The 57,671-nt window shown below is 44.0% G+C and carries 41 protein-coding genes and 3 pseudogenes (2 of these 44 cut by a window edge); 28 read left to right on the forward strand and 16 right to left on the reverse strand.

Features of this window, described 5'->3' with window-relative positions:
• A pseudogene (locus NQ542_RS03660) lies at positions 1-454 on the reverse strand (efflux RND transporter permease subunit); it reaches 3,148 nt to the left of the window's first position.
• A gap of 263 nt (positions 455-717) precedes the next feature.
• Between NQ542_RS03660 and NQ542_RS03665 the strand changes: the two are divergent.
• Positions 718-1,317, forward strand: coding sequence for a recombinase family protein (locus NQ542_RS03665; RefSeq protein WP_005639215.1), 600 nt, complete (start codon positions 718-720; stop codon positions 1,315-1,317).
• Here NQ542_RS03665 and corA read toward each other — a convergent pair.
• Genes corA through NQ542_RS03680 form a run of 3 tightly spaced genes read right to left on the reverse strand, consistent with a single transcriptional unit; the run spans position 1,314 to position 6,320 of the window.
• Entirely contained in the window at positions 1,314-2,396 is a 1,083-nt protein-coding gene (gene corA / locus NQ542_RS03670; RefSeq protein ID WP_005639217.1) for a magnesium/cobalt transporter CorA, read from the reverse strand. The two genes, NQ542_RS03665 and corA, sit on opposite strands and share 4 nt — an antisense overlap.
• Before the next feature lie 12 nt (positions 2,397-2,408).
• Positions 2,409-4,886, reverse strand: a complete 2,478-nt coding sequence (locus tag NQ542_RS03675) for an endonuclease MutS2 (protein ID WP_005639219.1) — start codon at positions 4,884-4,886, stop codon at positions 2,409-2,411.
• 15 nt (positions 4,887-4,901) lie between these two features.
• Positions 4,902-6,320 (reverse strand): PDZ domain-containing protein, encoded by a 1,419-nt coding sequence (locus tag NQ542_RS03680; protein WP_005649985.1) that lies wholly within the window; start codon positions 6,318-6,320, stop codon positions 4,902-4,904.
• A gap of 232 nt (positions 6,321-6,552) precedes the next feature.
• Here NQ542_RS03680 and NQ542_RS03685 point away from each other — a divergent pair, with 232 nt between their 5' ends.
• From NQ542_RS03685 to NQ542_RS03695, 3 genes are all read left to right on the forward strand, one after another.
• On the forward strand, positions 6,553-7,155 hold the full coding sequence (locus tag NQ542_RS03685; protein ID WP_005639221.1) for a nucleotide exchange factor GrpE: 603 nt from the start codon (positions 6,553-6,555) through the stop codon (positions 7,153-7,155).
• A gap of 42 nt (positions 7,156-7,197) precedes the next feature.
• Positions 7,198-8,355 (forward strand): molecular chaperone DnaJ, encoded by a 1,158-nt coding sequence (gene dnaJ, locus NQ542_RS03690; RefSeq protein ID WP_005639222.1) that lies wholly within the window; start codon positions 7,198-7,200, stop codon positions 8,353-8,355.
• A 472-nt stretch (positions 8,356-8,827) separates the two neighbouring features.
• The gene (locus NQ542_RS03695) at positions 8,828-10,444 is read left to right on the forward strand and encodes an ABC-F family ATP-binding cassette domain-containing protein (RefSeq protein WP_005639225.1); all 1,617 of its coding nucleotides are present in this window, start codon (positions 8,828-8,830) and stop codon (positions 10,442-10,444) included.
• A 92-nt stretch (positions 10,445-10,536) separates the two neighbouring features.
• On the opposite strand, the gene gldB is transcribed toward NQ542_RS03695, so the two are convergent.
• Positions 10,537-11,535, reverse strand: coding sequence for a gliding motility lipoprotein GldB (gene gldB, locus NQ542_RS03700; protein WP_005639226.1), 999 nt, complete (start codon positions 11,533-11,535; stop codon positions 10,537-10,539).
• A 125-nt stretch (positions 11,536-11,660) separates the two neighbouring features.
• On the opposite strand from gldB, the gene NQ542_RS03705 reads away from it, so the two are divergent.
• Positions 11,661-12,983, forward strand: a complete 1,323-nt coding sequence (locus NQ542_RS03705) for an MATE family efflux transporter (protein WP_005639227.1) — start codon at positions 11,661-11,663, stop codon at positions 12,981-12,983.
• 14 nt (positions 12,984-12,997) lie between these two features.
• On the opposite strand, the gene NQ542_RS03710 is transcribed toward NQ542_RS03705, so the two are convergent.
• Positions 12,998-14,122 carry a DNA polymerase III subunit gene (locus NQ542_RS03710; protein WP_005639228.1) on the reverse strand — a complete coding sequence of 375 codons (1,125 nt, stop codon included), beginning with the start codon at positions 14,120-14,122 and terminating at the stop codon, positions 12,998-13,000.
• 477 nt (positions 14,123-14,599) lie between these two features.
• Here NQ542_RS03710 and NQ542_RS03715 point away from each other — a divergent pair, with 477 nt between their 5' ends.
• Entirely contained in the window at positions 14,600-15,643 is a 1,044-nt protein-coding gene (locus tag NQ542_RS03715; RefSeq protein ID WP_005639236.1) for an asparaginase, read from the forward strand.
• 62 nt (positions 15,644-15,705) lie between these two features.
• Here NQ542_RS03715 and metF read toward each other — a convergent pair whose 3' ends face one another.
• Positions 15,706-16,656, reverse strand: a complete 951-nt coding sequence (gene metF, locus NQ542_RS03720) for a methylenetetrahydrofolate reductase [NAD(P)H] (RefSeq protein ID WP_005639238.1) — start codon at positions 16,654-16,656, stop codon at positions 15,706-15,708.
• Positions 16,657-17,218: 562 nt separating this feature from the next.
• On the opposite strand from metF, the gene NQ542_RS03725 reads away from it, so the two are divergent.
• The 5 genes from NQ542_RS03725 (at position 17,219) to NQ542_RS03745 (ending at position 25,138) form a co-directional block, all read left to right on the forward strand.
• Positions 17,219-18,238, forward strand: a complete 1,020-nt coding sequence (locus NQ542_RS03725) for a branched-chain amino acid aminotransferase (protein ID WP_005639241.1) — start codon at positions 17,219-17,221, stop codon at positions 18,236-18,238.
• A 149-nt stretch (positions 18,239-18,387) separates the two neighbouring features.
• Positions 18,388-19,566: an ATP-binding protein gene (locus NQ542_RS03730; RefSeq protein ID WP_036724025.1), complete on the forward strand. Its 1,179-nt coding sequence runs from the start codon at positions 18,388-18,390 to the stop codon at positions 19,564-19,566.
• A gap of 30 nt (positions 19,567-19,596) precedes the next feature.
• Entirely contained in the window at positions 19,597-23,145 is a 3,549-nt protein-coding gene (nifJ, locus tag NQ542_RS03735; RefSeq protein WP_005639248.1) for a pyruvate:ferredoxin (flavodoxin) oxidoreductase, read from the forward strand.
• Positions 23,146-23,353: 208 nt separating this feature from the next.
• Positions 23,354-24,016, forward strand: a complete 663-nt coding sequence (locus tag NQ542_RS03740; protein WP_005639253.1) for an HD domain-containing protein — start codon at positions 23,354-23,356, stop codon at positions 24,014-24,016.
• 81 nt (positions 24,017-24,097) lie between these two features.
• Positions 24,098-25,138: a DUF4852 domain-containing protein gene (locus tag NQ542_RS03745; RefSeq protein WP_224204565.1), complete on the forward strand. Its 1,041-nt coding sequence runs from the start codon at positions 24,098-24,100 to the stop codon at positions 25,136-25,138.
• A gap of 109 nt (positions 25,139-25,247) precedes the next feature.
• On the opposite strand, the gene NQ542_RS03750 is transcribed toward NQ542_RS03745, so the two are convergent.
• Positions 25,248-26,423 carry a porin gene (locus NQ542_RS03750; RefSeq protein WP_005639268.1) on the reverse strand — a complete coding sequence of 392 codons (1,176 nt, stop codon included), beginning with the start codon at positions 26,421-26,423 and terminating at the stop codon, positions 25,248-25,250.
• A 110-nt stretch (positions 26,424-26,533) separates the two neighbouring features.
• On the opposite strand from NQ542_RS03750, the gene NQ542_RS03755 reads away from it, so the two are divergent.
• The 4 genes from NQ542_RS03755 (at position 26,534) to NQ542_RS03770 (ending at position 29,492) form a co-directional block, all read left to right on the forward strand.
• Complete coding sequence (locus NQ542_RS03755) at positions 26,534-27,310, forward strand: Cof-type HAD-IIB family hydrolase (RefSeq protein ID WP_005639273.1); 777 nt, start codon at positions 26,534-26,536, stop codon at positions 27,308-27,310.
• Positions 27,311-27,341: 31 nt separating this feature from the next.
• Positions 27,342-27,884, forward strand: a complete 543-nt coding sequence (locus NQ542_RS03760; protein WP_005639274.1) for a beta-class carbonic anhydrase — start codon at positions 27,342-27,344, stop codon at positions 27,882-27,884.
• A gap of 187 nt (positions 27,885-28,071) precedes the next feature.
• Entirely contained in the window at positions 28,072-28,230 is a 159-nt protein-coding gene (locus NQ542_RS03765) for a hypothetical protein (RefSeq protein ID WP_005643822.1), read from the forward strand.
• Between the two features lie 263 nt (positions 28,231-28,493).
• On the forward strand, positions 28,494-29,492 hold the full coding sequence (locus tag NQ542_RS03770; RefSeq protein WP_005639276.1) for a M28 family metallopeptidase: 999 nt from the start codon (positions 28,494-28,496) through the stop codon (positions 29,490-29,492).
• A gap of 534 nt (positions 29,493-30,026) precedes the next feature.
• On the opposite strand, the gene NQ542_RS03775 is transcribed toward NQ542_RS03770, so the two are convergent.
• Complete coding sequence (locus NQ542_RS03775; RefSeq protein ID WP_005639278.1) at positions 30,027-31,790, reverse strand: RagB/SusD family nutrient uptake outer membrane protein; 1,764 nt, start codon at positions 31,788-31,790, stop codon at positions 30,027-30,029.
• A gap of 16 nt (positions 31,791-31,806) precedes the next feature.
• Positions 31,807-35,029 (reverse strand): annotated as a pseudogene (locus NQ542_RS03780) (SusC/RagA family TonB-linked outer membrane protein).
• 730 nt (positions 35,030-35,759) lie between these two features.
• Here NQ542_RS03780 and NQ542_RS03785 point away from each other — a divergent pair.
• Both NQ542_RS03785 and NQ542_RS03790 read left to right on the forward strand, forming a co-directional pair.
• Positions 35,760-36,003 (forward strand): annotated as a pseudogene (locus NQ542_RS03785) (hypothetical protein); the annotation flags it as partial.
• Positions 35,989-36,141: a hypothetical protein gene (locus tag NQ542_RS03790; RefSeq protein ID WP_005649970.1), complete on the forward strand. Its 153-nt coding sequence runs from the start codon at positions 35,989-35,991 to the stop codon at positions 36,139-36,141. The pseudogene NQ542_RS03785 and the gene NQ542_RS03790, both read left to right, overlap by 15 nt.
• Before the next feature lie 89 nt (positions 36,142-36,230).
• On the opposite strand, the gene NQ542_RS03795 is transcribed toward NQ542_RS03790, so the two are convergent.
• On the reverse strand, positions 36,231-36,614 hold the full coding sequence (locus NQ542_RS03795) for a RagB/SusD family nutrient uptake outer membrane protein (RefSeq protein ID WP_005639284.1): 384 nt from the start codon (positions 36,612-36,614) through the stop codon (positions 36,231-36,233).
• A 149-nt stretch (positions 36,615-36,763) separates the two neighbouring features.
• On the opposite strand from NQ542_RS03795, the gene NQ542_RS03800 reads away from it, so the two are divergent.
• Both NQ542_RS03800 and NQ542_RS03805 read left to right on the forward strand, forming a co-directional pair.
• Positions 36,764-39,937 carry a SusC/RagA family TonB-linked outer membrane protein gene (locus NQ542_RS03800; protein WP_005639285.1) on the forward strand — a complete coding sequence of 1,058 codons (3,174 nt, stop codon included), beginning with the start codon at positions 36,764-36,766 and terminating at the stop codon, positions 39,935-39,937.
• 46 nt (positions 39,938-39,983) lie between these two features.
• Positions 39,984-41,903 carry a SusD/RagB family nutrient-binding outer membrane lipoprotein gene (locus tag NQ542_RS03805; RefSeq protein ID WP_005649966.1) on the forward strand — a complete coding sequence of 640 codons (1,920 nt, stop codon included), beginning with the start codon at positions 39,984-39,986 and terminating at the stop codon, positions 41,901-41,903.
• Positions 41,904-41,979: 76 nt separating this feature from the next.
• Here NQ542_RS03805 and fabD read toward each other — a convergent pair whose 3' ends face one another.
• Positions 41,980-42,861: an ACP S-malonyltransferase gene (fabD, locus tag NQ542_RS03810; protein ID WP_005639288.1), complete on the reverse strand. Its 882-nt coding sequence runs from the start codon at positions 42,859-42,861 to the stop codon at positions 41,980-41,982.
• 141 nt (positions 42,862-43,002) lie between these two features.
• On the opposite strand from fabD, the gene NQ542_RS03815 reads away from it, so the two are divergent.
• The 8 genes from NQ542_RS03815 (at position 43,003) to NQ542_RS03850 (ending at position 50,538) form a co-directional block, all read left to right on the forward strand.
• Positions 43,003-43,197, forward strand: a complete 195-nt coding sequence (locus NQ542_RS03815; protein WP_005639296.1) for a Sec-independent protein translocase subunit TatA/TatB — start codon at positions 43,003-43,005, stop codon at positions 43,195-43,197.
• 3 nt (positions 43,198-43,200) lie between these two features.
• Positions 43,201-44,076, forward strand: coding sequence for a twin-arginine translocase subunit TatC (gene tatC, locus NQ542_RS03820; RefSeq protein WP_005639298.1), 876 nt, complete (start codon positions 43,201-43,203; stop codon positions 44,074-44,076).
• 96 nt (positions 44,077-44,172) lie between these two features.
• Positions 44,173-46,395: a GH92 family glycosyl hydrolase gene (locus NQ542_RS03825; protein ID WP_005639299.1), complete on the forward strand. Its 2,223-nt coding sequence runs from the start codon at positions 44,173-44,175 to the stop codon at positions 46,393-46,395.
• Positions 46,396-46,925: 530 nt separating this feature from the next.
• The gene (locus NQ542_RS03830; protein ID WP_005643803.1) at positions 46,926-48,227 is read left to right on the forward strand and encodes a phenylacetate--CoA ligase family protein; all 1,302 of its coding nucleotides are present in this window, start codon (positions 46,926-46,928) and stop codon (positions 48,225-48,227) included.
• 97 nt (positions 48,228-48,324) lie between these two features.
• Positions 48,325-48,750 carry a hypothetical protein gene (locus NQ542_RS03835; RefSeq protein ID WP_005639303.1) on the forward strand — a complete coding sequence of 142 codons (426 nt, stop codon included), beginning with the start codon at positions 48,325-48,327 and terminating at the stop codon, positions 48,748-48,750.
• 66 nt (positions 48,751-48,816) lie between these two features.
• Positions 48,817-49,626, forward strand: a complete 810-nt coding sequence (locus NQ542_RS03840) for an outer membrane protein assembly factor BamD (protein WP_005639304.1) — start codon at positions 48,817-48,819, stop codon at positions 49,624-49,626.
• Between the two features lie 26 nt (positions 49,627-49,652).
• Entirely contained in the window at positions 49,653-49,985 is a 333-nt protein-coding gene (locus NQ542_RS03845; RefSeq protein WP_005639305.1) for a DNA-directed RNA polymerase subunit omega, read from the forward strand.
• A gap of 91 nt (positions 49,986-50,076) precedes the next feature.
• On the forward strand, positions 50,077-50,538 hold the full coding sequence (locus NQ542_RS03850; protein WP_005639306.1) for a DUF4293 domain-containing protein: 462 nt from the start codon (positions 50,077-50,079) through the stop codon (positions 50,536-50,538).
• A 282-nt stretch (positions 50,539-50,820) separates the two neighbouring features.
• Here the strand turns inward: NQ542_RS03850 and NQ542_RS03855 are convergent, their stop codons facing one another.
• The 4 genes from NQ542_RS03855 to recJ form a co-directional block, all read right to left on the reverse strand.
• Positions 50,821-51,483 (reverse strand): porin family protein, encoded by a 663-nt coding sequence (locus tag NQ542_RS03855; protein ID WP_005639307.1) that lies wholly within the window; start codon positions 51,481-51,483, stop codon positions 50,821-50,823.
• Positions 51,480-53,285, reverse strand: coding sequence for a PBP1 and LysM peptidoglycan-binding domain-containing protein (locus tag NQ542_RS03860; protein ID WP_005649961.1), 1,806 nt, complete (start codon positions 53,283-53,285; stop codon positions 51,480-51,482). The genes NQ542_RS03855 and NQ542_RS03860 overlap by 4 nt, the downstream gene beginning before the upstream one ends.
• Positions 53,286-53,361: 76 nt before the next feature.
• Positions 53,362-55,062, reverse strand: a complete 1,701-nt coding sequence (locus NQ542_RS03865) for a RecQ family ATP-dependent DNA helicase (RefSeq protein WP_005639310.1) — start codon at positions 55,060-55,062, stop codon at positions 53,362-53,364.
• Positions 55,063-55,071: 9 nt separating this feature from the next.
• Positions 55,072-56,796: a single-stranded-DNA-specific exonuclease RecJ gene (recJ, locus tag NQ542_RS03870; RefSeq protein WP_005639311.1), complete on the reverse strand. Its 1,725-nt coding sequence runs from the start codon at positions 56,794-56,796 to the stop codon at positions 55,072-55,074.
• Positions 56,797-57,194: 398 nt separating this feature from the next.
• Here recJ and NQ542_RS03875 point away from each other — a divergent pair, with 398 nt between their 5' ends.
• Positions 57,195-57,671, forward strand: the beginning of a protein-coding gene (locus tag NQ542_RS03875; RefSeq protein WP_005639313.1) for a PDDEXK-like family protein. 669 nt of this gene lie beyond the right edge of the window; only the first 477 of its 1,146 coding nucleotides appear in the window; its start codon is at positions 57,195-57,197; its stop codon lies off the right edge, out of view.

Below are 57,671 nucleotides of genomic sequence, written 5' to 3' on the forward strand. Positions count from 1 at the left end.
CTCCTGTCGGTTTTCCGGTTGCCGGATCGCGTCCTTCCAACGTGTACCAGTAGATTTGTCCTAAAGCGGTTGCATCCGGACCCAACACTGGTTGTACGCCTTCGGGCAGCGTGCCGGGGGGAAGGGAGTTGAGCTTTTCGAGAATCCGCGAACGGCTCCAGTAGAATTCTATATTATCATCAAAAATAATATAGATGAAGGACATGCCGAACATGGAAGAGCTACGGATCGATTTGACTCCGGGAATCCCCAATAGGGAAGTGGTTAGCGGATAGGTGATCTGATCCTGGATATCTTTGGGCGAACGTCCCATCCATTCGGTCGCTACGATCTGTTGATTATCGCCGATGTCGGGAATCGCGTCTACCGGAATCGGATTGCGGGGAATGATCCCTCCGTGCCAGTTAAATGGAGAAGTCGAGATGCCCCATACGACTACCAGCACTAAGATCAAAAAAAAACGATAAACATGTTCAAAATACTTATATCGAGGGAAAGGTAATAAATCCCCGGTTATTGGATAATTTGTTAGCTATTTCATTCTTAGTTCGATAGCTTTTTACATACGATTTAATTTATTGTGTTAAAGAACGGAATACTAACATTTTCTTTAAATAAAATGGAAAGTTTAGCTATTGTGCTATAATTACTTTTCGTATCTTCACCGAGAAATAAATTTTGGTTCTACGTTTTTTTAATTATTAAGTTGCTGGAAATATGGTAATAGCTTATTTAAGAGTAGGAACTTCAAACAAGGAACTTCTAGAAGAACAGAAAGATGAGATTGAACGTTATGCTTCGAATCATGATATGAATGTCGATAAGTGGATTACGGATGTCACTGTCGACAAAGGGAGGGAAGATGAACGTAATCTCGCTAGGGGACTGGATCGTATGCAAAAAGGCGATAGTCTGATCTTTTCGGATATTTCCCGCTTGGGACGAACTTTGTCGGAAGTTATGGATATTATGGGACGCTGCATGGAAAAAGGCGTTCAGATCTATAGTATAAGAGACCGGTATATCCTAGACCAGGCATTGGATTTGCCAGTTATGGGAAACGTGTTCAAGTTGGTGACGGAGATCGAACACAGTTTGATGTCAATCCGTACCAAAGAGGCATTGAATCATAAGAAGAGCGCGGGAGGCCCGTTAGGCCGTCCGAAAGGATCGGCTGCAAAACAGTCTTTCCTGGATGCGAATAAAGAAGAGGTGATCAGCATGCTTGAACGCGGAGACACTGTTTTCGAAATTTGTAAACGTTTTAATGTTTCCAGAAATACCTATTATATGTTCAAACGGAACTACGGACTCTAAAACCAATCCTTTTTCCGCATGTATAGCCAGGTCGAGATTGCTGTCAGTAGCATGAGTGACCAGGCTATACCATATCCGTATTGCCAGTCCAATTCTGGCATCATCTTGAAGTTCATCCCCCATATACCAGCCAGGAATGTCAGCGGGATGAAGATCGTGGATACGATTGTCAGGCGTTTCATGATCGCATTCATGCGCAGGTCGTTATTGGATATGTAGAGATCGACCAGGGAAGATATGATTTCCCGGCAGCTTTCGGTTGTCTGGATGATGAACTGCAACTGGTCGGATAAGTCGTTATAGATGGGAAGGATGTCGGAGCTTATGATTCCGTTTTCGGTGCGCAGCAGTTTGGCAAATTGCTCTTTCAGTGGTTGGCTGTTCTTGCGGATAACCATATATTCTTTCCGACGTTGTTGGATAAGCAGCCCCATATTACCTTGGTCGTTTTTGATATCGAGCAGGGTCTCTTCTATATCCTCAAGCATTTCCTCCACTTTGGAGGCCGATTCCACTAAATTGGCAATGATCGTATTTAAAAGGAATGCCAGGAGTAGTCCGCTGTTTTTTCGGCGAATATTCAGCATATCGGATTCGATGGCTTTGTAGGCTTTTTCGAATACAGGATTGTTGCTTTCCGTGAAGCTGATGACTACGTTTCCCGTGATTAGGATGCTGATATGTTCGGAGTTGATCTCCATATTGGTGTCGTAGTAGGAAGAATTGAGTACGATAAGCATGTGTTTGTCATACTCTTCTATCTTGACTACGTGTTGGGGAGTCAGAATATCTTTGGCGTCCAGGTTATGCATCCCGAATTCATTGACGATACGCGTGACCGCCTCCGAATCAGTCAGACCGCTAACCTGGAACCAGTTGATACTATTTCCGTCGACAAATTTTTTGAACGACGTTTCGTTTGTCTTGATCTCCCGTGTGTGCAGAGTGTCGGTATTGTACTGTGTGAGGCTGATCCGGGTAACGGTATCATGCTCGCCGGCATAGAAATATCGGTCGGCAAGATGCCGGTTGGAAATATGCTTACGCTTGTGTGGATGTACATATTCTCTTCGCCTCATATCTGTTTGTTCTTATTCGAGTTCTACAACCGTAATACCCGCACCTCCGAATTGGACATGTTCGTCGTGATACTGGCGGACGCCCGGAACAGTGTGCAGGTAATCGCGTATCAGCTGCCGAAGTATGCCTGTCCCTGTCCCGTGCAGAATACGGATGCGAGCGGCACCAACCTGTATGGCATCGTCCACAAAGTAAGTAACGGCCTGTAAGGCTTCGTCCCCTCTCATACCTCTAACATCTATCTCCTGCTTGAAGTTCAATTTCTTTTCATGCATATCGTCCGCTGTCTGGACACTGACAAAAGTACTTTTTTGGATCTCTTTCTTGATTTGTCCTTTGCTGACCTTCTCCAGTTGTTCCAACTTGACTGTGCTCTTAATCATGCCGAATGCTACAACTGCCTGCTTTCCTTGAACTTCCATAACGGTTCCGGCTGAGACTTGTCCTTTGAGGCGGACGTTGTCGCCAGCTTCTATGACATCACGGTTGAAGACCTGCTTGGAGGCCGGCGCGTTTTGTTTCTGCTTTTTACGTTCTTTGCGTTCTTGCAACTTCGCCATTTTACGGGCGATCTTGCCGTCCTCTTCTTCGGCTGCTATCACAGAAGCCTTGAATTCTTCCAAGGCTTTGCGGGCAAGCTTGGTCTGTTCCTTTTCCGCCTGTGCCTCTTTGATTTCGCGGATCGTGTTTTCGATCTTTGCGTTGGCTTCGGAAAGGATACGCTGTGCCTCTTCCTTGGCGTTACGCATGATCTCTTTCCGTTGTTTGTTTACGGCTTCCAAATCCTGCTCGTAGCGGGCGGTAATATCTTCCAGCTTCTTTTCTTGTTGGCGGATATTCTGTCGCTTGCTTTCCCAATAGCGTTTGTCACGAACGATATCCTGTAGATATTTATCCATATTGATATAGTCGGAGCCGACATTAGCAGATGCATCCGCAATGACATCTTCCGGTAGGCCGATCTTCCGGGCGATCTCGACGGCGAAAGAACTTCCCGGATTACCGATCGACAGCTTAAAGAGCGGTTGCATCAGGTGGCGGTCATAGAGCATGGCGCCGTTAACGATCCCTTCCGTGTCTTTAGCGAAATGCTTCAAGTTCTGGTAGTGAGTCGTGATAACGCCGTAGCTGTGATTCCGGTTGAAACGGTCCAACAGGGCTTCGGCAATCGCACCTCCGATCTGGGGCTCCGTACCACTACCGAACTCGTCAATCAAGATTAGAGTTTTGCTGTTACAGTTCTTGACGAAAAATTTCATGTTCGTCAAGTGTGAACTGTAGGTACTCAAGTCGTTTTCAATACTTTGCTCATCTCCGATGTCAATGAACAGGTTTTCGAACAATCCCGTTTTCGAGCTTTCATATACGGGGATCAACAGGCCGCATTGCAACATATATTGCAGCAATCCGACCGTTTTCAGGCAAACGGATTTACCACCTGCGTTCGGCCCGGAGATAATCAGCAGGCGTTTTTTCTCTTCCAGGAGAATATCCAACGGGACAATCTGCTTGTTTTGTTTCTGTAACGAGAGGAAAAGCAGGGGATGCGCAGCGTGTATCCAGTCGATCTGCTGTTTGTCCTCGATGACCGGCTTGATTCCGTTTATCTGCTCGGCAAACAATGCTTTGGCGCGGATGAAGTCAATCTCGGCCAAGAACTCATAGGATTGCAGGATATCGGGGATTAACGGACGGATGAAATTTGTAAATTCCGTCAGGATCTTCATGATCTCCCTGCGTTCGTCGCCTTCCAGCTCGCGGATGCGGTTATTTGCCTCCACGACGACTTCCGGCTCGATGAAAACAGTCTTGCCGCTAGCCGATTCATCGTGCACGATCCCTTTGATCTTCCGTTTGAAAGCCGGAGCGACCGGGATCATCAGGCGCCCATCGCGCATGGTGGGAGTAATATCTTTATCTATTATACCTTCCGATTGTGCGGCGCGTAATATCGACTGCAAGCTGCGGGAGATACCGCTCATGGTAGCCGTGATCTCTTTTCGTATCTGCGCCAGTGAAGAAGAGGCATTGTCCTTCACCCGTCCGAATTTGTCGAGTATCGCGTCGATCTTTCCGATTAACTGCGGGAATACCTGAATATCGCCGGCAAGGGCGGTCAATGCCGGGTATTTGATCTCTTCTCCCTCTTCCAGGGAAGGGCGAAAGAAGCGGATAATATCGTTGATTGTCTGGAGCGAACGTTTCAGGTCGAATAGCTCTTTTTCATCTAGCCAGGTTCCTTCGGGGCGTATCCGCTTCAACGAATAACGCACATCAAAAAAATAACTGGCGGGAAACTCGTCTTCTCCGTGCAGGATACGAACAAACTCGTCAGTTTGTTCCAGACGTCGAGTTACGGTTTGATAATCGGCAGAGAATTCCATCTCTGCCACCCGTTCTTCTCCGAGCGGGCTTAAACATTTCTCTGAAATTAAACGACGGACTTTATCGAAGCCCGTTTTTTGTTCGAAATTTTGCGGATATATCACTTTCTTGTAAATGCTTTATTTTACTTCGACCGTCACGGACCGGCGAATGGTCGGGCGGACGATGATTTCCATTTTGTTTTTACCCCTTTTGATATCGAACGTACAGGCATTGTTTCCGGATGGGTTGATATACGGGGCGTAATAATATAAATATGAGTAGGTGGTCTTGTTACCGGGTTTCTGGATCGCATCGGCTACTTGTGAGTATTTGAATGTGTCCCAGAACATACAACGTTTGAAACCGTTGGCATCCGTAAACTGGGTTTTCGGATCGCGGTATTTCATCGTGTTAGTAATAAATCCTTTGTAAGCAGCGGAGAATTCTTCTGCCGTGTAATTCATTTTCTGGTCGTTGATTTTCTCTACAATATCACGGGGGCGTAATCCGGCTGCATAGGCAGGTGAGTTTTTGTCGACATCGGCGATCTGTTCCATACGGTCGATATCGTAACTCAGCCCCGTGTAGTTGTAGGTTTTCTGATTGACCTTGAACGGCACGTTACGCTGATATTTGACGTACGGATATTGCATGCACATCAATGGTGCATGGATACGGGCATATTCATCCAGGCGGTATGAGTCTTCCAACAGCTCATTTGCTTCGCATTCCCACAGGATGCGGCCCGGTACGTCACGTTGGTCGATCAGGCGGAAACCGAACTGGAGCAGGTACTCCGCTTCCGCTTCTGCAGACATCGAGTTCAGGAACGGGAATGTCTCCATCTTGCTGTGATTGAAGTTGTAGCGATAGATCGGCTCTTTTTCGACCAGGATCTTGTTCGCTCCTTTATAGTTCGGATTCTTATCGAAGAAATAGAAGGTCTGTACTATGATGTCGGGACGGTCTGTGTCGACTGTCATTCCTTTCTTGGTCAACTCCTTTTCGATGCTTTCGTTGATAGCCGTTTCCAGTTTGCTGTTATTCTCGTCTATGGCAGAGAAGGCAAAAGTCTTGAACTTTCCTAAATCTACAGGGTCGGCTGTCACGGTTGTCTTGAATGGACAGACAAATTCCCGTTCGCTGGTCGTTTCGAGGCTGTACATAGAAAAAGCGGTGGCCAATTGTTCTTCGGTAATCGCATTCCCTTTTTTGCATTCTTTTTTGACAAGCACCTGTTTAGCAGGGTTCGCCAGATTGCCGATCGTCAGTAATACCTCGTTTTTCCCGGCGGGATTCAGCATTTCACCGATCTCTTCCGACGAAATATCTGTCGTTTGCACACCGTCGATAGCTATAATGATATCATTGGTTTTAACTCCTGCGAGTTCTGCCGGCGAATAAGGGATGACACTGGTTATGACCGGTTTGTTTTTCCCCCAGTGGTCGCTTTGACTGATATCGTATGTAATTCCTAATCGGCATATATTCCGGTTTTGGGCAAAACCGGTAAGAAATGCAAATAGCAGTAAAACTGACAAAATCGCTCTCTTCATAATTAATTTCTTAATTGTTTTATTAATCTTATTATTTGTACTATGATAATAAATCATCTTTTACTACACAAAGGTAAAGATATTTTCGTTCTATAAGAACAGTTGGCAGTATATTTGATGTTATATTGGTGATTGATATCGACAAGAATAATGCCGACAGGCAGATAGTATGACCGATATAGGTATGATATCTTACTGACAATTAGATAGTAATGAAAATATATAATTGATTATGAACAAGATGAATTTTAATAGCAAGAAGGAAACTGCTGACAAAAAAGAACGCCAGGGTGCTGATGACGCGACAAAATTGCAGGATGAACAGGTAAATGCGGCAGAAGAAAATGCCACATCTGACAATGTGACGGATGAAGGTCCGGAGCAGAAGGAGCTGGAAGAATTGAAGAAGAAATATGACGAACTGAATGATTCCCACCTGCGCTTGATGGCTGAGTTCGATAACTACCGTAAACGTACATTGCGCGAAAAGTCCGAGCTGATCAAGAACGGTGGCGAAAGTGCTTTGACTCACCTGCTCCCTGTTGTCGACGATTTCGAACGTGCTTTGCAGAATATCCGTTCGGCTGAAGATATAAAGGCTGTTACGGAAGGAGTGGAACTTATCTATTCGAAATTCATGTCTTACCTGTCTCATCAGAATGTAAAACCGATCGAAACTGTCGGTGAACCGTTCGATGCTGAAACGTCTGAAGCAGTCGCCATGATTCCTGCACCGGAACCCGATATGAAGGGCAAGGTTCTGGATTATGTGCAGACCGGTTATACTTTGAACGATAAGGTGATTCGCCACGCTAAAGTTGTGGTAGGCGAATAATACGACAGGATAATGAGCAAATAACAACAGACAGATACGAAGATGGTTAAAAGAGATTATTATGAAGTGCTGGGCGTCGAGAAGACTGCCTCGGTAGAGGAAATAAAGAAAGCTTACCGTAAAAAGGCGATTCAGTACCACCCTGACAAGAATCCGGGTGACAAGCAGGCTGAAGAGAACTTCAAGGAAGCTGCTGAAGCGTATGATGTACTGAGCGATCCTCAGAAACGCCAGCGTTATGACCAGTTCGGTCATGCCGGAGTGGGAGGGGCTTCGCAGGGCGGTGGCTTTGGCGGAGGAATGTCTATGGACGATATTTTCTCACAGTTTGGAGACATCTTTGGCGGACATTTTGGTGGCTTTGGCGGTTTTGGTGGTTTTGGTGGCGGTTCACGTGGCGGTCGCCGGGTAAATCGTGGTTCGGATTTGCGTGTGAAAGTAAAGTTGAACCTGAAAGAGATCGCTACCGGAGTCGAAAAGAAGATCAAGGTTAAGAAATATGTGACCTGTTCCAAATGTCATGGCAGCGGTGCGGAGGACGATCACAGTTCCAAGACTTGTGAAACCTGTCATGGCAGCGGTGTTGTCACCCGTGTGGCCAATACGATCTTAGGACAGATGCAGACACAGACAACCTGTCCGACCTGTGGAGGCGAAGGGAAGATTATCACCAAGAAATGTAGCGAGTGCAATGGTGAAGGAATCGTGCGCGACGACGAGGTGATCACGATCAATATCCCGGCCGGTGTGGCGGAAGGCATGCAGCTCTCCATGAGTGGGAAGGGGAATGCGGCCCGTCATGGAGGTATTAACGGTGATTTGCTGATCTTGGTCGAAGAAGAGCCGCATCCGGAACTGATACGTGACGAGAACGACATTCTGTATAACCTGTTACTGAGTGTGCCTCAAGCGGCTTTGGGTGGCACAGTTGAAGTTCCGACCATCGATGGTAAGGCTAAAGTCAAAATCGAGCCAGGGACTCAACCGGGGAAAGTACTCCGTTTGCGAAACAAAGGGCTTCCCTCTGTTAACAGTTATGGAACGGGAGACCTGCTTGTAAACGTAAGTGTTTATATTCCGGAAACGTTGTCTGCGTCAGAGAAAGATATCATGAACGGCTTGGAGAATTCTCCTAATTTCCAACCGAAGAAATCTGTCAAGGAGAAGATTTTCGATAAGTTCAGACATATGTTCGATTAACATTTTGTGGCGTTTGGGAATAAAAAGGCTGTGTCAAGAATTGCGACACAGCCTTTTTATTTCCGCCATACTGATTGGCTTCCGGTCGTAAATGGAAAAGGCCTTGTTTCAAAACATGTATGTTTTGAACTCGATATCTTCTGGATGTGAAAAGAAGTATTATCCATTTATAGAAAGATAGTTGTTTTGTGGAATAAACACTGGTGCTTTGAAACAGCTGGTCAAATCTATTTTATGAATTATGTGATAATACTTGGTAAAAAGATTATCTTTGTAACCGAATTATATAAATACTCCGATGAAAATATTCAAGTAAGCCGGTTTCTATATATCGTAAATATCTTTCTGATGTAATTGCCAATTGTTCATTTTCGATTGTCGATTCTTTATTCCGGCCTTATCCTGTGCCATCCTTCGGCACGTTTGTGATTTTATCTTTTTTAGTTTATAATCTTTTAATTCAAAGAAAACTATGTGTATATCCGTACATCAGCTATGCTATGTTCATGCTGACAAAGAACCTCTTTTTCAAAACATAAACCTGATAGTCAATACAGGACAGCGTCTTGCGCTGGTGGGGAATAACGGTACGGGCAAATCGACTTTGTTGCGTATCATTGAAGGGAACCTGAAACCTTCATCGGGGGAGGTAGTGTGTTCTTCACGCCCTTATTATATTCCACAACATTTCGGACAGTTCGACAACCTGACTGTGGCGGAAGCTCTGCGGGTGGACGATCGGATAAAGGCGCTCCATGCCATTCTTGAAGGTGACGCCTCGGCAGAAAACTTTACCTGTCTGAATGACGACTGGAATGTGGAAGAACGTTGTCTTTCTGCACTTGCCTCTTGGAATCTGGAGCATCTGCAACTGTCCCAGCCGATGTGCTCGTTGAGCGGAGGAGAAAAGACGAAAGTGTTCCTTTCTGGTATCCTTGTTCATGCACCGGAAATTATTTTGATGGATGAACCGACGAATCATCTGGATGTTTCCGGCCGGGAAAAGCTATATGAGATGATCCGGAGCGGACGTTCGACCTTGTTGATTGTCAGTCATGACCGGACGTTGCTAAACCTGCTGCCTTGCATTTGTGAGCTTGAGAAAAGTGAGGTCACACTTTATGGTGGCAATTATGAGTTCTATAAAGAACAGAAAGAGTTGGCGTTGACAGCTTTGCAGAATCAGTTGAGTGAGAAGGAGAAAGAACTACGCTTGGCCCGTAAAACGGCGCGTGAAGTGATGGAACGGAAGAATAAGTCGAATGTCCGCAGTGATAAGTCGAGTTTCAAGAAAGGGATCTCACGCATGGCAGTCAATACGCTGAAAGATAAAGCCGAGAAAAGTACAGTCCGGCTGAATGATGTCCATGAGGAGAAAATGGCTTCCCTGCAAAGTTCGATTGCCAGCCTTCAGGATGTGATTCCCGATTTGCGGGCACTTCAGACAAATTTCAATTCTTCCGATCTGCACACCGGCAAGATTCTGATCACTGCGGATCAGATCAATTTCGGTTACACTTCTTCCTGCCTATGGAAGTCACCTCTGAATATTCAGGTCAGGAGTGGCGACCGTATTCATATCACAGGAAATAATGGGAGCGGAAAAACGACCCTGGTCAAATTGTTGTTAGGGGAACTGAAACCGGCGGCCGGGACGATTACACGGGCTGATTTCAGTTATCTTTATATTGATCAGGAATGTTCCGTGCTTGATCCCGGATTGACCGTGTTCGAGCAGACGGAACGTTTTAACGCCTCGCATTTGGCTGAACATGAATTGAAATCCATTTTGAACCGTTATTTGTTTCCTTACGAGACATGGGACAAGCCGTGTTTTTGCTTGAGCGGAGGTGAAAAGATCCGGTTGCTCTTTTGCTGCCTTATGATCGGAAATAATGCGCCGGATGTATTTATTTTAGACGAACCGACGAACAATCTGGATATACAAAGTGTTGAAATAATAACAGCGGCTATAAAGAGTTATAGAGGAACGGTGTTGTTGATCTCGCATGATCATTATTTTGTGAAAGAAATAAAAATAAACCGTTCTATTAAACTTTTCGATACCGGTTCTGTTATTAAGATATAGTGTTTTTCATGGTATTAGAATTAAGTTAGATTAGGTTATCCGTCCAGTTCGCGAGAATAGGACGGTTTTCTTTTTTATATCCCCCGTAGGCTTTATGGCTTGTATTTCGAATCGGTCAGGATAGCTTGGCTATCGTTGTTTTGCATCAAGGCTTCTGGGGTCGAATTCGTTTCTCGCATATATTTGTCGATAATCTGCCAGCCGAGCCAACTGCCGAGATTTCCGGGAGCGTCGCTTGCCAGGAATATGCTGGGGACGTTATCGAAGTATTTATTTGTCGTCATCAGGTCTGGCGTATAAAGATGCTTGCGTTCTATGATAGCCTTCCACAGGTTGGATTCATTCTCTTTGCACCAGTTATAGGAAGTTTCCGTGTAGCCCATGAGTACTTCAGGCTTCAGTTCAGGAAATGCTTGATGGATCAGATATTTTATTTTGCCTTCATAGATCATCCGGTCGAGCAGTACATTTTCTTTTCCTTCAAACGGATACTCGGACATCAGCCAACCGGCAAGGTAATCGGGGACGATATGCTCAGGCGTCATTAACCGGCGCTGGAAATCATAGAAGAAGTCCTGGTATAACGGATATTCCTCGCTTAAATATTTATCTATCGAGATGGACAACAGGCTGTCGCCGACCAGTACATTTTGATTGAAGCCGGAAACGTGCATATAGATGGCCGGAATCTGCATCGAAGGAAAACAGGTCTTCAACCATGTGAAACCGTTACCGAGAGCTTGCTCGATCTGAGAAACATTGTCATATTGACGGACAGCATCGGTATATAACCCCTTCAAAGTCGGTTCGGAATAGTAGTTGGCCAATTTGTCGAAGAAGCCGGGCATTGCCGGAGACTTCATGTTTAGGATACCTTTTCCCAATATGTCGAGCATTTGCGGGTATTCGCGAACAAGCCTGGCTTGCATGGAGGAGTCGTTCGTTTCGACCAGCTTTAAAAGCTCCTTGTCGAAACGATTGATCTTGACTGGAGCGGCCGAAGTGACAGCTGCCGGGATATGGGAATTCTGTCCGTTACAACTGAAAAGGTAAAATGACAGAGAGAATATCAGCAATAATTTCGCTTTCATAGGAATATCATTAATAAATTATACGCACCATCATACCGGTTCATTTTTATAAAAACGAATGTCTCCCGGTTATATTGTGCAATCCATTCTTATTATTATCTTTGCACCCCTTTTTATCAGACAATATGCAATTTACGAACAAACAAATTCTGCAAATAACATTCCCCGTCTTGATGAGTCTATTGATGGAACACATGATCGGGTTGACCGATACGGCCTATTTGGGGCGGGTAGGAGAAGTCGAGTTGGGAGCGTCGGCATTGGCGGGAGTCTATTACCTTGTGATTTATATGCTTGGCTTCGGTTTCAGTATAGGCGCGCAGGTATTGATAGCTCGGCGAAACGGCGCACAAGAATATAAACGGATTGGGCTGGTCTTCCTGCAGGGGACGTTTTTCCTGTTGCTGCTTGCCTCGTTGCTGTTTACGGCTTCACATCTGTATTCGCCTTTCTTTCTGCGCAAACTGATCGGTTCCGATGATGTCTACCAGGCTACGATGAAGTATGTGGACTGGCGTGTCTATGGCTTTTTCTTCTCCTTTGTCGCCGTTATGTTCAGGGCTTTTTATGTCGGTATTACAAAGACAAAGATCCTGACGATAAATTCGGTCGTGATGGTGTTAGCCAATGTAATGCTGAACTATGTCCTGATATTCGGGAAGTTCGGATTTCCGGCGTTGGGGATTGCCGGAGCGGCGATCGCTTCATCGATCTCGGAAGCTGTTTCGGTGCTGTTCTTCATTCTTTATACGTGGAAGAAAGTCGATTATAAGAAATACGGGTTGTTTGAGTATTCGGGTATAGATTTCCGGATGTTGAGGCAGATATTGGGTGTTTCTATCTGGATTATGATTCAGCACGGGATTGCTTTTTTAGGCTGGTTCGTGTTCTTTGTCGTGATGGAGCATCAGGGAGAGCGGCCGTTGGCGATTACGAATGTGGTGCGAAGCATTTCTTCGTTTCTGTTTATGTTTGTCAATGCCTTTGCTTCGACCTCCAGTTCGCTGGTCAGCAATCTGATTGGTGCTGGAAAGCCGGAACAGGTGATGGGATTGTGCGGGCGTATGATACGGATTTGCTATTACTTCGTTTTGCCGCTCGGTATTCTGATTGCCCTATTCCCGGAACTGGTATTGCGCATTTACACGGATAATCTGGATCTGATTGCCGGTTCTGTATCATCCCTTTGGGTGATGCTTTCCTCTTATCTAATTGCGGTTCCGGCCTTTATCTTCTTTTTCAGTGTGTCGGGAACGGGAAATACGCAGACGGCATTGCTGATTGATATGGCAAGTATCTTTGTCTATGTTCTCTATGCACTGTGGGTCGGTATCCGGATGCATGCGGATGTGGCGGTCTGCTGGACAACGGAGCATGTCTACGATTTGATGATCCTGTCCGCTTTCTTCTATCTCTGGAAAGGAAACTGGCAGAATAAAAAACTGTGACAACTTATCTGGAATTACCGTTTTATCAATACGGTAAGCCGTAGGGAAAGATCGAAAAAGACCATCTTTGCGTTCACATTTTGCGTCACATGCCGTTCCGCTTTTGCCAACTCGTCCATGATGTCGATCACATTCCGTTCATTGATGAAAGGAGCGAACTTCACGGCAAATCCAGCTTCGTCCGTATTCATATAATTGAGTTCCGGCGACTGGAACCGGTACATGAAGTTCTCGCGTATCAGATGCTGGCAATAAGAAAGAAAGTTCTTCTGCCGTTCACGCCCGATACTTGCCAACACGTCTGCCATGTCTTTCATGCCTCTGACATTACGCGCCCAGGAGTTGCGCATCATGCCTTTGAATTGTTCCAGGTAGAACTTGTTCTCTTCCCCCAGGCTGATTGCCTCGACCGCTTTCAGGTAACTGCCGTTTGCCAGATGGGCGACATGCTTGGCATCTTCGGGAGTCAGGTTGAACCGGGAAATCATGGAGGCGGCGATATCTTCCGGATGAATGCCACGTACGTTGATACGTTGCGCACGGGACAGGATGGTTCCTAAAACCAGGTCGGGAAGTTCCGATACCATCAGGATCACCGTGTTCCGGGGAGGTTCCTCAATGATCTTCAGGAGTTTGTTGGCACAGGTCGGGTGGAGTTTTTCCGGTAGCCATACCAACAGGATGCGGTAAGTCGCTTCGTATATCTTAAGGCTCAGTTTCCGGATAATCTCGTCGCTCTCTTTCGAGTAGATCAGAGCTTGTGAGTTGCCGGCATCGATATAATCCAGCCAGCCGTCTATATCGAAATAGGGACGGTCTTTCAGGAAACCTCTCCATTCGGTGAGGTAATCGTCGCAGACATCTTTTTTCTTATCCTTCTTGGAAACGATCGGGAACACGAAATGAAGGTCCGGGTGGGCCAACTCGTTATACTTCAGGCATGACGGACAATGCCCGCATGAATCCGTTTCCGTCCGGTTCGTACAGTTCAGATAACGTGCGTAAGCCAGTGTGAGAGGAAAGGCGCCTGCACCCCCCTGTTCCGTGAATAGCTGGGCATGCGGGACGACACCTGTCTGTGCCGAATGTATAAGCCGTTTTTTTATTTCTTCCTGACCGATAATATCCTTGAAGTACATGTTGCTCCTTATTGAGTTGATAGAGCAAAGGTACGAATAATCGAGGAAATAAGAAACCTCATCTTAATGTGCGATCTGTATTTTCTCTTTAATGCATTTACCAATAAAAAGCACAAGCAAAAAAGGATATAAGGCTAAATCCATTGCGATAAACAGTATGTATTTCATCTTCGTAAAATTTATTATTTCGTCGATAAGACTAAGATGCTTGGAAAAACCCCTATCCGATAACAAACTTTTTTCATTTTGTTGTATGTTTTTGGTGTATTGCTTACTTCTATTGCCTGATCGATAAAAACTGAGACGGTGATTTGTGTTTTTTTTGCAGTTGACAAAATGTAATATTTTTTCTTATGATTATTCTTGTGAAGATAGTTTTGAATATGTTTTAATTGTTTTGTTTCGGTATTTGATTTCAAAATGATAGTATTATCTTTGCATTGTAAAAAAGAAAATTACATAAATACGGATTGTATTATGAATGTATGCAAAGATGACGCTTCTATTCTGATTATATATACGGGAGGTACTATCGGAATGATAGAAAATCCTGAGACGGGCTCTTTGGAGGCCTTTAATTTTGAACATTTGGAGGAGCATGTACCCGAACTGAAAAATCTCGGATATAAAATATCGTCTATTCAATTTGATCCACCGATGGATTCATCGGAGATGGGACCGGATTCATGGATGAAAATCGTGCATGTCATTGCGGAACATTATCATGATTACGATGGCTTTGTCGTTCTGCATGGGACCGATACGATGGCCTTTACCGCTTCCGCTTTGAGCTTTATGCTGGAAAATCTGAGTAAGCCCGTGGTTCTGACCGGTTCACAGCTTCCGATCGGTATGCTTCGTACGGATGGAAAGGAAAACCTGATTACGGCGATAGAGATTGCCGCCGCCCGTGAAAACGATATGCCGCTGGTTCCTGAAGTCTGTATTTTCTTTGAGAACGACCTGCTGCGCGGAAACCGTACCAGCAAGACGAATGCGGATAATTTCAATGCGTTCCGTTCCTATAATTATCCTCCGTTGGCACATGCCGGTATTTCGATTAAGTATGATGTCTCCCAGGTTTACCATCCGGTATCCCGGAAACCGCTGAAACCTCATTACTTGTTGGACCGGAATATTGCAATCTTGAAAATATTTCCTGGAATTTCTCCGCAGGTTGTGGAAAGCATCTTGAATATTCCCGGCTTGAAAGGCGTCGTGATGGAAACATTCGGTAGCGGGAATGCGCCCGGATATGACTGGTTGCTGGAGATGTTGAAGGATGCGGTCGAACGGGGGATCGTCATTGTCAATGTCACCCAATGCCTTGCCGGGAGCGTGGAAATGCACCGCTATGAAACCGGTCGCAAATTGTTGCAGGCCGGCGTGGTGAGCGGTTACGACAGCACGACCGAATGTGCGGTTGCCAAGTTGATGTTCCTGTTCGGGCATGGTATGACGCCGGACGAAGTAAAGGAACATCTGAATTGTTCGCTGATCGGGGAGATTACGATTGCTTGAAAATATAGTTCCTTCGGCATGAAAACATCGTTTCATAGGCATGGAAATGTAGTTTCGTGCTTTCAATACACCTCTTTTGCCACCTTATAGACGCTATCCGATGCCATCATCGTATAGAAATGTAGGCTCGGAACGCCGTGTGCAATCAAGTCTTTGCATTGCTGGATGCACCATTCGACACCGACGGCTTTCGCTTCATCATCCGTTTTGCATTTACGAAGTTCTGTTGCAAACGGTTCGGGAATGTCCGAACGGAATATCTTAGGCAGCACGGTGAGCTGGTTCTTGAATACGATCGGCTTGATACCCGGAATGATGGGGACCGTAATGCCTTCCGCCCGGCATCGGTCTACGAATGCGTAATATTTTTCATTGTCGAAAAACATCTGTGTCACCAAGTAGTCCGCCCCGTTCTTTACTTTCTCTTTCAGATAGAAAATATCCGATTCCATATTGGGGGCTTCTTCATGCTTTTCCGGATAGCAAGCCATTCCGTAAGAGAACGGTGTTTCATTGGCTTCGAAAACAGATCCGTCGATGGCGATCCCTTTGTTGAAGTCGTTCACTTGCTGCTGGAGGTCGGTTGCATGTTCGTGGTATATGTCCGTTTTTTGTCCGGCTTCCAGTGTTTTTACATCTCCACGGAGCAACAACAGGTCATAAACACCTAAAAAGTTCAGGTCGATCAATGCATATTCCGTTTCATCTTTTGTAAATCCCTTGCATATAATATGAGGAACAGCCGTTATGCCATATTTATTCTGGATAGCCGAAGCGATGGCGACCGATCCGGGACGTTTGCGGATGTTGACTTTCTGAAAGCTACCATCTGGCAAAGTCTTGTAGATATATTCGCTGTGATGGGATGTTATATTAATGTATTTAGGATCGAACTCGATCAGTTTGTCTATGACATTATATACTTTCTGTATGCTGTTTCCTTTCAACGGAGGAAGTATTTCAAATGAGAAAGCAGTACTCTTGCTGCTATTGATCAGATCGATTACTTTCATGTTATTTATTTATTTGGGTGGACAAATGTACATAAAAAACAGTTATGTTTGTCTGCCCAATATGTTGATTGTTTATGTTGTTTGAATTTTCCACGTGTCGATATTCCGTGTTTCGTTGCTGAGTTTCCATCATGTCTTTTTGTTGCTTCTTCACAAAGATACGATATAATCTGCAATTTGCATCTATCGTTCTTGTTATTTTTGCCGTTTTTGAAGGGGTAAATGAGTGTTAAAATAGACAATATCTCTCTTTAAAATGTGATTTTGGGTTAAAATCTTGATTGATAGTGAGGTGTAGGAATCTTATATCTGTTAAAAAATATTACCCTTGCGTGTAATTTGAATTAAATGGGGTATAAAATCGAATTAGATGCAGCAGTAGTTTCGATTTGGACCAATGAGATTTGAGGCAAGGTGTACAATAAGAGTGTAGCCGAATTTGCCTGTACGCATTGCGACAATTTGCGGGATTATTTTCCTGCGAGGATTAAATGAGTAACGGTTGCCGTTTTTCATTTTTTATTAATACCTTTGCCTGTCAATAATCTAATTACGATAAGATATGGAAAATATTAATTGGTCTGATCTGTCATTCGGTTATATGAAGACAGACTATAATGTACGGTGTTACTATCGGGATGGTAAATGGGGCGAGCTCGAAGTTAGTTCTTCCGAGATCATCAATATTCATATGGCTGCTACATGTTTGCATTATGGACAGGAGTCGTTTGAAGGATTGAAGGCGTTCAAAGGGAGAGACGGCAAGATCCGTGTGTTCCGTATGGATGAGAACGGCAAACGCATGCAATCTTCCAGCCGCGGTATCAAAATGGCCGAGTTGCCCGTTGAGAAGTTCGAGGAAGCTATCCGTAAGGTCGTAAAACTGAACGAACGTTTTGTTCCCCCTTATGAAAGCGGGGCTGCTTTATATATCCGTCCGTTGATGATCGGTTTGGGTGCCCAGGTGGGTGTGAAGCCGGCTCCCGAATATATGTTCATGGTGTTTGTGACGCCGGTGGGACCGTATTTTAAGGGTGGTTTCAAACCCTCCAAAGTATGTATCATGCGCGATTACGATCGTGCTGCCCCTCAGGGAACCGGTACGATCAAAGTCGGTGGTAATTACGCCGCCAGTCTCGTTGCGGGCGAAAAGGCTCATGAGCTGGGCTACGCCGCTGTTTTATATCTGGACCCGAAAGAAAAGAAATATCTGGACGAATGCGGCCCAGCCAACTTCTTCGGAATTCGTGGCAACAGCTACATCACTCCGCAGTCTCACTCTATCCTGCCTTCTATCACGAACAAGAGTTTGCAGCAGTTGGCAACCGATATGGGCCTGACGGTGGAACGCCGTCCGGTTCCGGTAGAAGAAATCGCTGCGTTCGATGAAGCTGCCGAATGTGGAACTGCTGCGGTTATTGCTCCGATTTCACAGATCGATGATTTGGATGTCAATAAGTCTTATGTGATTGCAAAAGACGGCAAACCGGGTCCTGTTTGTGAAAAACTATACAATAAACTGCGTGCTATCCAGTATGGCGATGAACCTGATACCTATGGGTGGATAACGATAATTGAATAATTAACAATAAAAAATGGATAATTGATAATTTGGAATAGATGTTTTTTATCAAAATTGCAAACTCTGCATTGCAATTCGGAAAAAATATCTATATTTGCCTCGTTTAACGGGATGGATAAATTGTCCATTGTTAATTGTCAATTGAAAAAGTGGAAGCATTCTTTAAAACACATAAATATCTGGTAGAACACTTGTATTCGCCGGTTCGCAGAGGGCTGATGGACGAGATCGACTGGAATGATCGGTTGATCGGTATTAAGGGGTCTCGCGGAGTGGGAAAGACGACTTTTCTGCTGGATTATGCCCGCGAGCATTTTGGCGCGGATAATAAAGAGTGTCTTTACATAAATCTGAATCATTTTTATTTTACGGAACGTACGTTGGTCGATTTTGCTTCTGAGTTCAGGGCAAAAGGGGGAAAAGTGCTGCTGATCGACCAAGTGTTCAAATATTCGGGATGGTCGAAAGAACTCCGCTATTGTTACGATAACTTCACTGACTTGAAGATCATTTTTTCCGGTTCTTCCGTCATGCGGTTGAAAGATGAAAATCCCGATCTGTCAGGCAAGGTGGTTTCGTATAACCTGCGAGGTTTCTCATTCCGGGAATTTTTTAATCTGATGTCCGGGAACAGCTTTCCGGCTTATACGTTTGGAGAAATATTGGTGGGCCATCAGGAGATTGCGAAAGGCATCTGCTCGGTGGGAAAACCGATGGCATACTTTCAGGACTATCTGCATCATGGTTTCTACCCGTTCTTCTTGGAGAAGCGCAATTTCTCGGAGAATTTGCTAAAGACCATGAATATGATGCTGGAGGTAGATGTGTTATACATAAAACAAATCGAACAAAGCTATCTGCCGAAACTGCGTAAGCTGCTTTACCTGTTGGCGACAAGCGCTCCTTGTACGCCCAATGTGAGTCAGTTGAGCAAAGACATAGAGACTTCGCGGGCCACCGTGATGAACTATATCAAATATTTGGCCGATGCCCGTTTGATGAACATACTTTATCCGGTGGGAGAGTCCTTCCCCAAGAAACCCTCTAAAGTGTATATGTATAACTCCAATTTGATGTATCCCATCCGGCCGATGGAAGTGAATATGCAGTCTGTCCGCGAATCATTCTTTTATAACCAGCTTTTGAAGGACAATAAATTGAATGAGGGCGGGAAGAATGCACATTTCTTAGTCAATGGGATGCATAATTTCAGGATTGAAGAAAACATGAAGGTGAAGAATAATCCTGATCTGTATTATGCAATCGATAAGGTCGAAGTAGGAGAGGGCAACATGATCCCGCTTTGGCTTTTCGGCTTTTTATATTGAAATTTTTTTAAATACTAATAGTAAGAGTCTATGACAAAACAGAAGAAATTTTTAACCTGTGATGGTAACCAGGCTGCTGCACATATCTCCTATATGTTCAGTGAAGTTGCTGCGATTTACCCCATCACTCCGTCATCTACGATGGCAGAATATGTAGATGAATGGGCTGCTGCCGGACGTAAGAATATTTTCGGCGAAACTGTAATGGTGCAGGAAATGCAATCTGAAGGTGGTGCTGCCGGTGCAGTTCACGGTTCGTTGCAGGCTGGTGCACTGACTACGACTTATACGGCTTCTCAGGGTTTGTTGCTGATGATCCCGAACATGTACAAGATTGCAGGTGAATTGCTGCCTTGCGTATTCCATGTATCTGCTCGTACATTGGCTTCTCACGCACTGTGTATCTTCGGTGACCATCAAGACGTAATGTCTGCCCGTCAGACAGGCTTCGCCATGTTGGCCGAAGGTTCTGTACAGGAAGTGATGGATTTGGCAGGTGTTGCCCACTTGGCTACAATCAAATCCCGTGTTCCGTTCGTGAACTTCTTCGACGGTTTCCGTACATCTCACGAAATCCAGAAGATCGAAGCATTGGAAAATGAAGACTTGGCTCCGCTGATCGACCAGAAGGCGTTGGCTGAATTCCGCGCACGTGCCTTGAATCCGAAAACTCCGGTTGCACGCGGTATGGCTGAAAACCCTGACCACTTCTTCCAGCATAGAGAATCGAGCAACTCTTACTATGATGCAGTTCCTGCTATCGTAGAAGAATATATGAATGAAATCTCTAAGATCACAGGACGTAAATACGGTTTGTTCGATTACTACGGAGCTGAAGATGCAGAACGCGTAATCATTGCAATGGGTTCTGTTACGGAAGCTGCACGCGAAGCTATCGACTACCTGACAGCTAAGGGTGAAAAAGTAGGTTTGGTTTCCGTTCACTTGTATCGTCCGTTCTCGGCTAAACACTTCTTGGCAGCTGTTCCTAAGACTGCTAAGCGTATTGCTGTTTTGGACCGTACAAAAGAACCGGGTGCAGTAGGCGAACCTCTGTATCTGGATGTAAAAGACTGTTTCTATGGCCAGGAAGATGCTCCGGTTATCGTAGGCGGCCGTTATGGTTTGGGGTCTAAGGATACGACTCCTGCCCAGATCCTTTCCGTATATGAAAACCTGGCACTGCCGATGCCGAAGAACCAGTTCACGATCGGTATCGTAGATGACGTAACATTCACTTCCCTGCCTCAGAAAGAAGAGATCGCATTGGGTGGCGAAGGCATGTTCGAAGCTAAGTTCTACGGTTTGGGTGCAGACGGTACTGTCGGTGCCAACAAGAATTCAGTCAAGATCATCGGTGACAATACAAATAAATATTGCCAGGCTTATTTCTCTTACGACTCTAAGAAATCCGGCGGTTTCACTTGTTCTCACCTGCGTTTCGGTGATCATCCGATCCGCTCTACCTATTTGGTAAACACACCGAATTTTGTGGCTTGCCACGTTCAGGCTTACCTGCGTATGTACGATGTGACTCGCGGTTTGCGTGAGAACGGTACATTCTTGCTGAACACGGTATGGAATGGCGAAGAATTGGCAAAACACCTGCCTAACCGTGTAAAACGTTATTTCGCTCAGAAAAATATTACGGTTTATTATATCAATGCTACACAGATCGCATTGGAAATCGGTTTGGGTAACCGCACCAATACAATCCTGCAGTCTGCATTCTTCCGTATCACAGGTGTAATTCCTGTTGATCTGGCTATCGAACAGATGAAGAAGTTCATCGTGAAGTCTTATGGCAAGAAGGGTGAAGATGTTGTAAACAAAAACTATGCTGCTGTTGATCGTGGTGGCGAATACAACCAGTTGACTGTTGATCCTGCATGGGCTAACCTGCCGGATGATGAAGAGGTTGTAAACAACGATCCTGCATTTATCAACGAAGTGGTTCGTCCTATTAATGCACAGGATGGCGACCTACTGAAGGTTTCTGCTTTCAAGGGCATCGAAGACGGTACATGGCATCAGGGTACTGCAAAATATGAAAAACGTGGTGTAGCTGCATTTGTTCCGGTTTGGAATGAGGCAAACTGTATCCAGTGTAACCAGTGTGCTTACGTTTGTCCTCACGCTTCTATCCGTCCGTTCGTTTTGAATGACGAAGAACAGAAGGGTGCAAACTTCCCGATGTTGGATGTGAAAGCTCCGGCTACAATGAAGGGGATGAAGTTCCGTATGCAGGTAGATGTTATGGACTGCTTGGGTTGCGGAAACTGTGCCGATATCTGTCCGGGATTCAAGGGCAACAAGGCGTTGTCTATGGCTCCGCTGGAAGGTCAGTTGGCTGAAGCTGATAACTGGGCATACTGTGTGGCTAATGTAAGTTCTAAGCAGAGTTTGGTAGACATCAAGTCTAATGTGAAGAATTCTCAGTTCGCAACTCCGTTGTTCGAGTTCTCAGGCGCTTGCTCCGGTTGTGGTGAAACTCCGTACGTAAAACTGATTTCCCAGTTGTTCGGTGATCGTGAAATGGTTGCTAACGCTACGGGATGTTCTTCTATCTATTCGGGTTCTGTTCCATCTACTCCGTATACGACAAACGAAAAGGGTGAAGGTCCTGCATGGGCTAACTCTCTGTTCGAAGACTTCTGTGAATTCGGTTTGGGTATGGAATTGGCTAACGAAAAGATGCGTGCACGTATCCAGAATGCAATGGAAGCTGCCATTGCTTATGAAGGCACTCCGGCCGAATATAAGGAAGCATTCACTGCATGGATCGAAAATCAGAACGATGCCGATAAGACGAAAGAACTGGCAGCTCTGATCATTCCGATGGTTGAAGCAGCTAAGGATAAATGTCCGAATTGCGCTACTATCGCCGAATTGAGCCACTTCTTGGTAAAACGTTCACAGTGGATTATCGGTGGTGACGGTGCTTCTTACGATATCGGTTATGGTGGTTTGGACCACGTGATTGCTTCCGGTAAGAATGTGAATATCCTGGTTCTGGATACTGAAGTTTATTCAAATACAGGCGGTCAGTCTTCAAAGGCTACTCCGGTCGGTGCAATCGCCAAGTTTGCTGCAGCCGGTAAGAGAGTCCGCAAGAAAGACTTGGGTTTGATGGCTACTACTTACGGTTACGTTTATGTCGCTCAGATCGCTATGGGTGCTGATCAGGCTCAGACTTTGAAGGCTATCCGCGAAGCTGAAGCTTATGACGGTCCTTCTTTGATTATCGCTTATGCTCCTTGTATCAACCACGGTTTGAAGAAGGGTATGGGCAAATCTCAGGCTGAAGAAAAAGAAGCTGTTGCATGTGGTTACTGGCACTTGTGGCGCTACAATCCTGCTCTGGAAGCTGAAGGCAAGAACCCGTTCACATTGGATTCTAAAGAACCGGATTGGAGTAAGTTCCAAGACTTCCTGAAAGGTGAAGTTCGTTTCGCATCTGTTGCAAAACAGTATCCAGCTGAAGCTGCTGAATTGTTTGCTGCCGCAGAAGAAAACGCTAAGTGGCGTCTGCGTAGCTACAAACGTATGGCTGCTGAAAACTGGAGTGTAGAAGAATAATTTGATTATGATCATCTAAGGGTGGAAATCCTTTTTTCACCCGAATAAAATAGAAAGCGGAGTCTCACCATGAGATTCCGCTTTTTATTATTCCAATAAAGACCGGTAAAAGGCTTTTGTAATATGAAATTCATGTCCTTCTGGTTCTTCGGCAGAACAAAATGGAATATTTCTGTGTTTAATTAACGTATATAGTAAAGATAAAAATATGAATGTAACATATGAAGATGTCCGCAAATCCGAAGAGATCCGGACTTATATCAAACAAGCGGACGAGTCGTTGAAAGCAATCGGCTACACGGAGCATAGCTTTGCCCATTGCACGAAGGTTGCGAAAGTAGCAGGGGATTTATTGGAGAAGTTAGGATATGATGCGCATGAGGTGGAACTGGCTCGTATCGCCGGTTTCATGCACGATATAGGCAATGTGGTGAACCGCATCGACCACGCCCAAAGTGGGGCTATGATGGCTTTTCGTATTTTGGATAAGATGGGAATGCCGCCTGAAGATGTGGCGACCGTTATTACAGCTATCGGAAACCATGACGAACAGACGGCTGCTGCTGTAAATGCCGTTGCAGCTGCTCTGATAATCGCTGATAAGACGGATGTGCGTCGCAGCCGTGTCCGTAACCGTTCCACGATTAATTTCGATATCCATGATCGGGTAAATTATGCAGCCGAAAAATCGGATGTTATATTGGAGCCGGATTCGAAAACGATCACTCTCGATTTAAAGATCAATACTGAAATTTGTGCCGTGATGGACTATTTCGAGATTTTTACCGGACGGATGCTACTTTGCAGGAAAGCAGCTGAATTTCTTGGCCTGCAGTTCAAGCTGGATATAAATGATGTCTATTTATTGTAATATCATTTGTTTCATATATTTTGGAAAAAGTTTATCTTTATCGCGTTTTAACGAAATAAAGGTCTAACTAATCTAATGAATATGAAACATTTTTTATGCCTTCTTTTTTGCTTATCTTTCCTTCTTTTCCCTGTTTATGCACAGGAATCGTATGAAACGTATAGTGGAGATACATTCAAAACCGGTGATGTGCTTACTCTCGGAGATTTCTATCTGAGTTCGACTAAGTATAGCCATTTGAAATACGCGTATACGGATACCTATGGAAAGGTTCGGTATGAGGCGTTCAATGGAAAGGATTTGCCTTTCTCCAAGGTAACAATCCGTGAGATTATCCGGCCGGAAGATAAGAATATGTTCCTGAACGAAGCTGTCGTGTTTGCCTTGGAAAGTGAGAAAGCTCCCGATAAGAAACTGTTCGTGGAGATTGATCGTGCGATCGAACAAGGCGAGATCGTCGTGAATATGCCTGAACCTGTTATAAAATGCGAGGAGATGACGCTCGAACAAATGTTTATTTGCTGTGTTCGTGTCAATAAATTACCGATAGACGACAAGGTGGTCTTGAATTATATCAGTGTCGTCAATAAAGAATTGGGGCAGGAATGCCGGCGCGATCAGTTTAAATTCCGTAAACTGAAAGGCGAATATCAGGCTCGCTTGGAAAAGGGAATGGCCGATTTTGATTTTACGAAAACTTATTTCATAAAAGTGAACAATAACCATAACGGTTATGATTTTGACCATAAAGGCTATCCATTGTCCTATCCGACACGTTCGGGCAGTTCTCCCAAACAATGTATTCCTTTCAACGGTTTCAATTTTATGCCGGTTAATCCGGATCAGGCGTTCTTTATCCCTGTGAGCATGGATGATGCAGAAAAATACGAGAAACGGAGCAGAGGAACTGGTCAGAACGGCTATGTCAGCCCGTTGGTATATACGGTTGTCTATTTGCAGCCCTTGGATAAGTATATGGAACTGCCAAAAGGAAAATACAATGTTCTCAACGTGGAGAACCTATATCGCTCGACACTGATCGGTGTCAAGGTTAAAGGCTTGGAGGTCTATGATAATAAAAATTTCCGGTATAATTTGATTGGATCGGCTTTGTTTGAATGATCCCTTGTAAATCCGTTCCTAAAAGACCATGGCAAAGGTATTTTGACACCCTCATTGTGATTTCATTTCTGGGAATAGAGGGTGGCAAAACTGCCTTGAAAGAGAAAGTTTAGAATACCGGAATCGAATAGACCAGCCCTAACGAAATACGATGCGTGTCGGGATCGACTGCTCCCATATCCAAGGCTGCTTTTTCAAGTTTTACGCCGCGATATGTATAAAGGAGAAAGATGAAAAGATCACTGTTCTTGATCGGGAAAAATTCGAGACTGCTCTGTGCATTCCAGGAACGGCGGTACATGCCTTTGGCAAATGGTCCGTTCGCCTTGTACACTTTTCCGGTTTCATAAGCACCTTTCACATAGAGGTTCCAGCGCGGGTGAATCCGGTAGTCCACATCGGCGATGACCGATAGATACTCGGTATTGCAAGCTGTCTGGGCTGTCTCTGGCAGACGGCTGATAACGCCGTGCTGGTCCAATCCCTGCCGGGTGTACATGATGTCCAGATAAGTCAGCAGAGGTCCTTTCTCGATCGTGTTGCCGCAGGTGAAGTAATAAGAATAACGTTTCTGTGTCTGTTGTCCTACGGAAGCGGCATAACGGAGTTGCAGGATGCGGTCGAAATAGTAGCTGTTCCAGTTTACCGTATACATGAAAGGAACTTTTGCTTCTCGTGTGTTGTCGGGCAATCCGGTCGGGTAGATTTCGTTGTCCTGTCCGCTTCGGTTGTTCACGATCTGGAAGCAAAGTTCGTGGTCAGGATTGATCTGCCAGTTACCTGAAATACCAGCCTGATAGCAGGTCAGTAGGTTGTTGAACTCACTGAATTCACGGACTTTTATCGAATTGACAAAATATTCGTATCCTCCGAAATTGACAAACTGCTTACCGATCGTAAAGCCGAACTTGTCATGTACTTTCAGGTTGACATAAGCCAATTCGAGCGAGGACGAAAGGTTGTCCAGCGAATAAGGGTCCGAATATTTATTAAACGACTGCCGGTAATGATAAGAAAGGTTTTTCCATACATTCCCTTTTATTTCCAATCGGACACGATTCAGCTTGAAGTTCATGCCGTCGAAATCGGAACCGATGAAATTGGCGTTTGCCGAAGTAAAAAGCTGAAAATTCATTTCTGCGCTTTCAATCACCTTTTTCCCTCCTGTAAGTCGTTCGACCAAAGTCGGTTCTTGTCCAGGAACGGTTTCTTTCTCAATCTTTTGTGCAAAGACGGATGGAACGGATATGAATAGTATTGTCAATAAGTAGAGATGTGTTTTCATGTTTGCAAATAAAATGTTTCAGCGTTCAAATATAGTGATTTTATATGACCTTTGGAAATCCGTAATTATTCTTACCTTTGTTGAGGTTTAAAAGGTAATGAGTTTAGGTTATGATTAAAGCAGTATTTTTTGATATTGATGGGACATTGGTCAGCTTTAAAACACATGTAGTCCCGAAATCTACCCTTCATGCGATCGAATTGTTGAAGAAGAAGGGGATAAAAGTATTTATAGCAACTGGTCGTCATCGCCGTTCGATTAACAATCTGGGCGATCTTGAGTTCGATGGATATGTAACTTTGAATGGTGGCTATGTGTTTGCCGGAAAGGACGATGTGATTTATAAGCATAGCATTCCCGATAAGGATATCGAAGCCTTGGTTCGTTACCAGGAAAAAGAAGGCGAATTCCCTTGTGCCTTTGTGCAGGAAGACGAGATTTTTATGAACTATACGGATAAGGCGGTCAATGATGTGTTTCATCTGTTGAACTTCCCGGCTCCTCCAATCCGTCCGATCGAGGATATTTATGGAAAGACGGTCTACCAGTTGATCGCCTTTTTTACGGCAGAGCAGGAGAAACGTATTATGAAGGTCTTGTCGCATTGTGAATCCACGCGGTGGAACCCTCTTTTTACAGATATCGTACCGCTTGGAAGCAGTAAACGGGTCGGGATTGACAAAATGCTGGAACATTACCATATCGGTCTGGACGAATGTATGGCCTTTGGTGATGGTGGTAATGATATTCAGATGCTTAGCCATGTCGGGATTGGGGTTGCTATGGGAAATGCGGCCGAAGACGTGATGAGTGCAGCTGGTTATGTGACCACCTCTGTCGACGAGAATGGTGTATACAATGCGTTGAAACATTTCAACATTATTTGATTTTGAACTGTTACATATATATAAGATAGTTATGATAGACGAGTTATTGAAATTTAATCGTGAATTTGTAAAGAGTAAAGGATACGAGAGGTTTATCACCAATAAATATCCTGATAAGAAAATTGCGATAGTGTCTTGTATGGATACGCGTCTTACGGAGCTGCTACCGGCAGCTTTGGGAATAAAGAACGGGGATGTCAAGATCATCAAGAATGCTGGGGCGATTATTTCCCATCCTTTCGGAAGTGTGGTCCGGAGTCTGTTGGTTGCCATTTATGAATTAGGTGTGAACGAAGTCATGATTGTCGGTCATACCGATTGCGGTGCCAAGCATATGGACAGCGAACAGATGATTGAGGTAATGAAGAAGCGTGGTATCCCTTCGGAGCATATCGATATGATGCGTTACTGCGGCATTGATTTCAAATCGTGGTTGCGTGGGTTCGACACCCCGGAAGGTTCCGTTCGTGAAACAGTGACTCAAGTACAAAAACATCCGTTGATCCCAAAAGATATAACGGTCCGCGGATTTGTAATCGACTCGACTACAGGTGAATTGGCTACTGTCGTTTAGATAAATCGAGATGAAAAGTATTTAATCAAAACCTAAATATAGTTAAATAGTAGACATTGAATATGTTTTACAGCATAAATTCAAATAAAATACTTATCTTTGCACTGTAAACAAAAAGAAAAAGAAAGTTTAGGTTTAGTTATTATTAATCGTTCTCCAAGCGTGGAGAACTTAAATGAGTAAAATTATGATGATGAGAGAAAACGAAAAAAGTATGCGTACTTTAGCGATGTTGCGTTATCAGGCTGATCGTTATCAGTCAGTAGGAAATGGTTCAATGTGTCAGCGAGTAAATGCTGAGATTCGCAGATTGGTGAGCCAAATGAGCGAAAGCTCTAAAAATTGAGTATTAAACAGTAAATAATTTGTTAGATGTAGTCTCTTCACCGTAGTCTTTTGAAAGACTGGTGAGAGATAAAAGGGGGAGGTATTCGACGCTTATGAGATAGCGGAGTTTGGCCTTTTTTTATTTTAATGAAGTCAGTCCTGCTCTTGTCTACAACCACACTAAAATCATATTTGTGTTCTGTCATTATAGTTCGAATGTATACAAATATCCGTATATTTGCATAATGTAGAAAACTATAATCTGTAAAACACAATATCGAAATGAGAAAAACGGGATTGTTTTTAGCCTCTATTGTACTAAGTGCTACGCTATGGGCCGAGTTGCCTGAAAAGAAAGGGCTGGATGTCATTAACAGGGCAAATGCCGAGGCCTATATCGGTTTTCTGGCAAGCGATGCATTGGAAGGGCGTGAAGCTGGTTTCCGTGGTGGGCGTATTGCCGGTGAATATATTGTATCTAATTTGAAAACGATGGGGATCGAACCTCTGTTCGAATCCTATTACCAACCTTTTGAGGCTTATAACAAGGAACGGCAGAAGAAGGGCCGTTTCCAGGTTCATCCGGATTCGATCGCGAAGTTGAAACAAGGTGTTCATCAGAAGTTGTCGATGAACAACATCTTGGGGAAGATCGAGGGTAAGAACCCGAACGAATATGTGATTATTGGCGCCCATTACGATCATCTCGGCTTTGACCCGATGCTGGACGGTGACCGGGTCTATAACGGGGCCGACGATAATGCTTCGGGTGTTTCAGCTGTCCTGCAGGTCGCTAAGGCGTTTTTAGCGACGGGGGTTCAACCGGAGCGAACCGTTATTTTCGCCTTCTGGGATGGTGAAGAGAAAGGCTTGTTAGGCTCCAAATATTTCGTGCAGACATTCTCGGAGATGGATAAGGTGAAGGGGTATCTGAATTACGACATGATTGGCCGTAATAAAGACGAGTCCAAGCCGATGCATGTCGTTTATTTCTATACGGAAGCGCATCCTGTGTTTGGCGATTGGTTGAAAAACGATATCAAGAAATATGGCTTGAATCTGACTCCTGATTATCGTCCGTGGGATAAACCGGTAGGGGGGAGTGATAACGCTTCGTTCGCTCTTTTGGATATTCCGGTCATCTGGTACCATACGGATGGTCATCCTGACTATCATATGCCAAGCGACCATGTGGAAAAGATAAACTGGAATAAGATTGTCGACATAACGAAAGCCTCTTTTCTGAATATGTGGAATCTGGCGAATGAGAAAGACTATTGATGTGATCGTTTATATTTCTTATTTCAAAACACCTATGTTTCGAATTCAAAACATAGGTGTTTCGTTTTTAAAACATATATGTTTTGAACTCGATATCTTCTGGCTGTGAAAAGAAGTATTATCCATTTATGAAAGATAGTTGTTTTGTGGAATAAGGTATACATCTTCTCTCTGTAGGTCAGTGCCTTTTCCTCGATAGCCAATAAGCTGTATGTATTTTTTAAATCATATTGTATGATTACTGTCTCATTTAATAGACTTATAAGAAGGTAGCACTTACCTCTTTCACTTTCTTTGTAACTGATTAAATAGTTGTTTTGAACTATGTGAATTGTGTAGTCTTAAATCACTTCATATTCTTGGTATTTCAGTATTTATAGGGAGTTGATATATATGAATTGTTTGCTGAAGTTGTGAAGATGGACCTTAAAATCAAAAGCTATTGAAATAATATGGATTTTTCAAATACAAGAAGGTCCACCCTTCTGTTATGAAGAGCAGACCTTTTGAAAAAAAATTATCAAAATATTTCAATTAATCCCATCCCGGATTTTGTTTTAAATTGGGATTTAATCCGATTTGGTTTGTCGGAATAGAGAACAAATAGTTCTTGGGATCTATAAAGTTTGGAACAGGATTTGTCATTCGTTTTGTATAAACATCAATGGCACCGTCTACGAAACCTAATCCGGATTTAATGGATTCATAATCTTTTGTATTATATCCATTTAAATCATTCTCACTTGTTGCTTTGTCTGGAATGATACCCAATTTCGGTTGGTTCAGGCGAATACCGCAGGCCCAACGCATTAAGTCGTGATAACGATAACCTTCTGCCATTAGTTCAACACGACGTTCACGGCGGATTTCGCGGATCAAGTTGGCGTTCGGGCCTTTGATTGTTGGATATTCGGCGACCAATTTCGGGTCTTCAATCGGATTTGTTGTCAAATGGTGATTAAAACCAACCCGATCACGCAAAGCGTTGATTGTTTTATCTAATTCGGGATCTTGGCCAAGTTCGGCTCCTGCTTCTGCACGTATCAGAAGAATCTCTGCATAACGGAAGATTGGAGCGTCTAATGTTCCAATATGATGAGATGATGTGTATTCTGACGGATTGTAATATTTGATAACACCATATCCCGTAGATGTACTAACACTTCCACTGGTATATTTACCGATATCCGGACGTTTCCCTTCTAGGTAATAGGTGTATTCACCAGCTTCGGGAGTCGGTACTGTTTGTAGTAAACGCGGATCTCGATTCTTTAGTTCGGCGATTAATGTAGTATGATGAGAGTGGCCTTCGCAGCCGCACATAGAGATTGGTTTTCCTGTTGTTGCACACAAATAATCTTCAACAGCGTCACGACTCAAACCGATAGGAGATTCACCGACTGCAATTTGGCGGCTTAAGTTATTTCCTTTGCCGACAGTCGGATCATATTCCTTCGACAGAATAATTTCAGGATTGGAGTTGTAATCTGCTTGGATAAATAATTCATAATAGGCTTTACCAGGTTTTGAACCTTGGAACAATGAATAGCCATATTCGGATTTCATCAGTTCGCCTGCTGCTTCATAAGCGGCTTTGAGCAATTCGGTATCACCTTCCATATTATGATAACGGCGGAAAGTTCCTTCAAATAAACATATACGTGCCTTTAATGCAAGTGCAGCGTCTTTGCTGATGCGGTAGACACCTGTCGTTTCTTTTTGGGGTAACCATTCAATCGCTTGATCAATGTCTTTTATCATGTTTGCTACAACGGTAATACGGGAATCGCGGCCTTTGTATAGGTCTTCGTCTCCAGGAACCAATACTTTGTCATACCAAGGTACATCGCCAAAGCGTTTTACTTTATTAAAGTAATCCAATGTCTTGAAGAATAAAATTTCACCAGCATAACGATGTTTTACGGCCTCGGTTTCCGGGGATAGTTCGTAATCTTGCATAAAAGCATTACAAGCACGAATATTTTCCCATTTCCAATTGTCATTGTCTGCTGTAGAAATGCTGTGTTGACTGAAAGCTACAGAGTTTGCGTCCCACGGAAGTAGGTCATCAGACTGGAAATCAGTTTCCATCATCCCAAAATTATATTCGTTCGGATTTCCATGTCCGGTGATTAATTTGGGATATAAATCATTACAATATTGCTCTAATGCCTGTGCATTGGCATTTGCAAAGTATTGTTGTGTACTGATAGAGTCTAATGGCTCTTTATCCAGTACATCACAACTTTGGGTTGTGAGGAACAATAAACCACCAAATAATATAATTGACTTTTTCATGTTACTTTGTCTGTTTTTAGAATGTTACGTTGATACCAAATGAATAAGAACGGGTGAACGGGTAAACACTACCGTTGTCGTCAACTTTCAAGTTACCGTTATTGTCACGTCTGCCTACAGCATCCGGATCGAGGTATTTGTACAATCCTGTAGCTTCCCAAAGATTCTGACCGCTTACGAACACTTTTAGCTGACCAATGCCGTATTTATTGATGAGCGCTTTAGGAATAGTGTAGCTTAATGTAACATCTTTCAGACGGATAAAAGCACCGTTTTGCAGATATTTTGTCTGTGTTTGTTTACTTCTATCACTCCAAGTCGGAATAGGATAGTAAGCGTTCGTATTGGTTTCACTCCAAGAGTTATCGATGATGTAATCATTTAAGTTAGCCCACCAAATACCTGTCTTGTATCCCCAAAATACAGGAGAGTCCAACCATACGTCGCGTTTCATTGTACCTTGGAAGAACAGACGTAAGTCAAAACCTTTCCATGAACCACTCAAGTTGAGGTTGAAATTGTAGCGGGGAGTTGTATTACCAATGACTTTTTTGTCGCCCGAATCACCAACACGATTATTCCCACGGTCAATTTTTCCATCACCGTTCAAATCTGCATAACGAATATCTCCTGGTTTCCAAGTTGTGCTGATGAAAGCCTGTTTATTGGCCATTTCTTGGGCTTCAGCTTCATCTTTAATGAAGCCATCTGTTACATATCCCCAAATTTCGCCGATTTTCTTTCCCTGGTAATGAGTTTCATCCAAACTTAATGTCGGATTATCATATTTCGTGATCTCAGAAGTGTTGTCTGAGATGCCGATGCTGATAGAGTAATCCAAAGGACTGCCGGCCACGTCTTTAATCTGATCGTTCCACGTTAAAGATAATTCCATACCTTTGGTTCTCATATCTGCCAAGTTCTCTTTACCACCTGTCGTCCCTAATACAGCCGGGTAAGTTTTGTTTACGACCATTCCTTTTGTATCGCGGATGTAATAGTCAAAAGATCCAGTGAAACGGCCGTTCAGCATAGTCCAGTCTAAACCGATATTGGTTGTGTAAACTTTTTCCCATGTGATGTTTGTACTAGCCAATGTCGGAGCTTTCAAGCCACTAATGATACCGCCGTTCATCAGATAGGCCAAAGATTCGCTTGTCAAGAAACTTAAATATTGGAAATTGCCATCTGTAACTTGATTGCCTAATGAGCCATATGAAGCTCTGACTTTTAGGTTGTCGAAAATATTACGAGCTGGTTCGAAGAAACTTTCTTCAGAGATACGCCAACCTGCTGATACCGAGGGAAAGAATCCCCAACGATCACCAGACATATATTTGGATGAACCGTCATAGCGACCATTTACCTCAAGCAAATATTTTTGCATGTAATCATAATTCAAACGGAAGAACGCACCCTGTACAGCCCAGATTGTTGCTTCTTCACTTGGCATGTTATAAGTACTGGCCAAATCGGTGACAGGGAAATTGTTATCAAATAGATTACTAGTGCTTACGCTTAATTTAGTCGTCTTTTTGCTTTCTTGGTTGTAACCGACCATTACACCTAAATTGTGCTTGTCATTGAATGACTTCTTGTAGTCAGCCCATAAGTTCAATGCTTGATAAGTATCTCCGTAATTAGCTTTTGTTACACCTCCAGGTGTACCAACGGATAGCGGAGATAACGTACTTTCTTCTGGCATTGTCTGATACAGTATCTTGCCGTGCTGGGTTTGATCTTGATAGAATTTGTTTCCGGTATAATCTCCCTTGATTGATAAACCGGCTAACGGTGTCAGATTAAAGGCGGCAGTGTACCAAAAGTCATCCGAGTTGGTTTTGTCTCGCCCAGCTCCATCTAGTAAACCAGCAAAGTTATAGTTGAAGTTGCTACCTGCTATACCTGCAAAATTATTACCATCTGGCAGGTAAACAGGAATAGTTGGGAATCCACGATAGATTTCGTAAAAAATGTTTCCTAAATTAAAATTGCTGGTGTAGGGATAATCACTTGTATTGCGGTTATATTTTGTACGGAAAGTTACTTCCAACCATTTTGTAATCTGAGTGGAAAAGTTGAAAGACATATTAATACGTTTGTATTTATCCGTACCATATTGCAAAATACCATCTTGTCCTTTATAACCAATAGAGCCGTAGTAAGTCGTCTTGTCTGAACCACCGCTGATACTTGCATTATGCTGTTGCATGAATGACGGTTTGTACATTACGTCGAACCAATCGGTGTTCCCAGCATAAGCCCATTGTCCGGCAGCAGTTATTGAATTGTCTGTTGTATAAAATGCAGAAGGACCTCTTCCCGCAATGAAATCATCTACAGCCTGAACGTGTTCATCTTTGAAATACTGTCCGCTGCCATTGTTCACGTTTGCCTGATTCATGGCACGAATCCACTTATCGGAAGAAACACCATCCGGTAAGCGAGAGGCCATCGACCAAGAAAAGTTGTTATTGTAGTTGATTTGAACTTTTTGTTCTTTTTTTCCCTTTTTTAGTTGTGATCAATACAACGCCAAAAGCGGCACGGGCACCATAAATAGAAGCAGAGGCAGCATCTTTTAATACTGATACGCTTTCGATATCTTGTGGGTTAAGCAAAGACAAGTCTGATGTTTCGACTCCGTCGACTAACAATAGTGCTTGTCCTCCATTCAGTGAAGTTGCACCACGTACATTAAATGTAGTAGCTGCATTTGGATTACCACTGGCGAAATCAATATTCAAGTTTGGAATAGCTCCTTGCAAACCTTGTGCAATGTTTCCGATCGGACGATCTTCCAGAATTTCGCTATCTGCAATCCCTACAGCGCCGGTCAGGTTTACCTTCTTTTGTACGCCATAGCCAACGACTACGACTTCTTCCAGTTTTTGAGTGTCTTCCGCTAATTTGATTTGAAGAGTGGATTGTCCTGTGTATTTGATTTCTTGAGTTGTGTAACCAATGAAAGAGATCTGAATGATGTCTCCATTTTTTACACCTTCCAATGTGAAATTACCATCCATGTCGGTAATGTTTCCATTGGTTGTTCCTTTCACTACGACCGATGCTCCGGCAACAGGCCCTAGATCATCTACCACAGTACCTGTAACTTTTCCGTTCTGCTGGGAAATGTTCATCCCTTGCTTGGAGGGCATTGTTTCTGCAAATATACTTGCTGGGAAACAAGTGGCACCTGCCAGCAAGATTAAGCTGATAGGTTTGAAATTTTTCAACATAATTTGTGTCTTATATTTAATTGAAAGAATGCTCTTTTAATTAAAATGATGGCGCTTATTATCGCTTTTCTACATCATATATACAAAATGTTAGAGTTTTTAGCTTTTGCGTATAAAGTTTATCTGTGTTTGTAATTAGTTCTAAAAGAACTCTGCACATTTCATATCGGTGTCAAAGATATGAAAATTTTCCGTTGTACTGTTATTTTTCTAAAAAAAATACGTAGAAGTTTCTTTTTTAACATTTTACTCTTTTGGTATTACACAGGTATTATTCTGTTTATCAGAATAATGTATCCATTGGAAATATGTAACTATATAAAAATAGATAAATAAAAAACATGGTCGTACTTCTGCTAATTTGTTAACAGAAGTAATTTAAAGAGACTTGTGTATTTTAAGTAATTATTGCATAATATATTTTACTTGTTTAATTTATTGAAAATCACATTGTTATGAAGTTGTATCAAAATGTATTAAAGCTAAAAATGCCATAGTTTTTTTAGAACTAATATCATTTTAAACATTGAAAACACAAAGATGTGTGAGCCTGCTTGTTTCATTGAATAAGAAGTTATTATGAAAATCAGAGTAATTCTTTCAATATCATGGAACACAAATTATGATTCAAAAGAATCAGACCTATTAGCCTAATCCTGTTGCCGGAGCCTCTGTGATTGTTAAAAGGAACCATTAACGGCATCATGACGAATGTGGATGATAATCTTCCTCCAGTGGTAGTCCATTGGTTTTGATTGATGGCATGGAAGGTGGTATCAACGCTGTCAACCCGCAGGATATTGAGAATATTTCTGCTTTGAAAGATGCTGCCGTTTCTTCCATTTGCAGGGTTTGTGTTCCTTTGGTGTAATTATTACAAAAAGCGGTAGAACAGGAAAACCAGTTGTAAACAACAATAATAGCTTTCGATGGAATGATTCGGTAAGAACCCTAACCAAATGGATTCATATTCAAAAATACAGCATTCGTTCCGAATGGTCCGGGATGGCCGGGAAAAGAAAAAGGAGCCTGCTAACCCATATATGGATATGTTCTTGGCTGTGGATATATCGTCTTATAGCGAAGTGCTGTATAGTAAAGGTCTCGGCTAGGTGCATTGTGTCGGTGTAGGAGTGTGGTTAGGCGATTATGGTGTCGGTGTGACCCGTGGTATGGTCGATGGTTTTTTAATGGCAAACGGTCAGCCGATCGATGTTATACAAGGTTGGATTGACCAGTTGCCCAGCGTAATAAGTCTCTCCTCTCCCCAGTCATTTTTGGCCTCTTCGCTCATAACAGTAGCAGCGATTGTCTTATTATAATCTGTATCGGGATGAGCACGTTCGCGAAAAGCTCTCCAATAGCTCTGTGCTTTGGCATCCAGATTTCCATTCTTTTCATAACATGCTTCCATATAGTTTAATAAGGCATCTGATGCACGATTCGCAATCGTTTCATCACTCAGATAACCATTTCCTGCCGCATCCTTTTTTATTTTTTGTTCCCGAATCGAAAAAAAAGTTTCTTGTATTTCTTCATTTGTCTTTTCTTCTTGTTTCTCTGTCCTTGTGAAACAATTTGTCAATATGTTTTCGGATTACTTTTTCAGCATGATCTGCTTTTACCCGAAAGGTTAAATACAAAACAACTTCTCTTTTTTTGTGTTACATATATCAAAAAAGACGTTGGTTTCAGCCAAGACATGTATCATAATTTAAACAAAAAACATTAGTTATGTTGAAAAGAATTAAGCCTGTCAGCATGGTTTTGCTTGCGAGCACGTTATGTTTCTCCGGGAATATATACTCGGCTTCAAGTGCAGGTAATCCAGACACTGACATTTCTCAACAAAATGCAAAAGTAACGGGAACCGTCGAAGATGCTTTGGGACCGGTTGCCGGCGCGTCTGTTGTTATAAAAGGAACCACCAACGGGACAATGACCGATATGGATGGCAACTTTACGTTGGATGGGGTAAAAAATGGGGATATTATCCAAATATCCTTTATCGGTTACGCCACACAGGAGATTCCTTATGCAGGACAAGCCTCTTTGTCTGTACATCTTGAAGAAGACACGCAAAAATTGGATGAAGTAGTCGTGACTGCTTTGGGTATGAAGCGTGATAAAAAAGCGTTAGGTTATGCCATGCAGGAATTGAAGGGAGACGAGTTGTTGTCTGCCCGCGAACCAAATTTGGCCAATTCGTTGTCTGGTAAAGTTTCCGGTTTACAGATTGTACGCTCCAGTAACGGGGTGGGAGGTTCTTCGAAGATCGTGCTCCGTGGTAACAGTTCGCTGACCGGTAGCAATCAGCCATTGATCGTGGTGGACGGTACGCCGATGGATAATTTTACAGGCGGTGTGGATGATGTTTGGGGTAATTCCGGAGCCGATATGGGTAACGGTCTTTCTGATATTAACCCTGAAGATATCGAATCGATGACGGTCCTGAAAGGAGCTTCGGCAGCTGCACTTTACGGTTCGAGGGCCGGTAACGGCGTGATCCTGATCACGACCAAATCGGGACGGAAAAACGAAGGGCTGGGGATTACGGTGAATGCTGGTATCACGGCTGAATCCATTTTTTTGAAACCGGATATGCAAAACAGTTTCGGACAAGGATCGGTCGGAGTTTATGACAACCAGTCCCGTTTGAGTTGGGGACCGAAAGCTGAAGGCCAGACTGTGACGGATTGGCTCGGACGCCAAGTGCCTCTCCAGACATATGACAATATCGATGCTTTCTTCCATACAGGAACCTCTTTTAACGAAGGCGTCAGTTTCCAGCAGAATATTAACGGAACTTCTGTCTTTGCATCTATTAACCGTTCGGATGATGCCGGTATCACACCGGAATCGAAACTGAATAAGACGAACGTTACGTTGCGTGCCACCACGTTCCTCGATAAGGCGGAGAAATGGAAGGTGGATACCAAAGTGAACTATGTAAATATGAATGCCCATAACCGCCCGATCCAAGGCGTGAACCCGTCAAATGCGTTTAACACGATATACGGTCTGCCTCGTTCCTTGAATGTTAAGGAATTTAAGAGCAGCGTGGATGAAGAAGGCAATATGATCTGGTGGGATGCCTCCAAGAACCCACAGGAAAACCCGTACTGGGTGACCAAATACCGGCAGAACAATGATACCCGTAACCGTCTGTTGGGTAACGTATCGTTGAAGTATGCGCCGACCAACTGGTTCGATATCGAACTGCGTGGCGGTACCGACTATTATACGACGACCAAAAATGAGAAAGTATATGCCGGCGGTAACACCTCGCCCCGCGGCCTGTATAATGAAGGTTCTGAGACATTCTACGAAAATAACTACAGCTTCCTGGCTACCGCACGCAAAGACAACCTGCTGGACCGCTTGGGCGGTTTCGTGACATTCGGAGGTAACCTGATGATGCAGCAGCGAACCAAGATGAACGCTTCGGCTGGTGAATTGCTGGTACCGGACCTTTTCTCCTTGAACAACGGCATTAATAAACCGACCGTTACCTCCGAGTTGATCCGCCGGAAGATGAATTCCCTTTATGGATCATTGCAACTGAACTGGGACGGCTATCTGTTTTTAGACGTGACAGCCCGTAACGACTGGTCATCTACTATGTCCAAAGACAATCGCTCTTATTTCTATCCTTCGGTCAGTCTTTCTGGTGTGATCTCGGATATGTTACCTAAGATCGGCGGAAACATGCCGGAGTGGTTCACCTTTGCAAAGGTGAGGGCTTCTTATGCGGAAGTCGGTAATGATCTTGATCCCTATCAGTTGTACAATAATTACACGGTAGGAAAAGACGAAAACGGGAATACGACGGCTGCTCCCGGCCAAATCTTGTTTGATTCGAGCGTACGAAGCGAGTTGATCAAATCATGGGAAGCCGGTTTCGACGTGCGTTTCCTGCAGAACCGCTTGGGTTTGGATTTCGCCTGGTATAAGACGAATGCGACCCGTCAGTTGCTGAACCTGCCGCTCGACCCGTTTGCCGGGTATAGTTCCCGCAAGGTGAACGCCGGTAATATCCAGAACGAAGGTCTGGAAATCTCGTTGAACGGCGCCATCTTCCAGAGTCCGGACATGCAGGGATTCAACTGGAATGCGACAGCCCAGTTCTCCTTGAATCGCAATAAGATCATCGACCTGTATCCGGGCGTGACGCTTTATGACATCAAGACATTGGATGCGATCCAGATCGTGGCGGCACAAGGCAGTTATTATGGTGATATTTACGGACAGACCTTTCTGCGTGTGACGGACAAGGACAGTCCGCATTATGGCAAGGTGATTGTGGGAGACGACGGCCTACCTCTGATCTCTGCTGAAAAGAGCAAGGTGGGTAACCAAAGTCCGGACTGGATGCTGGGTTTGACGAACAGTTTTTCATATAAAGGGTTTAACTTGAGTTTCCTGGTCGATTTCCGTATCGGTGGCGACATCTATTCGGCAACAGCTTCCAACCTATTTGTCCGTGGTAATGCAGCCGGAACGGTTGTGAACGGTGAACGTCAGGATTTTGTCGTGCCTAACACGGTTGTCAGGAAAGACGGAGGATATGTGGAAAACAATGTTCCGGTCACTCACCAGAACTATTGGGAGCGGATCGGATCGACCGGTAATTACGGTTTGCCGGAGGTTTTCACATATGACGCAACCAATATTCGTCTGCGTAACATCACTTTAGGATATACGTTCAACAGAGCGATGCTGAAAAAGACGCCGTTCCAGCGTTTGAATCTGTCTGCTACCTGCAACAATGTATGGATGATCCATTACAATTTGCCAGGTATTGACCCCGAATCCGTTTCGGCAACCAACACGAATGCGACTGGTTTCGAAAACGGGGCCGCTCCGACGAGCCGTTCGTTCACGTTTAACGTAACGGTCGGTTTTTGATAATTTGCAATCATTTTGTAAAGGATATAAAAAGAAACAACATAATATGAACACAAAAAATAAAATATTAGCAGGCCTATTCTCTATGGCGGCATTGTTTTCTTCCTGTAACGATTTTCAGGAGATAAATGAAGATCCGAACCAGGTGGATGAAAGCAAGGTAAAGCCTGAATGGTTTTTGAATGCCTCGATCGTCGGTGACCAGATGAATCCGGAGATCGCCGAACGTATGTTTATCCTGACTTGGAACCGGGCGTCTCGTTTCAATCGGGGAAGCGGTTTCACGATCGGTACGGATAATAATGATTATATCACGCGCTACCTGAGCAACGACTATGCCGTGAAATGGTTGAATCAGGCGACTAAAGCCGTTCAACTGGGCGAGAAGAAAGTGGCCGATGGTGAAGCTGATCTCTATCCGTATTATAAGAATGTGATCCAGATGGCGCGTATCTGGCGGGCTTACCTGAACTCGGAGGTCTCTGACGGGTTCGGGCCGATTCCGGCGTTGGATGCTTTTTCGGGCGTTCCGGGCGAGTACGACAGTGTAGAAGCGATTTATACTTTTATTCTCAAAGAACTAAAGGAGGCGGAAGCCGCGCTCGACCCGTCAATTGATATGTCTCCGATGTCGGCTGAAGACGCTTTCTATGCCGGAAATGTGAATATGTGGAAGAAATATGCCAATTCTCTGCGTATGCGCCTGGCAATGCGTATCGTGAATGCAAACCCGCAGCTGGCTGAAAGAGAGTTTGAAGATGCCGCTTCCAAAGGATATATTTCTTCACTTTCCGAACTTGCCAGTGTACAGGAAAAGGACGGATGGAGCGACCTGACCAGCGTTATGTCCCGTACCTGGAATGCACAGGCGATGTCCGTTACATTCAAGAATCTCGTGGTCGGCTTGGGAAGTAACGAATTTCCGCTACCTGATTCATTGAAAGCACATCTGAAGAACCCGCATACTTACATGGGCTTGTATTTGGATAGGCATTTTCCGTTGACGACGAACGATCCGTGTGCCGGATTTTATTTCGACGGCGTTCCACAATATGTCGATCCACGTGCACCGAAGTTATTTAGTGTAGTAGGATGGAACGATGGTGTGGTTTATTCCGATTATATCGGGGCGGCCAGCGAGGTAAAACCGGTCTCCCTGTTCGATCCGGATGATAACACGAAGCCGATGCTGACAATCGATCCTAGATATACTTGGGGGACATGGGTGGCCGGTGAATGGGATGTGAAAGGTAGTTTGGCTACCGAATTGACTGGAAAAAACTATAACTATCCGTCCATGTCGAAGCAATACCGCATGAGTACTCAGAAACGTGTCTATTTCGGTCCTTGGGAAAGTTATTTCTTGCTGGCTGAAGCCGGCGTGCGTGGTTGGGATGTTCCGGGCTCTCCTAAATCGAACTACGAGAACGGAGTGACTGCGAGCTTCGAGTACCACGGCTTGTTGAGTGAAGTCGGTGCTTATCTGTCTTCTACCGAATATAATCGGATCGGAACATCTGTCAGTTTCGACCATACAACGGAGGCAAAGCCTTATATCGTAAACTATGTTGATCCGTACACAAAAGAGAACAAGACGATGACTTATACATATCCGAAAAATTCCATCTATCGTGGCGGTGCATATAATAACGATGCGATGACGAAGATCTTCACACAGAAATATATTGCTCAGGTTCCCTGGTTGCCCGAGGAAGTTTGGAGCGACCATCGCCGTATCGGTTTGCCTTTTTTCGAGAATCAGGCCGTCGAAAAAGACTATAACCCGTTGAACCAGGTTCCCTTGACAGTTGCCACTTCAAAAGAATGCCGTTTGGAGTTTTATCCGAAGCGTTATCGCTATCCGGCCAATATCCAGACGAACAACCTGGAAGGTTATAATAAAGCTCTCGAACTGTTGGGCGGACCGGATGTGGTGGAGACTGCCTTGTGGTGGAATCTGAAGTAGTGATATGAGAAAAGGTTGGTAGGTGTTCGATGAAGAACTTTCCTACCAACCTTTTTATATGAATGAAGCAAACTGTTTATTGCATGCCTTCTGTCGTTACTTCCTTATTGATCTTTTTCACTAATCCTTGAAGTACAGCGCCCGGACCTAGTTCGATGAAATGATCGGCACCGTCGGCAATCATGTTCTGAACGCTCTGTGTCCAACGGACCGGGGCAGTCAGCTGGGCAATCAGGTTAGTCTTGATTGTTTCAGGGCAGGTTTCGCCTTTCGTGCTTACGTTTTGGTAAACAGGGCAAGACGGTTTGTGGATCGGAGTCGCTTCGATAGCGGCAGCCAGTTCTGCACGAGCCGGTTCCATCAGAGGGGAGTGGAATGCACCGCCGACTTTCAACTTCAGTGCGCGTTTTGCACCGGCTGCCAGCATCTTTTCACATGCGGCATCGATACCGGGTACGGAGCCGGAGATGACAAGCTGTCCCGGACAGTTGTAATTTGCACATACGACGACTTCACCTTCGATGCTTGCGCAGATCTCTTCTACTTTTTCGTCCGGCAATGCCAGAACGGCAGCCATTGTCGAGGGTGTGGCTTCGCAGGCTTTCTGCATCGCCATAGCACGTTTGGATACCAGAACAAGTCCGTCTTCGAAAGACAAGGCTCCGGCTGCAACAAGCGCGGAGAATTCTCCTAAAGAGTGTCCGGCTGTCATATCCGGTTTGAACTGGTCACCTAATGTTTTTGCAAGAATGACTGAGTGTAAGAAAATGGCAGGCTGTGTCACTTTTGTCTGGCGCAGATCTTCGTCTGTTCCGGCGAACATCAGATCCGTGATGCGGAAGCCGAGGATTTCGTTAGCCTTTTCAAACATCTCTTTTGCAAGAGGATTGTTTTCATAAAGGTCTTTTCCCATTCCGACAAACTGGGCACCCTGACCGGGAAATACATACGCTTTCATTTTTTCTAATCTTTTTCTAATTTCAGTTTTTTAAGATGGCGCAAAGGTAATAAATTTAGAATAATTGGGGTACTATTCATTACAAATTGTATCTTTGCCCCATCGATAACAGGAATATTAACGACTAATTTATACAATATCATGGATCAATTATTATTTCTTGGAAATTTAGGAACTGGCGAGATTATCATCATTGCCATTATTGTTTTGTTACTTTTCGGTGGTAAAAAAATACCTGAACTGATGAAAGGTATCGGTAAAGGTGTGAAAAACTTTAAAGACGGTGTAAAAGGATTAGAAGACGACATTAAGATAGACGATACCGATAAAAAGTAAAAGATGGCAGAATTAGAACAAGAAGAAATGTCCTTCTGGGACCACCTGGAGGCACTTCGTTGGACTCTGTTCCGTTCTTTTTTAGCGCTCTTTATCTTTGCGATAGGCAGTTTCGCCTTTATGCGTGGTAGCGATGGTATATTTGACCGCGTAGTATTGGCACCCTGTTATTCCGATTTTATCTTTTACAGATGGTTGTGCGATTTGAACCAGTGGTTGGTCAATGTCAGTCCGTGGTTTGATGTTCTGCCTGATTTCTGTAATGATAATTTTCATGTGGATGTGTTTAATATCAGATTGGCATCTCAGTTCTTTACTCACATGACCACCTCGTTCTGGTTGGCACTTGTGCTTACTTTCCCTTATCTGATGTGGGAAATCTGGAAGTTCATTAGTCCGGCTTTGTATGAGAATGAGAAGAAAAATGTCAAATGGGTATTTCTTTTGGGAACAATCATGTTCTTTATCGGATGTGCTGTCGGATATTTTATGGTATTCCCGATGACGCTGCGCTTTTTGGCAACTTATCAGTTGAGTGCCAATATAACGGAACAGGTCTCTTTGGATTCGTATATGGATAATTTCCTGATGCTGATCTTTGTGATGGGAATCGTTTTTGAAATGCCGTTGGTTTCGTGGCTGTTGTCGAAGATCGGTTTGTTGAAACGTTCGTTCTTCCACAAATACAGGCGGCATGCTATCGTGGGGTTGTTGGTTGCTGCTGCATTTATCACCCCAAGTAGTGACCCGTTCACATTGGGTATCGTATTCTTCCCGCTGTATGGATTGTTCGAATTGAGTGCGTTCTTTGTGAAGAATGACACGAATGGAGATGCAGATGACGAGGATGAAGATAGTACGGAAATCGCACCGGCCTAAAACTACGGACATCGTAAAATAGTTATAGAAGAGACGTACAGTTTTTATTGTACGTCTCTTTTTTTATCTTTGTCAAGACTAAAACATAAAGTAAACATGAGGCATATATCCTTATTGGCGGTCTCCTTGCTGGCTCTGGCAGCCTGCACGCCGGAAAAACAACAGGAGGCGGATGATTATACACAATATGTCAATCCTTTTATCGGGACAGACTTTACGGGTAATACCTATCCGGGAGCGCAAGTCCCTTTCGGAATGGTTCAGTTGAGTCCTGACAACGGGCTTCCCGGTTGGGACCGTATTTCCGGTTATTTTTATCCCGACACGACTATCGCCGGTTTCAGCCATACCCATTTGTCAGGGACAGGTGCGGGCGATTTGTACGATATCTCTTTCATGCCGGTGACTCGTCCGTATAAGGAGGCACCTGCTCCTTTGGGCGTCTATTCGACTTTTTCGCACAATGACGAGATGGCTTCGGCTGGCTATTACCGTGTGCTGCTGAAAGATTACAATATTAATGTCGAGTTGACCGCGACTGAACGTTGCGGTATTCAGCGTTATACGTTCCCCAAAGCAGAGGCATCCGTATTCTTGAACCTCAAAAAGGCGATGAACTGGGACTTCACGTTGGATTCGTATATAGAAGTGGTCGATTCGATGACGATCCGGGGATATCGTTTCTCGCAAGGCTGGTCTCCTTTGCAGCATGTTTATTTTGAGACTCGTTTCTCGAAACCTTTCATGGCTTGCCATATGGACACAACTTCTATCGTAACGAAAGATCGTGGCAGGATCGGTACGGCCTATATTGCCCGTTTCGATTTCAATACGGAGAAAGATGAGGAAATTTTAGTAACGACAGGTATATCCGGTGTCAGTATGGAAGGAGCAGGCAAGAACCTGCGTGCGGAGGTTTCGAAAGACGATTTCGATTATTATCAAGCGCAGGCTGCCAAAACATGGAACAAGCAGCTTTCTAAAATAGAGGTGAAAAGCTCGGATACTGATGACCTGGTGAAGTTCTATACTGCTTTGTACCATTCCATGATCGCTCCGACTATTTACAGTGATGTGGATGGTTCCTATTACGGCCCGGATCAGCAGATCCATAAAGCGGACGGATGGACGAACTATTCCACTTTCTCGTTGTGGGATACTTATCGCGCTTCTCATCCGCTATTTACCTATACCGAACCAGAACGTGCAAATGATATGATCAAAGGTTTCTTGAAATTCAATGAACAGAACGGGGCTTTGCCATTGTGGAATTTGTATGGCTGGGAAACCAATATGATGATCGGATATCATGCCGTTCCCGTAATTGTGGATGCGTATCTGAAAGGTATCGGCAATTTCGATCCGGAAAAAGCACTTGAGGCCTGTATTGCTACGGCCAACCGTGATGATTACCGGGGAATCGGTGATTACAAGAAGTTAGGGTATGTCCCAGCCTACGGCGATCCCAAGAAATGGGAGAACTGGTCGTTATCCAAGACATTGGAATATGCTTATGATGATTATTGTATTGCAACAATGGCAAAGAAGATGGGCAAGAAAGAGATCGCCGATGAATTCTACAAACGTGCTCAGAACTACCGGAATGTTTATAATCCGGCCACTTCTTTCATGCAGCCGCGTGACGAGAAAGGGAACTTCGCTGCAAACTTCAGCCCCGACGACTATACCGAAGATATCTGTGAAAGTAATGGCTGGCAATATTTCTGGTCTGTACCTCAGGATCTGGACGGTCTGGTCGGCCTGGTCGGAAGCAAGGAACGTTTCGCTGAGAAACTGGACAGTATGTTCACCTACGTTCCTAAATCGACAGAAGACCTGCCGATCTTCAGTACCGGTATGATCGGGCAATACGCACATGGCAACGAACCGAGCCATCATGTGATTTATTTATATAATAAAGTAGGACAGCCCTGGAAGACGCAGAAGTATGTGGCTGAGGTCCTGCACAACCTATATCAGAATGCTCCGGACGGTATTTGTGGGAATGAAGATTGCGGACAGATGTCGGCTTGGTTCGTATTCAGTTCGATGGGCTTCTATCCGGTTGATCCGATCAGTGGCAAGTATGAGATCGGAACTCCGATATTTCCAGAAGTGAAGATGCATTTGGCAAACGGCAAAACTTTTGCGGTCTTGGCTCCGGCTGTAAGCCGTGAAAATATCTATGTTCAATCTGTGAAGTTGAATGGCCGACCGTATGACAAGAGCTATATTACCCATGAGCAGATTATGAATGGTGACACATTGGAGTTTGAAATGGGTAACCGGCCGGGACCGGTATGGTATAATAATATGTAATTGCCATGACGAAGAATTCATGATGTTCATAAATCTCTATCACTCTATCACGCTTTTGCGTGTGTGCTTTATTAATCAAAGCGTGAGATGTGTGATAGATGGCGTTTTCATCTATCACACATCTATCACAAAATCAAATAGGCTATTTGTGATAGATAGGTATTTTATTATTAGCAAAGTAGTATGATTTTCGGCTGAACATCCGGATGTATGGGGCCTGAACATCCGGGTCTATGGAACGCTACACCCGGATGTAGAAGGTCGCAAGATGTGGGTGTATGCAAACATTTGTGCTTTTGTTTATTAGTTTGTCTGCTGTCCTGCTTCATTTTATGTCATACCTTTACGACAAATAATCTCCCTATAAAAAAGGTTTATATGCTGTTTAACAAGTTCGGAGACGGATGAAAACGGTAAGATAAGCACGAGGTGGCATAAAAGGAGAACTAAAAAGAAGGTTTCTTTGCAAAAAAGTTATTACTTTGCAACTGATTTAGACTATTAACATTAAAAGACAGCGAACTGATACCATGATTTGGAACGAGACTATCGAATGTATGAACCGCGAGGAAATGCGGAGATTACAGAGTATCCGCTTAAGGCGGGTTGTTGAACACGCTTATCATAATTCTCCTTTCTACCGTAAGAAAATGCAGGAAATGGGGATTACTCCGGAAGATATTCATTCTATTGACGATATAGTGAAGCTCCCGTTTACCGTTAAACAGGACTTGCGGGACAATTATCCTTTCGGGCTGATGGCCGTGCCGATGTCTGAGATTGTCCGGTTGCACGCTTCTTCCGGAACGACGGGAAAGCCTATTGTTGTCGGTTATACCCGGAAAGATCTGTCTATCTGGGCTGAAGTGGTGGCACGATGTCTGACCGCTTATGGTCTGACCAAGAATGATTCGGTGCAGGTTTCATACGGTTATGGCTTGTTTACAGGAGGCTTGGGAGCACATGCCGGAGTCGAGAATATCGGCGGGACGGTAATTCCGATGAGTAGTGGCAATACGCAGAAACAGATTCAGTTGATGCATGATTTTGGCGCTAAGGGGTTGGCTTGCACGCCTTCCTATGCGTTGTATCTGGCAGAAACAATTCACTCATCCGGCATACCGTTGGAAGAATTCAAGTTGCGTGTCGGTGCTTTTGGGGCTGAACCTTGGACGGAAAATATGCGTAAAGAGTTGGAAAGCAAGCTGAATATCAAGGCCTATGATATCTATGGGCTGACAGAGATTTGTGGTCCGGGAGTTGGAGGAGAGTGCGAGTGTCAGAACGGTACGCATTTATGGGAAGACCATTTTTTCCCTGAAATTGTGGATCCGGTTACTTTGGAACCGGTAGAACCTGGACAGCACGGAGAATTGGTTTTCACGACATTGACAAAAGAAGGGATGCCTATGATCCGTTACCGTACGCGCGACCTGACGCATTTGATTTATGATAAATGCGAATGTGGACGTACGGCTGTTCGTATGGGACGTATTCTCGGACGTAGTGACGATATGTTGATTATTCGGGGTGTGAATGTATTTCCGTCGCAGGTGGAATCGGTCATTCTTGAAATGCCGGAATTCGAACCGCATTATCTGATTGTGGTCGACCGTGTAAACAATACGGACACATTCCAGATTCAAGTAGAAGTGCGTCAGGAGTTTTATTCGGACGAAATGAACAAGATGATTGCCTTGAAGAAGAAAATCGCGAACCGTATGCAGAGTGTAATCGGTTTGCAACCCGATATAAGGATTGTCGAGCCGCGCAGCATCGAGCGGAGTATGGGTAAAGCCAAACATGTGATCGATAATCGTAAACTGGAATAGGAAAGAATTCTGATTTATGATTTGTGATTTATGAATTATCGACAGTTCATAAATCATAAATCATAAATAATTAGTTATAAATCAAATTTTATCCCCCATGTTAATTAAACAATTATCTATCTTTCTGGAAAATAAGAAAGGCCGTTTTACGGAAGTGGCAAAAATATTAGGTGAAGCAGGCGTAAACATGTCCGCTTTCACAGTTGCTGAAAATTCAGACTTCGGTATCTTGCGTTTGATCGTGTCGGATACGGATACTGCCATCAAGGTCTTACGCGATCGCTTGTATGCCGTGAGCGTGGCCGATGTTGTTTGTCTACATTGCCCCAATCAGCCGGGAGCATTGGCTAAAGCGATGGATATCATTACTTCGGCCGGAATATTTATTGAATATATGTACGCTTTTTCTCAGGGTGAGGCAGCCAATGTGATCATTCGTCCCGACAATGTGGAGAAGTGTGCGGAGGTTCTGAAAGCCAATAAACTGGAGCTGATTGCGGCCAGTGACTTATATAAGTTGTAAATATTAACGTTAAGCGCTTCGTTTATTTGTTGGAAAACTTTAACTTTGCGCGCTAAAAGTATGTGAATGAAAAAGGTTGTATTTTTATTGATGATGATTACGGTTCTGTTATCTTCCTGTGGGGAGTATAACAAGATACTGAAAAGTACAGACTACGAATTGAAATATTCGTATGCAAAGAAATATTTCAATGCAAAACAATATTCGAAGTCTGCCACTTTGCTGGATGAACTGGTGCCTATTTTTAAAGGTACAGCTAATGCTGAAGAATCTTTGTATCTGCTGGCGCAAAGTTATTATGGACAAAAAGACTACCAGACTGCTTCGCAATACTTTAATACCTATTATACGACTTATCCGAAAGGCGAGTTTACCGAGTTGGCCCGTTATTATTCGGGTTATGGATTGTATCTGGATTCACCGGACCCCCGCTTGGATCAGGCGCAAACGTATGAAGCCATTAACCAGTTGCAATTATATTTGGAGTATTATCCGCAAAGCGAACGTGCTAAAGAAGCTCAGAACATTATGTTCGAATTGCAGGAAAAGCTCGCCTATAAGGAACTGTTGGCAGTCCGGTTGTATTTCAACTTGGGTACCTATATGGGAAACAACTATCTTTCATGTGTGATTACCGCGCAAAATGCACTTAAGAACTATCCGTATTCAAAATATAGGGAAGAGTTTATGTTCTATACCATTCGTGCCAAATACGAATTGGCTGTGGTTAGTGTGGAAGAAAAGTTGCAGGGACGTTACCGTGAGGTTGTAGATGAATATTACAATTACATGAACGAGTATCCCGAAGGCAAGTATGTAAAACAGGTTCAGAAGTTCTACGACTATGCCAGCAAGCGAATAACAGATACGTATTAACGAAACAACTAATCAATAAAGTAAGTATGGATTACAGAAAGACTAACGCTCCGTCGAATACAGTTACCCGCGACATGATGAAGCTGTCATCAGACACGGGCAATGTGTATGAAACTGTTGCAATCATTGGTAAACGTGCTAATCAGATTGCTGTTGAGATGAAACAGGATCTGGAAAAGAAACTTCAGGAATTTGCTTCCTATAATGATAATCTGGAAGAAGTTTTTGAAAACAGAGAGCAGATTGAGATTTCACGTTACTATGAAAAACTCCCAAAACCGACTTTGATCGCAGCTAAGGAGTATGAAGATGGTAAGGTGTATTATAAGAACCCTGCAAAAGAAAAGAATAACCTTTAATTAATTGACAATTGATAATTGACAATTGACGGTTAGGTGATATCATCTAATAATTGTCAATTGTTAATTGTTAATTGTCAATTGTTTTATTATGTTACAGAGAATACAAACGGTTTATTTGCTTATTATAATGGCATTGACGATTGCCATTCTGTTTTTACCGCTTGCCGTGTTGCAGTCGGGTGATCAATTGTTTACATTTGATGCGACCGGTATCAGTACAATGGCCGCTCAGCCGGAACTTATTTATCCCACATGGGGATTGTTTGCTTTGACAATCGTGATCTCTTTGCTGGCTCTTTTGACTATCTTCCTGTTTAAGAAAAGAATCCTTCAGATACGGATTTGCGTATTTAATGCAATTTTGATGTTAGGTTTTTACGGTCTCTTTGCATTCTTTTACTGGGATCTGGGTAATCAAAAGGAGATATTCTCATTAAGTTTGAAGATCGCCTTTTCTTTTCCGTTAATCAGCCTGATTCTGGATTATTTGGCTATACGTAATATTGGGGCAGACGAAGCACTGGTGCGTTCTTTGGATCGCTTGAGATAATCATTTCGGAGTATATAAAAAAAGAGGATATCTCATCACTGGGATATCCTCTTTTTTTGGCCTAAATCTGATAGCCTAAAGACTATATTATCTCTATTAGCATTGATAAATTCTTAATACTTCTAATGCAAAACTAATCATGTAGTAGAGCTTTAGACTTTTAAAAAGGGAAAGGCGGCGTTTTTGTTTTGGGAGGATACTGCCCATTCTTGGCTTGTCTTTGTTACAAAATTATTGTAAGCCTTGATTTCTATATTGCCTAAGATTGTTCAATCATAAATCTTAAAATCCCGGAATCATATACGTGATCTTAGCCGAGATTACCTGCGAAGACGATTTGGAAAAATAATCTTCTTTACGGCTGTTGAAGATGTCGCCGAGGGCATAGTAGTAGCGGCCCTCCAGGAGGAAAGAGCCAATTCCTGTACGAAGTTCGATACCCGGACCACCGCATAATCCCCAGTCGAATTTCTTTTCGATTGGCATATCGTGCTGTTCGTTTTCGGTGTTCGGCTTGGCTCCGTTCAGATTCTCGTCTGTCTTTTCACCGAAAGCATATCCTATTTTGGGTCCTAGGTTGACGAATACCCTGAAACGTTTACTGCCAAAATAGATATGTGTCAGGATCGGAAGTTCAAAGTAGTTGATTGTCCGGCTGTATTTATACTGAGGTTGGTCCTCGAACTTTTCATCCCATCCATGTTGGATGAAATTCAGTTCAGCCTGCAATCCTAGATTTTTTTCCGTGATCCACCGGAGCGTGAGACCGCCCGTGTAGCCCATTTTTATTTTCTGCTGCACTTTCGTCTGGGCAAAACTGACTTTGGAAAAGGTCGTACCGAAGGAAGCACCCAAAGACAATTCCCGTTTGAACTTATCCTGCGCCTGAATGTAGTTCAGGGTGACAAGGCTTATAATAACTGTTGCAATAACTTTCCTGATCATCTTACTTCGTTCCGTGTTACATTGAAATCACTCTGATAATGAACAATAAAGATGTTCGTATTAATGAAACCTCCCCAGTTATTTACGCGATGGAAATCGAATCCGGTCTGTACGCCCTGGTAATGAATTTTATCCAGATTATTCTCGAAGTTGGAACCATATTTGTTGATTGCTCCAATGAAAAACATACCGGTGTCGAATCCTAAAATACCATATTTAGGGAATATATTGATCAGGTTTTTACTATACCAGTTTTTATATTTGGTATAGAAGTCTGCCACCTCTTTCGACAGGTTGTCAGCATAGAAGTTACTGTATATATATGTGTTCAGTGCATAGAAATCTTCCAGACAGTCACGCGTATATGTCTGCCATTCAGGATAGCCGAACAAGGTCAGTCCGCATTCGGGTTTTGTTTCCGCCAGCATACGTAACGGAGACTTGATCTTGTTTAGAGCCTCCAATGTGCCCGAAGTCGGTACGATCACGTTCCGTTTGTCTGTTCTGAGGAGCGTGTCGACATCGGCAGTTAGGGTTTCGGCATTATAATTGATTTCGGTAAATGGGATCTGCCGTTGTTTCATCTCGGCTTTGAATGCCTTGATAAATTCGGTTTTATCCTTGCCGTCCCTGATGTTCAGTAGGATTATATTGTCTTCGGCAAATAGGTCGCATCCGCCTTGAGCCGCTTTGGCATACAGGTAGGAGTGGGGCGTATTTACCTGGTAAACATATGCGTTTGACAACACATCGTCGTTCTTCGATGTAAAAGGAATCACATATTTGATGTTGTTCTTCTGGGCAAATTCCGCAACCGGGCCGATCTGGTCGTTTTGTACGGCTCCGATGATGAGGTTGGCATTCTTCAAGGCATCCTCTTTCAGGATCTCTTTCAGTTTCTTCGTTCCGTTTCCTGTATCATAAACTGACAGATCGATAGAACAGCCTGTGTTTTTAAGACTGTCCACCGCCAGCAAGAGACCTTCGTAATATTCGATGAAGCGTTGTGTCTCCGTAGACGGGATAGTCTCATTTGTCATAAACGGCAATAACAAGGCTACTTTGACGCTGTTGACGCGCTCGATGCTTTTCGGTTCTGAGAGCAACGCATTGACATCTCTTTCCGAAAGCATGGTGGTTGCAGGTTCGGTTGTCATATTCTCTTCGGCTTGTACGGGTATCTTAATAGTCATACCGGCCTTAACTCCTTCTTTCAATTTCGGGTTAAGCTTGATCAACTCGTAGCTGGAAATATTGAATTTCCGGCAGATCCGGTACATGGTTTCCTTTTTCTGGACGGTATATTCAATTTCTTTGGTAACGGTCTTGAGCTCCGTCGTCGGTAAATCTTCCACTTGCGTCGCCGGAATGCGGATTGTCTTGCCAATTGTAAAAGTGGAAGTAGACAATCCGGGGTTCGCTTTTACGATGGCGGTAGCGGGAACGGTGTACCGGATGGATAATGAATACAGGGTTTCTTTGGGCTGTATGGTATGGAAAATATAATTTCCATCTTGCTTCTTAGCAGTACCTCCAACTATGTCGCGTTGCGGTATTTTAAGGGTGGCACCTGCTTTGATCCCCTCTTTGCTATCTGGATTCAGCCGGTAAATATCATCGGGCGTAACTCCGTACATGGTAGCGATTGCGTAAACAGTTTGCCCTTTTTCTATTGTATGAAAAAATACATTATTGTCTTGTCCGCTTGTAATAACCACTTGTGATCGGTTGTTTTGTGCATAGATAGATACACCAGCCAGACTCAGAAAGAACGTCAGTACATATATGTTAATCTTATTCATTTGCTGATTTGGATTATTTAGGGGCAAAGATAACAACAAAAAACGAGAGTAATAAAAGATAAGTCGCTAAAGTGCATTATCTGGCATTTCCGATATCCGTAAAAATTCCCACCTTTCCCTCTTTCAAATAAAACCGTTTGTCATGCTCGGCTAGGAAGCGGATGGTGGTGACGATTTTTTCCTCCGGAAAAGGTAATAAGGGGAGCAAGGTGGTGACAGGAAGCAGTTGCCGGGTGGAAAGCAGTCTGAGTAACAGGTCGCGTATGGCGTTGAAATCCCGGTTGTTCAGGCCGGAATCATTCTTGGAAAGGCAGACGTCGCAACATCCGCAATCTTCCGTATTCTTTTCCCCGAAATAGGAGAGTAGCAGGCGACTCCGGCATATATGTATCCCGTTCATGTATTCCACCACTTTCGAAATGCGTTTTTTCATTCTTTCCCGACGTTCCTCATAAGCGGAAGATGGGATAATAAGGGCATTTGTTCGCACACGTGGATGCGTATATGTGATTTGGGAGGCGGTCTGGAAGGATGATTCGTCTATTGCTTCGCAATATTCAATGTAGCCGGACAGTTCTAGCAACTTCAATGCATGATGTATCTGTAGCGGAGGAAGCTGGCAAGTGGAATAGAAATCCGTCAGTTCAAAGTTATGAACGATATCTTTTCCTTGTCCTTCCTGAATTCGGAAATAATCGCCCAACGCTTCATATACTTTTCCGATCAGCTTCTTTTCGGGAAACTCATCGTCTATCCGCTTTTTCAGATGAAAACTATCCGTATCTGTACAGAGAGCTACTGCAAAGGCTTTCCGGCTGTCTCGTCCGACGCGGCCTGCCTCCTGGAAATATTCTTCCAATGATCCCGGCATATCCAGATGGACAACCAACCGCACGTCCGGCTTGTCGATTCCCATCCCGAAAGCATTCGTGGCGACCATTACGCGGCACTCGTTATTTTTCCAACGGTGCTGCCGGATCGCCTTTTCTTCCCGGTTCAGTCCGGCATGAAAGAAATCGGCAGATATTCCGGCTTGTTGCAGGAAGAGAGCTGCCTCTTTTGTCTGTTTCCGGCTCCGGGTATAGACGATAGCCGTGCCGGGCACTTTTCCGAGTATGTAGGCCAGTGTGCCCAGCTTGTCTTCCGTACGGCGCACGATGTAGGCAAGGTTCGGACGGACAAAGCTTGTCCGGAACACATTCTTCTCCTTGAAAAGCAATCGTCTCTGTATGTCGTCCACGACTTCGGGCGTGGCAGTCGCCGTCAGTGCCAGTACCGGCACGCCGGGCAGTTGCTCCCGAATGTCGGCGATATGGAGATAGGAAGGGCGGAAGTCATAGCCCCATTGCGAGATACAATGGCTTTCATCCACCACTAACAGGCAGACGTTCATGGCCTGTAGCTTTTCCCTGAATAATCCGGTGGCAAGCCGTTCGGGCGAAACGTACAGGAACTTGTATTGTCCGGAAACGCAATTCTCCAATTCCGCAACGATTTCCTGCCGGCCCATGCCCGAATATACAGCCGTAGCTTTGATCCCGACCCGGCGCAGATTGTCGACCTGGTCGCGCATCAAAGCGATAAGCGGGGTAATGACAAGGCAAATCCCTTCCATCGCCAATGCCGGAACCTGGAAGGTGACCGATTTGCCGCCTCCCGTCGGCATCAGGCCGAGCGTGTCTCTTCCGGCACAGACGGAATGGATAATATCCTCCTGTAGGGGACGGAAAGCAGGGTATCCCCAATACTTCCTTAAGATCTTATGGTAGACATCCACCGCATCCCTTCATATATCGTTCTCCTTGATGTCCTTCACCATCAGTTGCAACGACGTGTTGCCGTTGTAGGTGTTCTCCTCGATGGTGTAGCAGATATTGAAAGGCTTCATGTTCTTGATATGCGTATTGTGCTGGTGCATGCCGAATGCAATGCCGTGTATCGGTGTGTTCGACTTGTCGTCGATCAATTCCAGTTTGATATGTTCCAAGTCTTTCCCTACCAACTTGCTGGTTCCGTAATCTTTGACTCCGAGCGAGCAGAATACGGGCTTCTGGTTGTCCGGGCCGAACGGATTCATCTTTTTCAACTCACTCATGAACTTGGCGTTGATATCTTGCAGGTCCAGCACGGCATCTATATCGATCTGCGGCGTCATCTGTTCGGGGATGATCTCGTCGGCGGCCAGCTTGAGGAACCGCTGGGTGAAAGCGTCCAGGTTTTCCTCTTTCAGGGAGAGGCCGGCGGCATACGTGTGGCCACCGAAGTTTTCCAACAGGTCGCGGCAGCTTTCGATTGCTTTGTATATGTCGAATCCCGTGACCGAGCGAGCGGAACCAGTGATCAGTTCGGACGATTTCGTCAGGACGACTGCCGGGCGGTAGTATTTTTCCGTCAGGCGGGAAGCGACGATGCCGATCACCCCTTTGTGCCATCCCGGATTGTAGACGATGATCGCCTTACGGTCTTCCATGTTCTGGAATTCGTCGATGATGGCGTTCGCCTCGTCTGTAATCTTCTTGTCCAGTTCGCGGCGTTCTTCGTTATACTGGTTGATGCTCTCGCTCTTTTCGCGGGCCACGTCGACATCCTTCGCCAGGAGCAGTTCGACCGCTTCCTTTCCGTTCATCATACGGCCGGAAGCGTTGATGCGAGGTCCGATCTTGAAGACGATGTCGCTGATCGTGATCTCTTTGCCCGACAGGCCGCAGATATCGATGATCCCTTTCAGGCCGAGGCTCGGATTGCTGTTAAGCTGCTTCAGGCCGTAGTAAGCCAATATGCGGTTTTCGCCGGTGATGGGGACGATGTCCGAGGCGATGCTGACCGCCGTCAGCTCCAGCAGTTTCTCCAGGTCGGCAAACGGGAAGTTGTTGCTTTTGGCGAATGCCTGCATGAACTTGAACCCGACGCCGCATCCCGACAGATGTTCGTACGGATAGACCGAGTCCACCCGCTTGGCATCCAGTACGGCGACGGCATCGGGCAATGTGTCGTCCGGCATGTGATGGTCGCAGATAATAAAATCGATCCCCAACTGCTTGGCATATTCGATCTTTTCGATGGCCTTGATGCCGCAGTCGAGCGAGATCACTAGCGTGATCCCGTTTTCCCGGGCGTAATTGATCCCTTTGTACGAAATCCCGTATCCTTCGTCATACCGGTCCGGAATATAATAATCCAATGCCGATGAATAAGGACGCAAATACTTGTAGACCAATGAGACGGCAGTCGTACCGTCTACATCGTAGTCTCCGTAAATCAAAATCTTTTCTTTATTACCCAGTGCTTTATTCAAGCGTTTGACCGCCTTCTCCATATCTGGCATGAGGAATGGATCATGCAGGTCGTTCAAGCTGGGTTTAAAGAATTTCTTCACCTCTTCAACAGTGGTGAGTCCTCGCTGAACGAGCAAAAGACATACGACCGGACTGAGTCCCAGTTGGCTTGCCAGCCTGTCTCTCTTATGTAACTCTTCTTCTGTTGGGGTTTGAAAGTTCCATTTTGTAATCATTATATATTGTTTTTTTCTTTTTTATCGTCTCTGATATATCGGATATGCGGGTTTATGGTGATAAAACCTCCAATATATTTGAATCCGTAAAGTTAGATAATATAAATGGATATTTCTGTTCGGCGGCTTGCTTTTTTATTAATTAGAAGCTGTTTTAATTTTTTCAAGCTGCTCTCCGGCTGTTTTTTGCCTATTTGGAGGGGGTGAAATGGCTGATTATGGATGATCATTGGCAACATTGAATTATAAAACCACGTTTTGCTTATGAGAGATAAGGCAAGATAGTTTTTTTATTGTATATTTGCCAAGTACACAGCGTACATAGGATTTTTATTATGTATGGTCAAGCGTGGGGGTAAGGTTGTTTTTCGTACATCTCCCTTCATTATATTATTATTATGGACAAAATACAAACCCTCTTATCTCAAATATCTTTATTGTCAAAAAAGAATAATGAGATTTTGGAAATAATGGGTACTCGTTTTAATATATTTCATATTTTAGGAGTGAGCCATTATGAAAATACTCATTCTACTATTCTGGCAGAACTCTTGAATCCTGAAGGAACACACGGATTACATAACTCATTCTTAAAGCTGTTTTTGGATATAAATCAGATAGAAGGTTTTGACTCCCGGAATGCTTTGGTAAGGACAGAAGTCGCAGTTTCTGAATATGGAAGAATTGACATTCTTATAGAAAGTTCAAATTGGGCAGTTATTATCGAAAATAAGTTTTATGCCAAGGATCAGCCGGAACAGTTAAAACGTTATAATGAATATGCAATAGGGAAATATGGCGTAGGAAATTATATGATTCTATATTTAACACCGGACGGCAGATATGCCTCTGATGATAGTGGGAGAGGAGTTGAT

It is taken from the genome of Parabacteroides merdae ATCC 43184, assembly GCF_025151215.1.
GTDB lineage: Bacteria > Bacteroidota > Bacteroidia > Bacteroidales > Tannerellaceae > Parabacteroides > Parabacteroides merdae.

What these genes read in the sequence shown, in the direction of transcription:
- NQ542_RS03665 (WP_005639215.1), top strand. Translation starts at nt 718, where the DNA reads ATGGTAATAGCTTATTTAAGAGTAGGAACTTCAAACAAGGAACTTCTA.
- corA (WP_005639217.1), bottom strand. Translation starts at nt 2,396, where the DNA reads ATGAGGCGAAGAGAATATGTACATCCACACAAGCGTAAGCATATTTCC.
- NQ542_RS03680 (WP_005649985.1), bottom strand. Translation starts at nt 6,320, where the DNA reads ATGAAGAGAGCGATTTTGTCAGTTTTACTGCTATTTGCATTTCTTACC.
- NQ542_RS03685 (WP_005639221.1), top strand. Translation starts at nt 6,553, where the DNA reads ATGAACAAGATGAATTTTAATAGCAAGAAGGAAACTGCTGACAAAAAA.
- dnaJ (WP_005639222.1), top strand. Translation starts at nt 7,198, where the DNA reads ATGGTTAAAAGAGATTATTATGAAGTGCTGGGCGTCGAGAAGACTGCC.
- NQ542_RS03695 (WP_005639225.1), top strand. Translation starts at nt 8,828, where the DNA reads ATGTGTATATCCGTACATCAGCTATGCTATGTTCATGCTGACAAAGAA.
- gldB (WP_005639226.1), bottom strand. Translation starts at nt 11,535, where the DNA reads ATGAAAGCGAAATTATTGCTGATATTCTCTCTGTCATTTTACCTTTTC.
- NQ542_RS03705 (WP_005639227.1), top strand. Translation starts at nt 11,661, where the DNA reads ATGCAATTTACGAACAAACAAATTCTGCAAATAACATTCCCCGTCTTG.
- NQ542_RS03710 (WP_005639228.1), bottom strand. Translation starts at nt 14,122, where the DNA reads ATGTACTTCAAGGATATTATCGGTCAGGAAGAAATAAAAAAACGGCTT.
- NQ542_RS03715 (WP_005639236.1), top strand. Translation starts at nt 14,600, where the DNA reads ATGAATGTATGCAAAGATGACGCTTCTATTCTGATTATATATACGGGA.
- metF (WP_005639238.1), bottom strand. Translation starts at nt 16,656, where the DNA reads ATGAAAGTAATCGATCTGATCAATAGCAGCAAGAGTACTGCTTTCTCA.
- NQ542_RS03725 (WP_005639241.1), top strand. Translation starts at nt 17,219, where the DNA reads ATGGAAAATATTAATTGGTCTGATCTGTCATTCGGTTATATGAAGACA.
- nifJ (WP_005639248.1), top strand. Translation starts at nt 19,597, where the DNA reads ATGACAAAACAGAAGAAATTTTTAACCTGTGATGGTAACCAGGCTGCT.
- NQ542_RS03740 (WP_005639253.1), top strand. Translation starts at nt 23,354, where the DNA reads ATGAATGTAACATATGAAGATGTCCGCAAATCCGAAGAGATCCGGACT.
- NQ542_RS03745 (WP_224204565.1), top strand. Translation starts at nt 24,098, where the DNA reads ATGAAACATTTTTTATGCCTTCTTTTTTGCTTATCTTTCCTTCTTTTC.
- NQ542_RS03750 (WP_005639268.1), bottom strand. Translation starts at nt 26,423, where the DNA reads ATGAAAACACATCTCTACTTATTGACAATACTATTCATATCCGTTCCA.
- NQ542_RS03755 (WP_005639273.1), top strand. Translation starts at nt 26,534, where the DNA reads ATGATTAAAGCAGTATTTTTTGATATTGATGGGACATTGGTCAGCTTT.
- NQ542_RS03760 (WP_005639274.1), top strand. Translation starts at nt 27,342, where the DNA reads ATGATAGACGAGTTATTGAAATTTAATCGTGAATTTGTAAAGAGTAAA.
- NQ542_RS03765 (WP_005643822.1), top strand. Translation starts at nt 28,072, where the DNA reads ATGATGATGAGAGAAAACGAAAAAAGTATGCGTACTTTAGCGATGTTG.
- NQ542_RS03770 (WP_005639276.1), top strand. Translation starts at nt 28,494, where the DNA reads ATGAGAAAAACGGGATTGTTTTTAGCCTCTATTGTACTAAGTGCTACG.
- NQ542_RS03775 (WP_005639278.1), bottom strand. Translation starts at nt 31,790, where the DNA reads ATGAAAAAGTCAATTATATTATTTGGTGGTTTATTGTTCCTCACAACC.
- NQ542_RS03790 (WP_005649970.1), top strand. Translation starts at nt 35,989, where the DNA reads ATGGATTCATATTCAAAAATACAGCATTCGTTCCGAATGGTCCGGGAT.
- NQ542_RS03800 (WP_005639285.1), top strand. Translation starts at nt 36,764, where the DNA reads ATGTTGAAAAGAATTAAGCCTGTCAGCATGGTTTTGCTTGCGAGCACG.
- NQ542_RS03805 (WP_005649966.1), top strand. Translation starts at nt 39,984, where the DNA reads ATGAACACAAAAAATAAAATATTAGCAGGCCTATTCTCTATGGCGGCA.
- fabD (WP_005639288.1), bottom strand. Translation starts at nt 42,861, where the DNA reads ATGAAAGCGTATGTATTTCCCGGTCAGGGTGCCCAGTTTGTCGGAATG.
- NQ542_RS03815 (WP_005639296.1), top strand. Translation starts at nt 43,003, where the DNA reads ATGGATCAATTATTATTTCTTGGAAATTTAGGAACTGGCGAGATTATC.
- tatC (WP_005639298.1), top strand. Translation starts at nt 43,201, where the DNA reads ATGGCAGAATTAGAACAAGAAGAAATGTCCTTCTGGGACCACCTGGAG.
- NQ542_RS03825 (WP_005639299.1), top strand. Translation starts at nt 44,173, where the DNA reads ATGAGGCATATATCCTTATTGGCGGTCTCCTTGCTGGCTCTGGCAGCC.
- NQ542_RS03830 (WP_005643803.1), top strand. Translation starts at nt 46,926, where the DNA reads ATGATTTGGAACGAGACTATCGAATGTATGAACCGCGAGGAAATGCGG.
- NQ542_RS03835 (WP_005639303.1), top strand. Translation starts at nt 48,325, where the DNA reads ATGTTAATTAAACAATTATCTATCTTTCTGGAAAATAAGAAAGGCCGT.
- NQ542_RS03840 (WP_005639304.1), top strand. Translation starts at nt 48,817, where the DNA reads ATGAAAAAGGTTGTATTTTTATTGATGATGATTACGGTTCTGTTATCT.
- NQ542_RS03845 (WP_005639305.1), top strand. Translation starts at nt 49,653, where the DNA reads ATGGATTACAGAAAGACTAACGCTCCGTCGAATACAGTTACCCGCGAC.
- NQ542_RS03850 (WP_005639306.1), top strand. Translation starts at nt 50,077, where the DNA reads ATGTTACAGAGAATACAAACGGTTTATTTGCTTATTATAATGGCATTG.
- NQ542_RS03855 (WP_005639307.1), bottom strand. Translation starts at nt 51,483, where the DNA reads ATGATCAGGAAAGTTATTGCAACAGTTATTATAAGCCTTGTCACCCTG.
- NQ542_RS03860 (WP_005649961.1), bottom strand. Translation starts at nt 53,285, where the DNA reads ATGAATAAGATTAACATATATGTACTGACGTTCTTTCTGAGTCTGGCT.
- recJ (WP_005639311.1), bottom strand. Translation starts at nt 56,796, where the DNA reads ATGATTACAAAATGGAACTTTCAAACCCCAACAGAAGAAGAGTTACAT.